This is a genomic window from Vibrio neptunius (assembly GCF_000967495.1).
In the GTDB taxonomy this organism is placed as follows: domain Bacteria; phylum Pseudomonadota; class Gammaproteobacteria; order Enterobacterales; family Vibrionaceae; genus Vibrio; species Vibrio neptunius.
Window position 1 is genome coordinate 1 of the sequence record NZ_JXXU01000029.1, and the last position, 56,233, is coordinate 56,233.

Here is a 56,233-nt window from a genome sequence, read left to right on the forward strand (position 1 = left end):
CACTTATTTAGAAAAAGCCCCAACAGCAATGTTAGGGCTTTTTCTTATCTGCAGTATTACTGTTGGTCTGTGACCAACGTGTCCCGCAAAAGGTTTGCCTGTTGCCCGCAACCCAGGCCGTCCGACACTTATTTTAGACCTCAGCAGCAATGCTGGGGTCTTTTTGTATTTGAGGGATTATTTTGTAAGACCAATGCGCTCGTTCGTGCGCGAGTCCAATTGAGCGCAAGCTCGGCCGCTTCGCAATTTACTCCAGATCTCAGCAGAAATACTCGGGTCTTAATTCTTATCGCTCTTTGGCTGACGAATACAGACCAATAAATCAAAGCAATCTTAAACTTATTGAAAGCCTAGGCATTGAAAGTTCTGATTGCTTGTTGTGTATGCAAGGATCTTAGTATTTAGGTGGTTAATGTCCTATGAGACTGGTTCAATTGGTATTGTTTCTTATCGAGTAGAGAATAAAAAGCCGACCTAATGGTCGGCTTAGTTAGCAAAGATGAATGAAATTTACGCTTGAACTAAAGTAAGGGCTTTTTTTGATACCTCATGAGCCGCTTTAGTCATATTTTGTTTCTCAAGTGCATCAGCTAAATAGGCATAATCAGATACACTAGAACGCACTTGAAGTGCTTGCTCTAAATGCTGTTGAGCCTCGGACCAGTTTTCATTTCTTAGATGGAACTGCGCAAGAGCGCTGTGCGCTGGAGCATTATTGCCGTCTTTTCTTAGCATATCTTCTAGGAGCACAACGACAGGATGATAATCTGCTAGTTTTATATCAGGCAGTAGTGCATAGAGGTTTGAATCTGGGTTCTTTTTGAGGTTCTCTTTGACCAATGTAAAAGCTTCACTGTCTGCTTTACGAGCGATAAGCTGCTTTGCAAAGCATTCAATCAAGTGAACATTGCTCCTTAGCTTGCGAGTAAGGCTGTTCCAATGAGCTATCAACCCTTCACTGCCTTTTTGCTCTGCAACTTCCTCTAGCAAGCCGCATTGCGCACGTTGGGTTAACTGAATCTGTTCATCTTTAGTAATGATTTTACTTTTCACAAGTGAAGGTAAGGTATTTAGCAGGGGTTTCCACATCTTAAGTTCAATGTAGACATTTTGTAATAGATTAAGGACGACACGATTATTTGGATAGCTGGATTTGAGTTGAGTTAACGTCTCAAATGCTGCCGTGTAATTGGCTTCTTTTACTTGCTGTTTTGCTCTGGTGAGTTCAACTGCCAGCAGAGCGTTTTCTTGCTCAGATGCGAGTTTAAGATAGCGGTCTCGCTTTTCATTGTCTCCCATTCCCTGTGCCGCTTCTGAAGCCACTAAATAGCACAGTAGAGGCATATCATGGTGATTTGCCCAGCGAGTGACTTTCTTTTCTGCCAGTTTGAAGTCCCCCTCAAGTAACTTGATGATGCCTTCATTGGTGAAGCGGCGAGAGCGGCGCATTTTTCGGATACCAAAATAGTTCCAGGTTGCTGAGCCCACATAGAGGGTTGTCTTGATTAGATACTCTAAGCTAAAAAGTGCTGCCAATAATGCAATGACCAATATGACAAACGTTGTGAAACTCATCTCAATGGTCGTATCTACAACCGAAATCAGGACATAGCCCTGCTGGCCAGCATATTTGGTACCGGCAAAAAGACCAGCACCTAGGGTGACGAATAGAAAAATTAATCTGAACATTATTTTTCCTCCGTAACCAAGGTGGTCACTTCATGTCGCAGACGATCATGTATAACGTCGGACAAAAGTTGCTCTGTGTCTAACTTTGCAGGGTACTCAACTTGTACATTTTGCTTACTTAGCATCTTTAGAGCTTTATTGAACTCAATAACCGCATTGGTGTGTTGGTCGAAGAATGAACTCGACCATTTTTCAGCAGTGGTTAACGCCGTTTGGTAAATATCTTGCTGCTCAACGTATACCGCCTTAATCGCTGTTTCCAGTTTGGCCTTCATGTTCTCTTTAAGGTAGAAATGTTGCTCTGGAGATAACAAAGGAGTGACATTGCCATCACGGGTGCGGAATGTGATGAAGCTCTCAGAGAAGTCTTTAAGTGACGTCATCAGATTGTCTTTCCAATCATAGATGTCTTCAGAGACATGCTGAACTCTCCGCTCGGGTGCATCAGGAAGGATTGCATTGGCTAACGGAAGGCTGTCTACTTGCTGTTGCAGCGACGTTAATCTAAGAACCAGACCTTCTCGATCGATAATCGGTATGGATTTAAGCTCCGTGATGTCATGGGCCATGGTTCGACGCAAAGGTACCAAGCTAGGATCGCTCAACGCAGCGATACGTTGGTCGGCGCTTTCCATCAGTTTTGTGGCACTGACGGTATCATGCTCCAAAAATAGTTTTCGGCCTGCTAATTTCACTAGATAATCGGCTTCTGCCAATAGCCAGTCATTCGGGCGACGACCTTTTACGTCAGCAAGTGCAAGCTGAAGACCTTCAATGCTTTTTTGCTGCTGTGATAAAACAGTTTCTGTTTTGTGACTGATCTCAGCGGCTTTTGCTAATGTTTCCTGCTGAGTGGCGTTCAAATCCTGCTTAAAAGAAACGGCAGTTTGTTCCAGTTGCTTTTGCAGTTGTTCAATTTGAGATTGGTACTCAGCATTTTGTAGCGTTACCTGAAGTGTAAAACCACCACATAGTAATGAAACAACGATTGCAACCGCACCAAGTTTAATTCCGCGCTTAGCATTTTTTTCTTGTTGTCGGATGGTGTCTGGTGACGCTTTAGTTCCAGACTTTTTCTTGGAAGATGCAGAGGGAGATTCAGACGCATTGGAAATGTCGTTGGAAGACTCTTGAGTTTCAGCAGATGATGCTGCTTCTTGGTCTTTCTCAGGTTCAATGTAGTCGTTTTTATTTTTACTTGTCATTGCGATTGTCCTGTTTCACGTTGGCCGGAGAGTAGCCAGTAAATCCTTATTGGAAGCGCTTCCCGTGTTGGTTATATGAACAAAGCCTATTTGTTGCGCTTCATTTGCGATACGTGCACTCGGTACATAAAGTTGCAGTCCGAGTGCCCAGTTCAATTGCGCTTGTGTAAGCTGTGATACAAAATAACTCAGCTGACCTGAACTGGTGATGACTAACTGTTGGATATGTTTATCCTGCCAGAAAGGGACGAATAAATCTGAGTCAAAAGCAAGGTTTTGTCGTTTGTATACTTCAAGATAACTGACTTGAGCGCCTCGAGATTTGAGTGTCTCGTAGATTAGCTCACGTCCACCGTTGCCTCGAAGGATAACGACCTTTTTACCTTTGACTCTTTTTAGTATGTCCAGTTTGAGCAAATGCTCGCTGTCACCGACGTCGGGGTAGTGTACTTTTTGCTGGCTGAGTTTGCTTAAAACATGTGCGGTTTTTTGACCGACGGCAATGTAGGTTGCTGTTTGAGGCCATTCTTTCTGGGATGTAAAGGCTTGTTGTGTGAGCGTGACCGCATGTTGGCTGACGGCAAGAATACAGTCGAACTGACAAAGTTGAGTGTCAATGCCGGAGAGATCTTTCCCCGGCAGGATTTCGATAAGAGGTTGATGGAGCGCGCAGATACCCGCGCTGTTGAGTTGTTGGCAGAGTGAGCGGCCTTGTTCACCTGGCCGAGTAACCAACACTGCCATAAAGTTACTCGTGAACCGCGTACAGTCTAGTCAAGATATCGCGTGCACCGTCATCCAGTAGTTGGTTGGCCAATGTCACCCCAAGTTTCTCAGCATCAGCGCGCGAGCCTTTGATTTCGCCGCGCACAATCTTGGAGCCGTCAGGTTCGCCGACAAGCGCACGCAACCAGATGTCATCACCATCGAGTAGGGAGTAGCTGCCAATAGGTACTTGGCAACCCCCTTCCAAGGTTAAATTCATTGCGCGCTCACACAGCACGCGATCAGCACTATCTCTGTGGTTGAGTGGTTCAAGTAACTTGATAAGACGTTCATCATCTAGGCGGCATTCAATGCCAACTGCACCTTGCCCAACGGCGGGTAGAGATTGTTCTGGCTCGATAAAACTGCGAATTCGCGCTTCTAGATCTAGGCGTTTCAAACCTGCTGCTGCAAGAATGATGGCATCATATTCGCCAGCATCGAGTTTACCCAAACGTGTACCTACATTACCGCGTAGTTCCTTGATGACCAGATCTGGACGGTATTCCTTAATCTGACACTGACGGCGCAGACTGCAAGTGCCGACAACTGCACCTTGTGGTAGTTCGTCAATATTAGCGAAGGTATTGGAAACGAAAGCATCTCGTGGGTCTTCACGCTCACAAATCGTAACTAACCCTAGCCCTTCGGGAAAATCAACCGGTACATCTTTCATTGAGTGAACGGCTAAATCTGCACGTCCTTCCAGCATGGCGACTTCGAGTTCTTTTACGAACAAACCTTTGCCACCTACTTTGGCTAATGGAGTGTCGAGAATGACGTCGCCTTTCGTCACCATAGTCACAAGTTCAACTTCCAAACCAGGGTGCGCTGCTTGAAGAGCATCTCGTACATAATAGGCTTGCCAAAGAGCAAGAGGGCTTTTGCGTGTAGCAATTCGAATTGGAGTCGATTGAGTCATGATGGTCTTTGAAAAACAGTTTTGATGGGCTAATCCTACCATTCTCTTGGAAAAAGTCTTACTGCTAGATCGTCTCGATAATTATCAGACGTCCGACTAGCAGAAAATATTCAAAATAGTGTGATGTTCATCTCGTTTGTAAAATGGGCTATTATTACAAAAGGCGGATACGTACCACACTATGTCGCGAGCATATTGATTAACAAAACAATGTCGATTCGATCGTACATTTCTTTACCAATCGAAATAAAAGTGTTAGATTGATCACGTTTTGTTAGTGCTTTAGAACAATTTGTCGTCAAGGCACAGTTAGGAATCAAACAAGGAATCACCCTTGCAGGCTTATATAAAGACGCTTATCCAGAGACTTGATAACCTAAACCAGCAGCGTATTGAGCGCGCGCTGGCTCTTATGGATATGCAAAGTCAGCGTGTTTTCCATCTGATTCCTACTCTTCTGCATTTCAATCACCCAGCCATCCCCGGTTATTACGATTCTCAAGTCCCCTACGGTGTATACGGTCTCGAATTCAATGAAGTGCAGAAGCAGTTTATTGAGGATACTGAGCTTACGATTGGGCAATCGCTGCGCACCAGTGCAGAGTCGGCTATCCTTGGTTTGTATACTATGGGGAGCACCTCTTCGATTGGGCAGAGTAGTTCGAGCGACCTCGATATCTGGGTGTGTGTATCACCGTCGATGAGTTGTGAAGAAAGAGAATGCCTAACCAATAAATGCCTGCTGATCACCGACTGGGCTCAGACACAGGGTGTTGAGGCAAATTTCTTCCTGATGGATGAGGAGCGCTTTCGCACCAATCGCTCCGAAGAAATGACAGGTGACAACTGTGGTTCATCCCAGCACCTTTTGCTACTGGATGAATTTTATCGTTCTGCTGTTCGCCTTGCCGGTCAACGTTTGCTATGGCAAATCGTGCCACCTGAAATGGAAGAGTGTTACGACGAATACGTTCGAGATCTGTGTCGCCAAGGTTGCATAGATTGCTCGCAATGGATTGATTTTGGTCAACTGAACCGCATTCCAGCCGAAGAATATTTTGGCTCAAATCTATGGCAGTTGTACAAGAGCATTGACTCACCTTATAAGTCGGTGCTGAAAGCGATTTTGCTTGAAGCGTATTCGTGGGAGTATCCGAACACTCAACTCCTCAGTATTGATACCAAGCGTCGCTTTTTTGCCCATGAACCTGACCTTTACGGGATGGATGCATACTACTTGATGCTTGAAAAGGTGACGCGCTATCTTGTACGCATTGGTGATCACGCGCGTCTTGACCTTGTCCGTCGCTGCTTTTATCTAAAAACGCATGAGAAGTTATCTCGTGAGCATGACATGGGCTCCGTTGCTTGGCGCCGTGAAGCCATGAGTGACATGATCCAGAAATGGCATTGGGAGCATTCAGTGCTTGTTGAGCTGGATGATCGCCGTAACTGGAAGGTTGAACAAGTGAAAGTGGTTCACCATGCCTTACTTGATGCACTTATGCTGAGCTACCGGAACCTGATTCAATTTGCTCGACGCAACGACATCACTTCTGCGATCAGTCCACAAGACATTAGTATTTTAGCGCGTAAGCTTTATGCTGCGTTTGAGGTTTTACCTGGTAAGGTAACTTTGCTTAACCCGCAAATTTCACCAGATTTACATGAATCCGACTTGAGCTTTATTGAAGTGAGGCCGGGTCGTACAAATCAAGCGGGTTGGTACCTCTATAAGCAACCTCTTCAGCCAGAACGTCTTCTTGGTCAGCCATTCTTAGAGCATAATGAATACCTCAGTAAGTTGGTCGCTTGGTCATTTTTCAATGGTCTAATTACAGAGTCGACGCGTCTGCACTCGGTAGTTCGTGATGCTCACTTGGATATTGATAAGTTTTATCAGATGGTCAGCGATTTACGGAATACCTTTTCATTGCGTAAGCGTCGCCCAACCATGCAGGCATTGGCGAGTCCTTGTGAAATCAGCCAGCTGGCAATGTTCATTAACTTTGAAAATGATCCTACTGCGGCATTGAGTGGGCGTTCGCTGAAAGTTGACCTTAAAACGACAGATATTTTTAGCTTCGGTTCAAAACAAACCTGTCTGGTTGGTAGTGTCGATCTGGTGTATCGGAATTCTTGGCATGAAGTGCGCACGCTGCATTTTAAAGGTGAAACTGCCATGTTGGACGCGTTAAAGACCATTATGGGTAAGATGCACCAAGACGCGCTACCACCAGAATCCGTCGATGTGTTCTGCTATAGCAAAAATCTGCGTGGTGTGATGCGCAACATGGTTTATCAACTGCTCGCTGAATGCATTGACTTGCGCCTTAAGCCGATTGAACAAGAAAAGCGTCGCCGTTTTAAAGCTCTGCGTATTGCTCAGCAAACCTATGGCTTATTCTTTGAACGTCGTGGTGTATCTGTACAGATGTTGGAGAATTCGGTCGATTTTTATCGCAGTATTTCGACCAGTAAGCTGAAAGGCTCGCCTTTGTTAATGTTAGACAAAGAACAAGACTACCAACTACCAGAAATTGTTGATAGCTTTGCCAGTGAGGGTTTGATTCAGTTCTTTTTTGAAGACTCTGCACAAGGTTTCAATATTTATGTGTTGGATGAGGCGAATCGTGTTGAGGTATACCATCAATTCAGTGGCATGAAAGATGAGATGATTGCCAGCGTGAATAGTTTCTACACGTCCGTCAAAGATGATAACGAATTGTCAACTCAGTTTATTAACTTCAATTTGCCGCAATACTATCAAATCGTTCACCCAGTAGAAGGTGATTCTTATATTGTGCCTTATCGAAATGATGGCTCGAACTATTCCAAGCCAAGTCGTGCCGTAAATGCGTAACTTGAATCGATGAAATAAAGAGCACTCAATGTGCTCTTTTTTGTGTCTAGCCTATACGGGTAACTACACCCATTCAATCTCTTCCTCTGAATGTTTTTCGCATTCTTGTTTTACCATCGCAATCAGCTCTAAGCCCGTTTTTGAGCAGGTCCACTGACCTTCTACCATTGCGAAGTGGAAGCCACCAGACTTAGATGCCAGCCAGATTTCTTTCATTGGTTCCTGGCGATTAATAATGATTTGGCTGCGGTCTTCAAACTCTAGGGTCATGACATTACCAGAAGTTTCATAATCAATGTCCGCACCTGAATCATCAATCATTTCTTCGATAATTTGCATTTGAGCATCTGCCAACTGATGAAATTCAGTCTCGTTCATCTTGTAATCCTATTGCTTTTCCTGAGTGTGGTGCGATTATAGGGGGCATTGAAAGATTAATCACGATACAACCCATGAAAAAATCACTCATCGCTCTGTTTCTATTATCTGTTCTTGGTCTGACTGGATGTGGTCAGACTGGTCCTCTTTACATGCCTGAAGATGCATCTCAGAACGAGCAGCCTTCACAACAATAAATAATGACATAAGGGATAGCACTTTGGATTACTTCAACTATCAGGATGATGGCCAACTTTGGGCCGAAGATGTTCCATTAACTGACTTAGCAGAGCAATTTGGAACACCACTTTACGTATATTCTCGCGCAACATTTGAGCGTCATTGGCATGCTTTTGATAAATCCGTTGGTAAGCACCCGCACCTAGTGTGTTATGCGGTTAAAGCCAACTCGAACTTAGGTGTACTTAATACACTCGCTCGTCTTGGTTCAGGTTTTGATATTGTTTCTGGTGGTGAGCTGGAACGTGTGATTGCAGCGGGCGGTGAAGCAAGCAAAGTGGTCTTCTCTGGTGTCGGCAAAACGGCGCCTGAAATGAAACGTGCACTTGAACTGGGTATCAAGTGTTTCAATGTAGAGTCTGAGCCAGAGCTAGAACGGCTTAACAAGGTCGCGGGTGAGCTGGGCGTTAAAGCGCCGATCTCATTGCGTATCAACCCTGATGTAGATGCTAATACGCACCCTTACATTTCTACGGGGCTTCGTGACAACAAGTTTGGTATTGCCTTTGACCGTGCACCTGAGGTGTACCAGTTCGCGCAAAGCCTTGAAAACTTAACGATCAAAGGTATTGATTGTCACATTGGCTCTCAATTAACGGATATCGAACCGTTTATTGATGCTACTGACCGTTTGCTGGCACTTATTGATGATTTAAAAGCACAAGGCATCAATATTGAGCATCTTGATGTGGGTGGGGGTCTGGGTGTGATCTATCGTGATGAGCTGCCACCAGAGCCTTCTGAATATGCCAAAGCACTGTTAGGTCGACTGGAAAACCATCAAAGTCTGGAGCTGATTTTCGAACCAGGCCGTGCAATTGCAGCCAATGCAGGTGTATTGCTGACGAAGGTTGAGTTTCTAAAACATACAGAACATAAAAACTTCGCCATTATCGATGCCGCGATGAATGACTTGATGCGACCGGCTCTGTATCAGGCATGGCAAGACATTGTTCCTGTTAACCCACGTGAGGGTGAATCAGTGACATACGATCTGGTTGGCCCAATTTGTGAGACGGGTGATTTCCTTGGTAAAGACCGTGCTTTAGTGTTGCAGGAAAATGACCTACTTGCTGTTCGCTCAGCAGGTGCGTATGGCTTTGTGATGTCATCCAATTACAACACACGTACTCGCGTTGCTGAAGTGATGGTTGATGGCAATAAAGTTCATCTAGTACGTCAGCGAGAAGAGCTGTCGAGCCTATGGGCGCTAGAAAATATTCTTCCGGAGTAATTGGAGTCTTATGCATTTCCATTTTTCTAAAATGCATGGTTTGGGTAATGACTTCATGGTCGTTGACTGCATTACTCAGAACATTTTCTTTTCTCCTGATTTGATCCGTCGTCTGGCGGATCGTCATACAGGAGTCGGCTTTGACCAGCTGTTAGTGGTTGAAGCCCCTTATGACCCAGAAACCGACTTTCACTACCGTATCTTTAATGCTGATGGTAGTGAAGTAGAGCAGTGTGGTAACGGTGCACGTTGTTTTGCTCGTTTTGTGCGTATGAAAGGCCTGACTAATAAGTACAGCTTCAGTGTCAGTACAAAGAAAGGCAAAATGGTCCTCAATATCGAGGAAGACGATCAGGTGACGGTTAACATGGGTGTGCCAGAATTTGAGCCGAGCAAGATTCCATTCAAAGCTAAGCAGACCGAAAAGACCTATATCTTACGTACTGATGATAAGACGTTGTTCTGTGGTGCAGTAAGTATGGGTAATCCTCATGTTGTCACTGTGGTTGATGATACCAATACCGCTGACGTCGATACTTTAGGCCCGCTACTCGAATCTCACGAGCGTTTTCCTGAGAGAGTAAATGCAGGTTTTATGCAGGTATTAAGCCGCAGCGAAGTGAATCTTAGAGTGTATGAACGTGGAGCTGGTGAAACTCAGGCATGCGGCAGTGGGGCTTGTGGTGCGGTTGCAGTAGGTATTGTTCAGGAATTGCTGGACGAGAAGGTGAAAGTCAACCTGCCAGGTGGTTCGCTAAAAATCAGCTGGCAAGGACCAGGAAAACCCCTTTATATGACGGGCCCTGCCACTCATGTGTTCGATGGTCAGCTAAGCTGTTAAGAAGAGAAAAAATAAAGGAACTAACGTGTCGCAGATTGAAGCTGATGCGCTGACAGCTGAGGTTGTCGCGGAATACTTGCGTGACAACCCAGATTTTTTTAGCACCCGAAGTGATTTAGTCGATCGCCTTGCCTTGCCTCACCAAGAGCAGGGTGCGGTGTCACTGGTCCATGTTCAAATGACCAGACAACGTCAGCGTATTGAAGATCTAGAAGAAGAGATAACCACTCTGATGTCGCTGGCGAAAAACAATGATCGTACTTTTCATGAATTTATGAGTTTACAGGAGCATATCCTGACTTGTGATGCCTTGTTGCCAGCGGTTAAAGCTGTTGAAGAGATGGCTAAATCTCTCGGGTTGATGGCGTATGTGCGTTTGCTCGATAGTGAGTCAGCGTATTACTCGCTCGATAAAGACAATTACCAGCGTTTTGCTACTAATCATCTCAATGGTAAGAGTGCTTATTTAGGGCGGATGCGTAAGGCGGATAGAGAACTACTGTTTGGTGGTACAACGCGCGCACCTGAGATGGGATCTTACGTGGTGTTGCCACTGAATAAGAAGTCATTACAAGGTATTCTGGCCTTTTCCAGTAGCGATGGAGGGCACTTTCAGCCGCATATGGACACCTTATTCCTGCGACACCTCGCTCTGGTGCTTTCTCACCTGGTAGAAACTCTTCCTTGGCAAAGTGATGACCATGAACGAATCAGTAATACCTCTGCCTAACGGACTTAAAAGCCCTCTCAATCGCTTCTATGAGTATTTGAGAAGTGAGAAAGGGCTTAGTCTGCATACTCAACGTAATTACAAGCAGCAACTGGAAACCATGGCTCAACATTTGGTGACTATGGGGTTGAAAGACTGGTCTCAGGTTGATGCGGCTTGGGTTCGTCAACTGGCGAGTAAAGGTATGCGCGATGGCATGAAAGCCAGTAGTCTTGCTACTCGATTGTCCGCATTACGGAGTTTCTTTGATTTCTTAATCCTGCGAGGAGAATTAACAGCAAATCCTGCCAAGGGTGTGTCTGCTCCAAGGAAGAAAAGGCCCTTACCGAAGAATCTCGATGTGGATGAAGTCGGTCAGTTACTCGAGGTCAACGAAGATGACCCGTTAGCCATACGCGATAGAGCGATGATGGAACTGATGTATGGCGCAGGTTTACGACTGGCTGAGATGGTCAGTGTCGATACACGCGATGTCAGTCTATCCTCTGGTGAGATACGTGTAGTAGGTAAAGGTGACAAAGAGCGTAAAGTGCCTTTTTCTGGTATGGCAGAAGAGTGGGTTGCCAAATGGCTCAAAGTACGAGGTTCACTAGCCAATGCGGATGAGTCTGCGTTGTTTGTGTCTAAGCTGGGGGTGCGGATTTCACACCGTAATGTGCAAAAGCGCATGGCTGAATGGGGACAAAAACAGTCTGTTGCCAGTCATATCAGTCCACATAAACTGCGTCACTCGTTTGCCACTCACATGCTGGAGTCGAGCAACAATCTCAGAGCCGTTCAAGAGCTGCTGGGTCATGAAAACATCTCAACCACTCAGATCTATACGCACTTGGACTTTCAGCATCTTGCCGATGTTTACGATCAGGCTCATCCCAGAGCCAAAAAGAAAGAGAGTGATTGATGTATTTTTATCGCCAGTTACCTGTCATTGAAGCGATGACGTTTGATCTTGATGATACCTTGTATGACAACCGTCCTGTGATTCTTAGGGTGGAGGCGCAGGTGGTTGCTTGGCTGCATAAACACCACCCGATTTCTGCGAGCAAACCACTAAGCTGGTGGCATGAGTTAAAAATGGAATTGGTGGTTGCTGACCCCTGGCTACATAATGATATGACGTTGTGGCGCCATACTCAGATAGAGCAAGGCCTTTATCGACTCGGTTATGAGCAAGCAGAGGCCAAATGTGCCGCTGATCAGGCCATTCAGGAAGTACTGCGGCTTCGCAGTGATTTCACTGTACCTGAACAAACGCATCAGGTTATGCAGAGGCTTGCTAAGCAAATGCCTTTAGTGGCGATTACCAATGGCAATGTAGATGCAGAGCGCATCGGTTTGGCTAAGTATTTTTCCTTAATTCTTCAATCAGGGCCGGATGGCTATGCTAAACCACACCCACAGATGTTCAACAAAGCCATCAATCATCTTCAATGCTCGGCGCAGAACATCTTACACGTTGGTGATCATTTGATTAGTGATGTTAAAGGTGCCAAAAATAGTGGCTTGTCGGCGTGTTGGTTCAACGATCAAGGTTCTAGCTTAATCCAGCATCGAAGAGCTCGGACATTGCCCGACATTGAAGTCTCCTGTTTACAGGAATTATTGCTACTGTGTGAGAACTCCGGTTCGCTTTGAGCCGTGCACGATAGATGGCTATATGTTCCAACTAGGATACGGAGCCGAAACAGCGCCCCATCATCGTGCTGTGAGTCAAATTTTACCAAGTGCACCAGGGGAAGATGGTTGCGCAGAGTGTTCACAACCTAGCGGCGTGTGAGATTGCGGAAGAAGTAGGGGGCGACTATTTACAAGGTGTCTATCTCAGGGTATCAAAACGGCTATTTTAGCGCGTGCCCGCTTTTATCCGCCTGAAATGCTTTCATGTAGTGACTGAGAAACTGCCGTAAATGCTCTGCTTGTGGTTCTTGGCCTAAAGAACCGATGATTTCTGCACCCACCTCTAGTGTGCATAAATGGCCCTCATCTTGGTTGCGCCTCAGCTGATAGTTGGATGTAGAAGCTGGTGCTAAGTGCACTTTGGGAATAGCCTGCAGCCAAGGGCTTTTACGCAGCATTTTCCTCGCTTCTTGCCAAGTCCCATCAAGAATAATGAATAAAGGCTTATGTGCTTTCTGCTCTGTGTGTCGAGTAATCTGGTTGATGGGTAGGCTATCTTGACCAGGAAACAGCAGCAGCGGTTGATAACCCTCATGGTTGATTAGTTGAGCCAGTTCAGAGCAGGGCTGTTTGCGTTGCCAGATATGTTGACTGCTAGGATGGACCGTTTTCAGTAGCCACTGCCCAGTGTTTGTTTCCCGCTGACACTCATTTTCGTGCATCAAGATAGCTAGATGTGCTGGCACATTGATATTAGGTAAGTACTTACAAACACAGTTGTGATTCAGCAAACACTTTGGGCAGGGGCTTGAAGTCGACATCTTATAGCGTGACGCCTCCCTGGTGAGGAGTCAGACCATCGGAAAATAGCTGAACTGGGCTGATTTCATCGTAGTTTGCCACGGGCGCGACACTTGGATTGAGGGGGTAGTGTGTACCGTTAAATTGCAAAGTGTGCTGGTTGGGTACGGCACCGCCACCGCTAACAAACATAACCAGATCGCGCCAATTTTGATGAGACTGCGTCCCTAAATTTAAAGGCGTTTGAACCAATGTAATCCGGCTATTGAATTGCCATTTCTGATCCACATTGTTGAAAATCAGCAAGGTGCAACCACCTGAGCCGCACCAGTCTAGCTGAGCCAGCAATTCTTTGCTGCCATCGCCATTAAGATCGTACGTCAACCAGCGATAACGTGTGCCAGTGGGATCCTGCTTCTCTTCTTTGAAGTAATCACGCAGAGCTTGATCAACTCGTGGGTTAAACTCCGCACTTGACGGGACTTTATTGCTGTCTGCCAAGGTTTGTTGGGAAGAAAGAGTATTACCCGTTTTGTAAAGCGTGAGTCCGCCATCCGTAATGTCGTAGACAACGTTACCCACTTTCTCCTTATTTGTGAACAGTCGGTTATCCACTTGGATGTAGATACGCTCTGAGTTAAGCCTTTGTCCCTGTAAGTGAGTACCTACAATTTGAACTTGATTGCGATTCAATTGTTGCCAGAACCCTTTTTCAACCGTATCCGATCCACCATTCTGATAGCGGTAAGTGGTGTTGGCGGTGTGGTCTGGGTTTATTGCCAGAGAAACGCTAAAGGGAGCATTCTTGCTTGTTTGAGCCTGATAAGTCGCCGCCCAGCGTTGGGTCGTGTCTTGGTTTGATAACGTCGCACAGCCACGATAGGTTTTATCGCCGATTGTGAGGGTTGAGCTCCAGCCGTAAAGACTATCACTCATACCATCACTGCAACTACGCAGGTTAAGCTCTAGTTGGCCTTGGCTGAATATGTAGCGGCGGCGATCCGCTTCAATCTTTGTTGTGGTCAGCTCTAGTTGTTGTGTTTCTTGGCCCATCTGGCTGAATTGTAGGGCCTTGTCTGCAAATTGAACTGACCAGAATGGCTCGTTACCAAAGGCCGTCGTAGGCTGAACAGTTTGTGCGCAACGTTGGGTGTTTTCTGCTGTCAGTAGGTTAATCTTGTCGACTACGAAGCGTGCAGCATAATCAGCAGCGAATCCTTCTTTACCCGTTGGTTTAAGATGGCCAATCACCTCGCCGTACAGTGGTGCATAAGGAGAACGTACCAGCTTCATCCCTTGCTGGAATCTATCTTCAGGCAGATCCAACCAATATTGTTGCTGGCTACCACACGGCACAATAGAGCGTACTTCATGACCAAGGATGACTTCACCGCGCATGACAAAAGTTTGAGGTTTGATCGAGGAAGGGTCACTCAGCGTTGCTTGGGGGCTGTGCGCTTGCTCCGGTCCGGATTGAAAACCGGCACAGGCCTGAAGGGCCAGTAAGGTCGTCACTGTTACTGGGTTTCTTAACGCCTTCATGCTATATCTTCCTCATACTTAATTATTCGGACGTCATTATGGCATATTGGTTATTCAAAACAGAACCGGACACTTTCTCTATTGACACACTTCGCACACAAAATACTTCCTGCTGGGAAGGGGTGCGTAATTATCAGGCGCGCAATATGATGCGAGATCAGGTCAAAGAAGGTGATTTGGTGCTGATTTACCACTCTTCATGCAAGAAGGTTGGAGTCGCTGGTATTGCGAAAGTAACCAAAGAGGCTTACCCCGATCATTTCGCCTTTGACCCTGAAAGTGACTATTTTGACCCGAAGTCTACGCCAGATAACCCACGCTGGGTGATGGTGGATATTGAGTTTGTCAGAAAGACGGAAAGGTTGATCCCTCTTTCAGTTATGAAAGCGATGCCTGAGCTGGAAAACATGCCTTTGGTGAAGCGTGGCAATCGCCTGTCAATTATGCCAGTGAGTGAGCTGGAATGGCAGGCGATACTGGATAAAGAGGAATTACCGTCGCAAAGGTAATGCGTCTCTCTTAAAGAGTGAAGATTAGAACAAGTGAGTATGTAGGTAGTGTGCCACCGCATCGTCGGCGTTACTGCCTATCACTTCATTATCTGGCAAGGCTTGTTTCACTTTGATATGCGAAGTTTCCATCACCAAGCCTTTGCCTGCCATGGACAACATTTCAACATCATTCATCCCATCACCAAAAGCAACACAGTTTTCCAGTGTGAGATTGAGAGACTCAGCTACAACTTTAAGCGCTTCTCCTTTCGATACTTCTGCCGCCATTACTTCCAGACACCAAGGAGTTGAGAACGCCACATTGAGCTGGTCACCAAACTTGTCATTAAGTTGTTGCTCAAACTTAACCAGATGGTCGTGATCTTTAGCTGGATGGGTAAAGAAGATTTTCGCTATTCCATTGGTTGGCGCCACATCGGCATCAAAGCGCTGATAGGCGAAACCAGATTCACTGTGGAATTTCGCGAGCATGTCGTCGTCTCTGTCTAGGAGCCAACTATCATTCTGATACATATGGATAAAAATATCAGGATCTTGTCTGATCACATCGATCACAGGTTGAACCAGATTTTGCGGTACATTGTTGCTGTACATTAGGTTGTCGTCTTGATCGTGAACTCGAGCACCGTTTGAGGTGATCATGTAAGCTGGGATGCCGGCGAGTTGACGAATACCTGAAACATCGACGTGGTGACGACCGGTAGCAAAGATAAAGGTGTAGCCCTTTTGGTGCAGTTCGCTCAGCGTTTGCTTTGAGAAGTCACTCAGCTGGTGGTTAGGCGCCAGTAAAGTGCCATCGAGATCAGAAGCTACCAGTTGGAAAGGAGTCTCTTTGCGTGTGTCTGTCATATCACCCTCGTGCGTAATGCGTTGAACAGCCCAGGAAGGGCAGAGTGACTATTCTACTGCAACATAAAGGGGAAAAAGAGGGTAAAAGTTACCCTCGAGTATTTCCTATTTTTATCAATGCTGATTGAAGAAAGACAGTGTGGCATCCAGTGCTTGATCGCGATATTCGTCTTTTTCGAATAATACTTCGTGGCGCGAGCTGTAAATGATCTTTAGCACGCACTGATAGTTGGTTTTCGCCAGTTTCTTGATGAATTTGAGCTGATCCTGATTGGAAACGATCTGGTCACTGCTAGCTTGAAGGAGTAACAATGGGATTTTTATCTGGCGCGTCATCAGGTGACACTTTCTGGCCGCCATTAATCCCTGCCACACCCAGCGCGTGCTGGCTCCGCCAATTTTTAGCTCTGGCCTCTGCTCATAGAGATCACGAAACCAGTGATAGCGGATCTGGCTTTGAGTTAGGAAGTTACCTTCAAATGGTTTTGGGTAATAGGGGGCTTGGCCGGGGGCAAAAGTTGGCTTGGGCGCAAGCGCAGTCATGATTTGGCCAAGGGGTATTGCGATCGGTTTAATATGCCAGGGCAGATTGACGCCAAACATAGGTGCACTTAGCGACACCGCCGAAAATGAATGATCTGGATAGTTCTGTAGGTAACGAGTGGCGATATTGCCTCCCATTGAATGGCCGAGCAAGTAACGTTTATCGTAACCACTTAAGTCAAAGTGGTGAATCAAACCATGTAAATCTTGCACATAGTCCTCGAAATCTTCGACATAACCCATTTGCTGGTCTTCAATCAGTCGATCTGACAGGCCCTGACCTCGATGGTCGAAGGAGTAGATGTCATAGCCTTGTTGGAACAGGTCATAAAACAGTTCCTGATACTTCCAGGTGCACTCTATACGGCCATTGACCACCACGATAGCTTTGGTGTGCTCCGGAGAGGTAAGTTTCACCCAGAACAGCCGGATTTTATCAAATGACTTAAAGAAGCCTTCCTCACGGGAGCGCCAAAATTGAGCAATATTGTTATTGATTGCTTGCTCAAAATTCGACTCTTGAGTATAAGGTGGATTAATGCTGGTGCTCGATTCATTCATGATATCGGGGCCTAGTATCAACACTGACAAGTAAACAAGTCTAAATTATGTGTGGCTAAGGAAGTTTAGTCGAGAGGAAAACACTATGGATATGCATGTTTGGTTAGCCTACGTAGTGACAGCTATTGTATTCAGCCTCGCTCCAGGTTCAGGAACCGTGAATTCAATCAGCAATGGTCTGAGCTATGGTACACGTAAATCTCTCTCCGCGATCGCAGGGCTGCAAATTGGGCTGACGTTACACATTATCTTAGTCGGTGCCGGTATTGGAGCCTTGGTTGCTCAATCAGCAACTGCATTTACCGTGATTAAATGGGTCGGTGCAGCTTATTTAGTTTGGCTAGGTATTCAGAAATGGCGCGATAAATCTGGTTTGGCGACTCACACCGAAGGGGAAGTGTTATCCGGCACTAAACTGATGAGGAACGCTGTTCTGATTAATCTGACCAATCCCAAATCCATCGTATTTTTGGTCGCGCTGTTTCCGCAATTCATTGACCCTGCCAAAGATCAGTTGACGCAATTGGCGGTATTGGGAGTAACAACTGTGGTGATAGACTCGATTGTTATGCTGGGTTACACCTCTTTGGCGGCACAAATGGGGCGTTTTATCCGTTCTGATAAGATTATGAGTAGGATCAACAAGGTATTTGGTTCCATGTTTGTCGGTTGTGGGGCATTATTAGCGGCTGCCAAAGCTTAAGTAATTTCAAGGTGTAGCAGTCAATGCGCGATACCTATGTGGCTCGTCAGCCCATTTTAAACGCCAAAAGACAAACGCTCGGGTATGAACTGTTGTTCCGTGACGGAGAAAACAATGCATACCCAGCGCATGTCGATTCCAACCGTGCAACATATCGTTTAGTAGTCGAGAACTTCCTGTCTCTGGGCACTAATCCTGCTTTTGCACAATCGCGCAGTTTCATCAACTTTCCGTATAAAAGCCTTATTCGTCGCTTACCTCTGTCGCTGCCCAGAGAGCAGATTGTCATTGAAGTACTGGAAACTTGTCCACCGACGGACGAGCTATATGAAGCGATAAAAGAGCTCAACGCAGCAGGTTACCTGATTGCACTAGATGACTTTGTTTATAGTCCGGACTGGGAACGCTTCTTACCATTTGTTCAGATCATTAAGCTTGATATCATGGCGATGGGGTTAGACGCTGCGTGTGAATTTGTCCAAGAGCATAAGTCACGTGGGATCCGCCGTAAGTTTCTTGCTGAGCGAGTTGAAACAGAAGAACAATTCTTAACCGCGCGCTCGGCGGGCTTTTCGTTTTTTCAAGGCTTCTTTTTTAGTAAGCCTGAAGTCATCCGTCAGCAATACATTAGCCCTGAACAGGTGATTGCGATGGAGTTGCTTCGTGAAGTATGTCAGACCAACGTCGACTTCGAGAAAGTCGAAGCTATCGTGGCGAAAGACGTTGCGCTGTCTTATAAATTGCTCCGCTTTGTAAACACCATGTCGGAAAGGCTCGAGGTCAGCATCTCTTCATTTAGGCAGGCTTTGGTGTATCTTGGTGAAGACAAACTTCGTATCTTTGTTTCGTTGGCCGTGGCGTCTTTTATTTCCGCTAAAAAGCCCAAAGAGCTGTACAATCTTTCGTTGCAACGCGCTCAGTTTTGCCAGTTGATGGCGAACGAAAATCCATTCAGCCAGTTCCGTGAACAGGCTTTTCTTATTGGCTTGTTCTCAACCTTGGATGCGTTACTGGATCTCTCGCTTGAGGAGTTGGTTAAGCAGTTGCCGCTCAATAAGGCGATTAAGGTTGCTTTACTTGAGCGCCAAGGTCCTTATGGCATCTTGCTTGGGTTGGAAGAGTGCTATGAACGGGCTGACTGGCAAGGCATGCAGGAAGCGTGTCGTCAATTGAACCTATCCGTCGATGACGTTATGCCGCGCATTTCTGAAGCGCAGCGCTGGAGTCAGGACATCAACCGCCTGGTATAAGGCAGCTCTTCTCTTTTGTGAATCTTTTATGACAGTGCCGATTGGGTATTGATCTTCAGTTCGGTTTAAATAATTATATACGCATATCCATATATGAGTATGTTTAAATGTTGCCACATCAGTTTTTCAAATTACTATCTGACGAAACTCGAGTCCGTTGCCTGATGCTGATTGAACGTGAAGAGTGTTTGTCAGTGGGTGAATTGACTGAAGCGCTTCAGGAAAGCCAGCCGAAAATCTCCCGTCATCTTGCTCAGCTACGTTCAGGTGGTGTGTTGGTTGACGTCCGCCAAGGGCAATGGGTGTTTTATCGTTTGTCGGCAGAATTGCCGGGTTGGATGAAAAAACTGATTGATGATCTTGTCGCGTCTGACTGCCTCAAAACAGAGTACCAACAAGATATAGAAAGACTTCATGCTATTCAGGCTCGTCCTGTTTGCTGCCAGTAATTTGAAATAAGAGAGATAGAAAGATGACAATTAAAGTCGGAATTAACGGTTTTGGTCGTATTGGACGTTTGGCTCTGCGTGCGGCGTTTGATTGGGATGAGCTGGAGTTTGTGCAGATCAATGATGTGGCGGGCGATGCCGCCACACTCGCACACCTGCTGGAGTTTGATTCAGTTCAAGGGCGCTGGAATCACGAGGTCAAAGCGGAAGGCGATCAAATCCTGATTAACGATCAGGTTATCAAAGCAACGCAAGAGAAAGACATTGATGCCATTGACTGGTCTGGCTGTGATGTTGTGATTGAAGCGACGGGCAAACACCGTAAAACCTCGATCCTTAAAAAGTATCTAGCTCAAGGTGTGAAACGAGTAGTGGTATCTGCGCCAGTTAAAGAGGAAGGTGTGGCGAACATTGTGGTGGGTGTGAATGATCATATCTTTGACCCAGAAGCGCATCAGATTGTTACGGCAGCGTCTTGTACGACTAACTGTATTGCACCAGTCGTTAAAGTGATTCATGAGAAGTTGGGTATTGCACAGTCTTCTTTTACCACTATCCATGACCTGACCAACACGCAAACCATTCTTGATGCGCCACATAAAGATTTGCGCCGTGCCCGTGCTTGCGGAATGAGCCTTATCCCGACAACGACTGGCAGCGCAACAGCGATTGTGGAAATCTTCCCAGATCTCAAAGACAAGATTAACGGCCACGCGGTGCGTGTTCCTCTGGCTAACGCATCACTCACAGACATCATCTTTGATGTGAAACGCGATACTACAGCGGAAGAAGTGAATGCGTTACTTAAAGAGGCGTCACAAGGTGAATTGAACGGTATTCTTGGTTTTGAAGAACGTCCGCTGGTATCGATTGATTACAAAGGCGACCAACGTTCAACCATCGTTGATGCTCAGTCGACTATGGTGGTAGGTAGCCGCATGGTGAAGATCTACGCTTGGTACGATAATGAAATGGGCTACGCGACACGTACAGCTGAACTGGTGCGTAACGTGGGCTTGGTATAAAGAGTGATAGAGATGACACATCCGACTTGGCAATTGGATCTTGAACAAGGTGCGTTAGTACTTACTCCTTGTCCAGGTACTAAAGGCGTTGATCTGGAAGCTTCGCTTGTGCAACTAAAAGATCAAGGTGTCGAAGCGATAGTGACGGCGCTGGATAATACAGAGTTAGAGAGCAAAGGCGTGGCTCAGCTTGGTGAAGCGGCAGAGAAGTTAGGTATGCAGTGGTTTCAGATTGAAATTGAAGATGACTGCGCACCGGGTGATGACTTTGCCGTGAAATGGCAGCAAACCAGCTCTGCTCTGCATCAGGTTGTCGATAATGGCGGTAAAGTTGCGATGCATTGCATGGGCGGGTCAGGTCGTACGGGCCTGTTGGCCGCACATTTGCTGTTAGAAAAACAGTGGCCGTTGAGCGACATTGTCAAAGAGGTACAGGCGTTACGTCCAGGTGCCTTTACCAAACCTGTTCAGGTCGATTACATCAACGCAGTTGCGGCGAAATAATTCCTTGAGGAGTTTTTGGATCACAGGTGTCCAAAAGCTCCCATCGCTGTACATAAGAAAAAATTGGGTAATCTATGATCGCAAATCTGAGTAAGAGTGTGCGTCAATATATGCTGGTGACGTTCAATTACTGGAACTTCACCATTACTGACGGTGCATTGAGAATGCTGGTGGTGCTGTATTTCCATGATCTGGGCTACAGCACGTTAGAAATCGCATCCTTGTTCTTGTTCTATGAGTTCTTTGGCGTGGTAACCAACTTGATTGGTGGTTGGCTTGGAGCAAGGCTTGGCTTAAACAAAACCATGAACCTTGGACTGGCGATGCAGATAGTGGCACTGGTGATGCTCGCGGTTCCCAATGTCTGGCTGACCATACCTTGGGTAATGCTAGCTCAAGCTTTGTCAGGTATTGCCAAAGATCTCAATAAGATGAGTGCTAAAAGTTCCATCAAGGCACTGGTGCCTGACGAGCAGCAAGGCGCCTTGTATAAGTGGGTCGCGATTCTAACGGGGTCGAAAAATGCCCTTAAAGGTGTTGGCTTCTTCATCGGTGGTTTATTGCTGTCTCTGATTGGCTTTAAGTACGCGGTGCTGCTGATGGCGGGCGTGCTAACACTGGTGCTGATCGGCAGCTTAACCGGTCTTGAAAGTGATTTGGGTAAAGCCAAAAACAAACCTAAGTTTAGCCAGATTTTTTCTAAGTCGAGTTCTATTAATATCTTGTCTGCGGCGCGCATGTTCCTGTTTGGAGCACGAGATGTTTGGTTTGTTGTCGCCCTACCTATCTATCTGGGCAGTGTGTTTGGTTGGGATCACCTTTGGGTTGGCGGTTTCTTAGCGACTTGGGTGATTGCTTACGGCTTTGTTCAAGGCTTTGCTCCTAAGATCACTGGTAAAGCACAAGGTAAAGTCCCTGACGGTAGTGCGGCGCTGATGTGGGCTGGATTGTTGGCGGTGATCACTGCGGGAATTGCGTACGCAGTGCAAATTGGCTGGCAACCCCAGTTGGTTATCGTTATTGGACTCTTGATTTTTGGTACTGTATTTGCGGTTAACTCTTCCCTGCATTCCTATTTGATTGTTAGCTATGCTAAAGGTGATGGTGTATCACTGGATGTCGGTTTCTACTACATGGCGAACGCTATGGGTCGCTTAATTGGTACAGTACTGTCAGGTTGGATATTTCAGGTTGCGGGTTTGGCGGCGTGCTTATGGGTTTCCTTCGCATTTCTTGCTTTGACCACCCTCATTTCAATCAAGCTGCCTAAGTTGCCCCAATCAGTAACTACGTAAATTAAAACAGTCTCATGACTCAAAGTTGACCAAGGTTACACCGTGGTCCACTTTTTTATTGCTACCTTTGTTCAACACTGATTGAACAAAGGTAGCGATATGAGAGATAGAGTACTGTTTTTTGACTTATTGCGATGTGTTGCTGCTGTGGCAGTTATCGCGATTCATGTTCTTGCTCCTTATCGCCAAGAACTCGGTAGCATTCCCTTCTCAGAATGGTCTATTGCGATTGGCTTGAATAGCGCGATCCGCTGGGCAGTGCCGGTGTTCACTCTTATTACTGGTGCGCTATTGCTTAGCGATGCCCGGCCATTTGATGCAAAATACTATGTCAAACGTCGATTAGGTAAAGTTTTGGTGCCGTTTATTGTTTGGTCGCTGTTCTATGCGTATCTTTCAGGATGGAGCTTGGCAGGTTTTAATCCTGAAGAAACCAAGCAAGTGCTTGCCAATAGTGTCTTTCACGCCACTTATTATCATCTTGGCTTCTTTTATTACTTCATCCCTTTGTATTTTGTCATTCCGTTTTTTCAGTATGTGATCAGGCTGTATGGTGATAGCTCGTTGTACTCTTATGTGGCTATTTGGTTGGTGACGACGTTATTGTTTTTAATTGGCCTTGATGGGCCATGGAGTCATCAAATGTGGCTCTACAGCGGCTATTTACCTCTAGGATATTTATTGTATAAAAGAGTACCTCTGACTTCGGCTTATGTTGCCATGTTTGCGATCTTGGGGATCGGTGCACTCATCACGACTGGGTACGCGGTCATTACCAACAGTGTCGAAGCGCAAGAATATACGGTAGGGCGATGGCTGTCGTATAAGACGCTTAATGTGGTTCTGGCTGCGAGCATGATTTTTATGCTAGGTCGTTATGTTGGTGAAAGCTTGTCTGATAACGCCAACAAAGTGATTGGGTTTATCAGTCAACATAGTCTCGGTATTTACATTCTCCATCCGATCTTTCTCTGGCCAATGAAAGAGTATGGCTGGTACCAAGGTCACCCTGCTTGGGTGATTCCCGTGTGGATTGTCTTGAGTGGAACTGGGGCGCTTTTGATGAGTTGGATGGTGTCTAAATCCCGCCGTACTAGCTGGTTGTTGCCTTAGCATGGTTGTCAGTTAGTCACCATTAATTGGTGTTTGTTTATGTTCCTAAATCGTAACCGATTAAATTAAAAAGGTTTATGTCTAAAACATGGCATTAAACTGCCTTAGTCATCTGGTTAATTGTTATATTGAAAACTTAATCGCAGTGAAGTAAACGGTAACACTGGCTCAGGAAGAGAATATGAACAGACAATGGTTAGTGGGCTTTATCTTATCAGTAGCTCCATTCGCCTACGGGAATGACGGCAGTTTTAACGATGCTGAGATCCATTATGTTGATTTTTTTCAGCGTACCGATGGCATCAAATATCTGGTGCATAAGATGGATCAAAGCAATATTGAACATGCGTTTGTGATGGGCCTGCCGATTATGAAAAAGTGGAACGCCCATGATCCGGTTGCTCCCCGTTTTGAATTTGGCGATGACTCACCCGTCTATTATTACTCACGTACTGATGAGATTCTATACCGAGCGCTGAAAGACTCACCGTATCAAGATCGACTGTTTCCTTTCATTACTGGCTTTAACCCCACGGATATGTTCGCGGCGGAACAAGTTGAGCAGATGATTGAGAGCGATCCCGGTTTCTGGAGAGGCATAGGTGAGATTCTGACTCGTCATGATAGTTTGTCCGCGCTGACATTAGGCGAACAGGCCAGAGCTAACCATCCTGCTTTGATGAAGGTGTATCAGGTCGCTGCGAAGCACAAAATGCCAGTGATCCTGCACACCAATATCACGTCTGAGCGAGAAACACACCCGTTGTACAAGCATGAGCTGGTGGAGGCGTTAGAAGAAAATAGTAAAACTAATTTTATCTGGGCGCACGCAGGGACCAGTTCGACACTGCTACGACGCCAGAATTTATCTTTTCTAATCGATGAAGTCAGCGAGCTGCTGGATGATTACGCTAACCTCTACATCTTGGCATCTTGGAGCTTGCGCGATGTGATACTGGCGAGTCCTGAATCGAAGCAAGCATGGGTAGCGTTGATCAAAGAGTATCCCGATCGCTTCATGATTGGTTCTGATGTTGTAGGCCGCTTTAAAATTACGGGTGAAGTTTTATCTCGTTGGGATGAAGTATTGGATGCGCTGCCAGATGACGTGGCTGAAAACATGGCGAAAAACAATATGCTCAAAATGGTGAAGCGCTAGATCAGCGCTTCATCGCGAAGTGAAGAAACTTATCACCTTGATAAGTCAGCACGCCTTCGTCTCCAGGATTTAAGGCATGAAAGTAATGCACTCCAACCTGAAATTCTCGCTTGGGGTCTAGATGTCCTTTCTGCACGTAGATCCAATATTCCTGTTCATTTTGGCCTAGCTGAGTGTCTGGGATATCTATTGCCTGCTTATCGATTATGGTGACGTCCGCTGTTTGTTCAGGTGCATCTTCTCCCTGAATGTGTCTACGATAAAGTTTCCTAAATCCCCAGCCACTGGCGATGATAAACACAACAATGGCGATGAATAACGTTAATGGCATGCCTTCTCTCCCAAAAAGCTGATGGGTTATTTTAGTGTTAGTTTGACCACAGGTTGAGGCTTTGAACATAACAGTGAGCTTCAGCTATGACTATTTGTAGCATTCTTCGAGATACGTCACACGTTAGTGGTGATTTTGTCAGTATGATTATAGAGCTAGTCATTGATTCCTTTACATTAATTTACTTGCAAAGGGCGGTGAAAATGGGGCTAGATAGTAGATAATAAGAAGGAATATTATTTACTTATAGTACTGGCAGGATGAGGTCAGTCTCTGCCCCTAAACTTACTAGCGATGGAGGGAAGCCATGTCTGATATCGAAAAAGTAGTGACACGGACACGAACAATTGAAAAGCTGCTTCGCACGCAATATCACGCTGAAGGTAAGGGATTACATCAGTTGATTACCAGCTGTGAAGAACGTTTACCGCATGATGTAATTGGTAAGCTGCGTTATATAGCAACCATTCGCAATAAAATAGTTCATGAAGAAGATTACAAGTTGGAAAGTCGTAGTGACTTTCTTTCGGTGTGTGATCAATGTGAAAAAGAACTCACACCACGCAGTAGCCGCTTTATCTGGCGAGCGGCGATTACTTTGATGACTCTGATTACATTAGCAGCACTACTTTTCTATTATGCTCATTGGGATATTTTGTCTAAGCATTTGTAATAAAAGGTCTAAAACAGACTATTTTTAAAAAATAGTCAAACTTAGAAATCCGTTGGATTTGTAGACGGGTTTTGTGTGAAAAATCTGCGACATAGCAAAAAGGGACGCGAATGCGTCCCTTTTTGCTTTTGTAATTATGGCTTAGTACATCATCGGCAGTGTCATTAGGCCAACAACAACTGCGATCATTACAAGTCCTTGTTTTTGTGAAGAAGTAATCATAACCCTGCTCCTATTTAGTGATGCTTAACTCTATGTAATTTAGAATAGCAGTGTTTTTGTGGTTTGATCAAGTTTTTATTTTACTAAGCGTTAAAAGTAACGCTGTGTAAGTACGAAAATGCAGTATTTAGGATGGTTTTTTGATTGTTTTTCTATGATTTTTGAGTTGGTTGAAAACTGTTCTCTTTGTATTTTTTTTGTTTAAGTGTATGATTTATATGTACTTAGTTGGTGTTTAACTATTGTTAAATTATAGAGATTGTCATTTTTTTGCTTGATTGCCATCTTGGTGTCAGTGTTGGGTTAAATTGATGGTTATCGGGTTTGGTTTCAGCTTGTTTTACCTAGCTTCCGATTAAAATAGCTATTGGCTTACTTTTCTAAGATTACATTCTTTTAGTTTTTTGCGCTTATAATATGCCTTGAATTAATGTTAACTTGTTGATTTTTGTTGTTTTATTTTTATTTTTCTTGCGTGTTTTTATGCTTTTTTGGATCTTGGCTCTCTAGAGTTAGTCAATTTGGCTAAAGTCGTATTTTATACCAAATTATTGGTGAAATCAGATCGCGATAAAAGAGAATGCGCTGCTTTACCTATGCCTATGTGCGCCTTTCAGAAGCCAATCAAGATCCAAGTTTTGCTTTCCATGTCTGGACATCTTTAGCGTCCTGCCTACACTGGCGACTCAGTTTAAAAGAGGTGGACTCATGTGGAGCTGGCTTTCAGTCGCGCTATCAGGATTTATTAGTATTTCTGCTAATGAAAGCAACCAAAACAAGCAAGCTGTCGTGTTTAAAACATTGTCGCTAGCTATGCTCGTTGTCATACTGTGGAGCCAGAACAGTGTCGCTGGTATATCGCTATGGTGGGTGACACTGGGCTTGCTGATCTCTATGGTGGCTGATGGTCTATATATCTATCAGCGACATCAGAAGTTGTGCTTTGCTGCGTTTGTTGGGGCTCAACTTTGCTACAGCTCATCTTTTTGGTTGCAACTCTCTGGAGAGATTGTCTGGTGGCTGCCTGCTATGCTTTTGGCTATCGGCATTGTGGTGTTTTTCCTGATGCTGCCTAAGATAGACCGCTTGATCTTTCCCGTTGTGATTATGGGAATGATGCTGTTGCAGCTCAATTGGGCTGCCGGTGAAGTATGGTTATTGACAGGGGCATGGGCCAGCCTATTAGGTTTCTTAGGCACCTTGACTCTCACTTTATCAGCAGGCCTTCTGGCTGTGCACGATTACAGACATTCCATTCGCTATGGGCGTTATCTTATCTCTGGCAGTTACCTGCTAGCACACTCATTGATTACCGCATCTTTGATTATCTAAAATCAAAATCAACGAGATAGTATCAAGTTACTCTTCCTCTACTGACCTGTAAGTGGAGAAAATGATGTTCAATGAAATACACGCACACAAAGTTCTAAACTTATTGCATGACAGACCAATGGCAATGCAGGAATTACGTGATGTTGCTTGCGCTGAGTTTGGTGTGCAGGCAAAGTTTTATACCTGTAAGCTGAACGGGCTGGATCTCGATGCACTGATGGCATTTTTTATCGAGCGAGAGAAAATTGTCGATGTCGGTGGTAAATGGGCGTTGAATTTAGAGCGTGTTTGTAGCCACTAAAAACTCTGCTTTTTGCCTCCAAATTGTCGAACGGTGTTGATATACTTCGCCGACTTTTTGCTCTGCTTTTGAGAACCTTTGGCTTTGGAGGCTAATTCATGGAAATTCTTTCTGCCGCAACCATGTTGTTTCTTATCATGGATCCGCTCGGTAACCTCCCTATCGTTCTTTCTATTCTGAAGCACCTTGATCCTAAGCGCAGACGTAAGGTTCTCATTCGTGAGCTGCTTTTTGCGCTGATAATATTGATGCTATTTTTGTTTGCAGGTAAGGCGATTCTTAGCTTTCTTCATGTTGAGCCCGAAACGTTGAGTATTTCTGGCGGTATTATCCTGTTCATCATCGCGATTAAGATGATTTTCCCGAGTGCGGGTAGTATTACGGGGTTAGCTGCTGGTGAAGAGCCGTTTATAGTACCTATGGCCATTCCTATGATTGCGGGGCCATCGGTGATTGCGGCATTGCTACTTCTGTCGACCCAGCACCCGGACAAGTTGCTTGAGTTGTCTGGTGCTGTTCTGCTGGCGTGGGGGGCGACCTTCTTTATCTTGATGTTCTATAACTTCTTCCACCGTATCTTAGGTGAACGAGGCTTAAAAGCCATTGAGCGTCTGATGGGGCTGCTGCTAGTGATGATTTCGACTCAGATGTTCCTCAACGGAGTGAAGAGTTATCTAAGCTAAGAAACAAAAAAACGCCGCTCAAGATGAGCGGCGTTTTACATTGGATGGTGTGGGTTTTACATCATGTACTTGCGACGAATATCGAGCAGGGCAAAGATGCCGAAGATCAGAATCGACCATTTTTCCCAACTGGTCATCTTAATCTTGTCACCAAACGCGCCGATAAAGATGGCTGATTGCAGGCCATGCATGATGAACAGGAAGGCTGTCATGATGTAAAGCGCAATCGCCGCTTTGCCCGGAAAGGGCATAAAGAAGTTCAGGATCAGGATGAACCACACAAAGCCAATCGCGGCTTTGGCAAGAAAAAGTAGAGCTTTCATGAGACTTCCTTTTTAGTCTTGTTGTCTTTCAAATAATCGGTAACTGACTTGGCCTGCCGTTTTTTCTCGGTGTAGGTGCCAGTTGGTTGGAATGCCTTCCAACGCAAGTTCTTTCTCAGTTTCAATATAAATCATGGCATCGTTGGCCAGCCAGCCATTACTTTCCAGCAAAGTGACGGTTTGTTCCAGTAAGCCTTTGCGAAATGGTGGGTCGATAAACACCACATGATGCGGTGTACCTGCTTGTTGAAGAAAGCCCAACGCATCGCTGTTAATCGCGGTAAGGTTATCTGAATTAAGAGCCGCAATGTTTTTTTCTAACTGCTTGAATGCCGTCGGGTTGAGCTCAATCATGGTGACCTTATCAGCCTGACGCGAAGCCGCTTCAAAGCCCAACCCGCCAGAACCGGCAAACAAGTCGAGGCATTTTGCTTGAGGAACATCCTGAGCCAGCCAGTTGAAAAGGGTTTCTTTTACGCGATCCGTTGTCGGGCGTAGCCCCTCTGCATCATGAACAGGCAGTTTTCTTCCTCTCCATAAGCCGCTAATAATTCGAACAAAGCCTGTTGAAGGCTTTTTTTGTGATGTGTTTTGCTGGCGACGCTGTACCATAGATTTTTTGACCGCTAATAAAGTGATACTATACCCAGTCGCTCAGTGAGTTCGCCCTGAGTACAGCCCAAATTTTGTTGATGACAAAGTGTATACCATCGTTATAACGCTGGAAACTTTTCACTCTGTTGTCATTTTTCTTTTCTTTACCGGGACAATGCCCGGCGAAAAGTGTCAGAGTAAATTAAGACAATCTAGGATATCCCCAGATGACGGAAAAAAAGAAGCGCGGATTACTTTCTTGGCTTGGCTTTGGTGATGAAGAACAACAGGTTAAGCCATCTGCTGAAGAAACTCAGTCGGAAACCATTGAAAAAGGCGCAGAAGAAGCGCAAACCGTTGACGATGTTCAGCCAGAGCCTCAAGCTGACTTAGCAGAAGCAGAAGCAGAAGCAGAAGCAGAAGCAGAAGCAGAAGCAGAAGCAGAAGCAGAAGAGGTACAAGAACCTCGTATGCTTGAGCAAGAGAAGCCAACGGAAAGCTTTTTTGCTCGCTTAAAGCGCAGCTTAGCGCGTACAAAAGCGAATATAGGCGCCGGCTTTTTTGGTTTGTTTAAAGATAAACAAATTGATGATGAGCTATTTGAAGAGTTGGAAGAGCAGTTATTGATTGCTGACGTTGGTATGGATACCACAGTGAAAATCATCGACAATTTGACAGAAAAAGCCTCACGTCAGGAACTGAAAGACGGCGAAGCGCTCTATGGTCTGTTGAAAGAAGAGATGGCAGGTATTCTCTCGACTGTCGAAAAGCCGCTTGAACTTGATACCAACAAAACCCCTTATGTGATCCTAATGGTTGGCGTGAATGGTGTCGGTAAAACCACAACAATTGGTAAACTAGCAAAACAGTTTCAGTCACAAGGTAAAAAAGTCATGCTAGCAGCAGGGGATACCTTCCGTGCTGCAGCTGTTGAGCAGCTTCAGGTCTGGGGAGAACGCAATAACGTACCTGTTGTGGCGCAGCATACGGGGGCGGATAGCGCATCGGTAATTTATGATGCTATTGAATCGGCCAAAGCCAAAGGCGTAGATGTTGTCATTGCTGATACTGCTGGGCGTCTGCAAAATAAATCAAACCTAATGGAAGAGCTACGCAAGATCGTCCGTGTGATGAAGAAGGTAGACGATTCGGCACCGCATGAAATCATGCTGACATTGGATGCTGGCACAGGTCAGAATGCGATCAGTCAGGCAAAACTGTTTAGCGATGTAGCACCGCTGACAGGTATCACCCTGACCAAACTTGATGGTACTGCAAAAGGTGGTGTGATCTTTGCGCTGGCTGACCAGTTTCAGATTCCAATCCGTTACATTGGTGTGGGTGAAGGTATTGATGACCTACGCCCATTTGAAACTCAGGAATTTATTGACGCATTGTTTAGTCGAGAAGATTAATTGGCAGTTCAGTAAGAGGGATGACGAGTGATAAAATTTCGGCAAGTAAGTAAAGCGTACCGTGGTGGCATGCAAGCGCTGCAAAAGGTCGATTTCCACCTGCGTCGTGGAGAGATGGCGTTTCTTGGCGGCCATTCTGGTGCTGGTAAAAGTACTTTGCTCAAGTTGATTTGTGCCATTGAACGCCCGACGGATGGTAAAATAAGCTTTAATGATCATGATATTACTCGTATTCCCAATAAAGATATTCCTTTCCTGCGCCGCAACATTGGCATTGTCTTTCAGGATCATCGTTTATTGATGGACCGCTCTGTGTTCGATAATGTCGCGTTGCCAATGCGTATCGAGTCTATCTCTGAGAGTGAAATCAAACGTCGTGTATCAGCGGCACTGGACAAAACAGATCTGTTGGACAAAGCGAAATGCTTGCCGAGCCAGTTATCTGGGGGGGAGCAACAACGAGTCGGTATTGCCCGTGCTGTGGTTAACCGCCCAACGTTACTTTTAGCAGATGAACCGACAGGTAACTTGGATCCAGAGTTGTCAAATCGTGTCATTAAGCTTTTTGAAGAGTTTAATCGGGCTGGCGTCACCATTTTATTAGCGACACACGATATCGGGCTGGTCAATACGCGTCCGCAATATCGCCATCTTGAACTGAACCAAGGCTTTCTGAGTGAGGTAGAAGATTATGGCTGCTAATGTGCGTAATAAAAAGTCGGCCAAAGGCCGACCACAGAATCGCGTCAAGCGTGACAGCTTCTTTACCGTACACTTCAAACAGGCAAACGCAGCGTTTGCAGTAATGTGGTCGCGACCTTTGGGGAATATCCTTACTCTAGCCGTGATTTCTATGGCGTTAGCGATGCCAGCGGCAATGTACCTGCTGGGTAAGAACTTGGCTGCTGCTTCCACCAATGTGACCAGCCCATCGAAAGTGAGTGGTTATCTAAAGGAACAAACACCTGAAGCTCGCATTATGGTATTGAAAGACCAGTTGGAGAGTATGGATGAGGTTGCTAAGGTTGAATATATCTCGCCTCAACAAGGGCTCGATGACCTAAGCCAATATTCAGGTTTCGATCACGCGATTTCACTGCTGGATAATTATGCTTTGCCAGGAGTGTTAATCGTTACTCCTAACATTGAAGATAAAGCAAAAATCAAACAGCTGGCTGCGATTCTTGCAAAAGAAGACGAGGTGACAGATGTGCGCCTTGATGAAGATTGGTTAACTCGTTTAGATGCGATCAAGAATTTGGTCAGTGGTATTGTGGTCACTTTGTCTGTGTTAATGCTCGGGTCTGTGTTCCTCATAGTTGGTAATACGTTGCGTTTTAACGTTCTTGCGAATAAAGAAGAGATTCAAACCATGAAATTGATCGGTGCAACGAATAGCTTTATTTTAAGACCGTATCTGTACTCAGGAATGTGGTTTGGATTGCTCGGTGCTCTTACGGCATGGATCATGACAGCGATTATTACGGTGGTCCTCAATAGCAGTGTGGAGCAACTGGCTTTACTTTACGATAGTCGGTTTCGTCTTATTGGGTTGAGTTGGGATGAAAGCTTACTGTTATTGATGCTCGGAACTTTTCTGGGGTGCTTGGCTGCAAAAGTTTCAGCGCAGCGTCATTTGAAAGAAATTGAACCAGTATAAGTCGAAGTTGTCATAATTTTTTGAAAGTATACGCCACCGTATACTTTTTACTTGTATAGACGAATGGTTTATGCATAATAACTTTCCCCGCTTGAATCTTGTTCATTTTAGGTTCAAGATTGATGGGCTAAAACTTACTCCAGATCAGATATTGATGAGGAATTAAATGACTAACCAAGCGTATCCAATGGCTGTAGTTACACAAGATAGCTTAGATAGCTATATCCGCACAGTGAACGGCTATCCAATGCTGACCGCTGAGGAGGAGCGTGAACTAGCTGAGCGACTACACTATGAAGGCGAAATAGAAGCGGCAAAAGGCTTGATTCTTTCGCATTTACGTTTCGTAGTGCACGTAGCTCGTGGTTACTCTGGCTACGGTTTGCCAATGGCGGATCTTGTCCAGGAAGGTAACATCGGCTTGATGAAAGCAGTAAAGCGCTTTAATCCAGAAGTCGGCGTGCGTTTGGTGTCATTTGCAGTACATTGGATTAAAGCTGAGATTCACGAGTATGTCTTGCGTAACTGGCGCATTGTTAAAATTGCGACCACTAAAGCTCAGCGTAAGCTGTTCTTCAACCTGCGAAAGTCAAAGAAACGCCTAGGGTGGTTCAACAACGGTGAAGTGGAAACCGTGGCGAAGGAGCTAGGTGTTGAGCCTTCGGAAGTACGCGAAATGGAATCTCGTTTGGCAGCGCAAGATGCGGCATTTGAAATGCAAAACGATGACGACGACTCAGGCTCATCCTACTCTGCACCAATGTTGTATCTTGAAGATAAAGCTTCGGACGTAGCGGACAATATTGAAGCTGCTAACTGGGAAGCGCACACGAACAATCGTTTGAGCTTAGCACTGTCGAGTCTTGACGAACGTAGCCAGCATATCGTTCGCTCGCGTTGGTTAGAAGATAGCAAGTCGACTCTGCAAGAACTGGCTGAGACATACAATGTGTCAGCGGAGCGTATCCGTCAGTTAGAAAAGAACGCAATGAAAAAGCTAAAAGCAGCTGTCGGCGACTTTTAATCTTTGTAGCCTAGCAAATTCAGAAAGCCGAGATCGAAGGGTCTCGGCTTTTTCTGTTTCTAAGATCGAGTAACGAGTCATTTAGGCTCTTTTGGGGATCGAGTTTTGCCCAGTTTCCTGTGGGTAACTCTGTGATAAATTTCTTGGCTATCTGTCAGAAAGGCGGGTGAATAAAGGTGTAGAGAGTAATTAGTTCATGGGGATACTTTTACTCTTACACACAAAGAAATAAGGATCATCACTACATGTTGTGGATCAAATGTTGGAAAACTACTTTATCAACGTAATTCACAGGTTTATCCACAAGTGGTGAATAAATGATCGCGAGTGGATAACCCTACAGCTCCAGTGTACTTGTTGAACACTGGATAGGTTACAATGACAGCCAACAACAATTCTTCTCAAGAGACAGTAAATGGACCAGTTCAAACACATCGATGTTGCCGGTGCCCAGGCGTTATTGGAGCAAGGTGACGCTCGCCTCGTTGATATTCGCGATCCACAGTCTTTCGCTGTGGCTCACCCACAAACAGCCTTCCATCTAACAAATGACACCATGGTTCAATTCATGGATGAAGCAGAGTTTGAGCAACCAGTTCTGGTAATGTGTTACCACGGAATTAGTAGCCAAGGCGCTGCTCAATATTTGATTAACCAAGGCTTTGAGCAGGTGTATAGTGTGGATGGAGGCTTTGAAGCTTGGCAACGAGCTGAGTTGCCGACGGAATCCAACTTGCCATAGGAATCACTATGATAAAACTGATCTCTATTTCCAATCCGCGTATGGCGCAAGCGTTTATCGATTACATGGCATCACGCCGTATTGATGTGAAAATGATGCCGGAAGGAAGTGGTCAGTTTGCTTTGTGGCTCACTGATACTCAATATCAGGTTGAAGTGGAAGCTGAGCTCCAGCATTTTCTTGCGAATCCCAGTGATGCTAAATACCAAGCTGCTTCATGGGACATGGCTGAAAGTCGAACCGGCCGGTTTAGCTATCAGTCTCCGAGTATGTTAGCTATGGTGAAAGCCAAAGCTGGTCCTGTGACGTTAGCTGTGATCTTGGTATGTATCGTCATCTTTGCCTTACAGCAGTTTGGTGCAGGCCAGGCAGTTTTCTCGGTATTGCACTTTCCTGCGTTTGCTGGACAAGAGTGGCAGTTGTGGCGCTGGGTCAGTCATGCGGTTCTGCATTTCTCGGTCATGCACATTGCGTTTAACTTATTGTGGTGGTGGCAACTAGGGGGAGACATTGAGCAGCGCTTGGGAGCGAAAAAACTGCTTCAATTGTTTGTGGTGTCAGCGGCCATGTCGGGTGCAGGCCAGTACTGGGTAGAAGGGGCTAACTTTGGTGGTCTATCTGGTGTTGTGTATGCATTAGTCGGCTACTTGTGGGTGCTGGGATACAAAGCACCACAACTCGGCCTGAGTATACCAAAGCCAATCATAGGTTTTATGCTGGTATGGCTGGTATTAGGGTTTATTCAACCATTTATGGCGATCGCCAATACAGCTCATCTGGTTGGTTTAATTTCCGGTGTTGTAGTTGGCTTAATCGATGCTAGCCGGATAAGAAAATAAAAAAGCGGCGAAGCCGCTTTTTTGCAAAGCGTGCTTACTGGTAGAGGTATTTAGTAAAGAGCAAATCGGCAATGATCGTTCGGCCTGTTTCTGGTAGCAATATAGAGTTCAGTTGTTCGACGAGTTTTTTGCGTAAGTCCTCACGGCCGGCCAAGGAAGTGATCGTATCTGATGATTGCTTGCCAAGTAGCTCGATGACTGCATCACGGATCAATGGCTGGTGAAGCTCAATAATGGCTAGGTCCTTGTCGTTAGCCACCATGATATCGATGCGGACCTGAATGTAGCCCAACTTTTTACCTTGAGTGTAAAAATTAGTGGTGAGATCTGGCTCCAGAGTAAAGTATGCGAGCTTAGGTTCGTTGCTCTCCTCTGCCATTGATGTGAAACTGACCAAGACGCTCAATGCGAAAATTATATGGACTAAGTAACGTTTAATCATATTTCTGTCTTTTCTTTCTTCTAATCACGATACTCGAATCGTCTGAGTCTTGTTACAATAGAGCATCTATTTGTAATAATTATGCGTTAAGCACTCTATGGGTGGTTAACAACAAAGATCGAAGCTTTATTGTACGACGATAAGGCTACTTATTGAATACTAGTATGAATCAATCTACTTCGCTTTATTTATCTGCTCTTCGTCAGGTTGAGTGGCAAGAGCCTGATAAGTTTAGCTTTCCTACACAGAATGCGAAAAATTGGTTGTTAGAACAGGGCTCACTATCACGTTTATTGGAGTCCCACTGCCAAACGTTAAATGTCGACTTGTTGCACAACAAAGTGGTTAAAGCTGAGAAGCTTGACTCCCAGGAGATAGTGCTCCTGACAAAAGAAGAATGTTTGTTGCGAAAGGTTGTACTAAAAGGCGATCAACAACCTTGGGTATTAGGTAGAACCTTAATCCCTCAGTCCTCGATGAATGGTCAACAGTATGATCTGACGCGTCAGGGAGAGATCCCGCTTGGGCTAACTGTGTTCAACGCTGAAAATGTCAAGCGTGATGCGTTACAAGTTGGCTGGGCCAAAACATCTGATGGCCAGTTTCTTGCTCGTCGCTCTCGTTTATGGATGAACCACAAACCTATGTTGGTGGCAGAGCTGTTTTTACCTGCCGCTCCTATTTACTCAAAGGAGAGAGGTAAATGACGTTTGCTAAAGCTAAAGCTAAAGCCAAAGCGTATTGGCAATTGATGCGCATGGACAGGCCAATAGGGAGTTTGTTATTACTCTGGCCCACTATGTGGTCACTTGTGATCGCAGCTCAAGGCTTTCCAGATCCTATGATACTGGCTGTGTTTGTTCTTGGTGTTTTTTTTATGCGTTCTGCAGGATGTGTGATTAATGATTTTGCCGACCGTAAAGTAGATGGTCATGTTAAGCGAACCAGCCAGAGGCCTCTGCCTTCTGGCCGCGTTACTTCGAAAGAAGCTATCGGCTTGTTTCTTATATTGGTAGTGGGGTCTTTTTTGCTGGTTCTAACGATGAACCTACTAACTATTCAGCTTTCTTTCGTTGGGTTGTTTCTTGCTTTTATTTACCCTTTTATGAAGCGGTATACTCACCTTCCTCAACTATTTCTGGGGTTAGCATACAGTTGGTCGATACCTATGGCATGGGCTGCTCAAGCCAACGAATTGCCGGCGATGGTGTGGTTTATTTTTGTAACCAATGCGTTATGGACAATCGCCTATGACACGCAATATGCCATGGTTGATCGAGATGATGACCTGAAGATCGGTATTAAGTCCACGGCTATTCTGTTTGGTCGTTATGACAAAATGATAATAGGTGTATTGCAGTTGGTAACGGTAGGGATGTTGATTGCACTTGGCAACTGGTACGAATTGGGTGCGAGTTACTACTGGAGCTTGCTGGTTGCTGGGGGATTGTTTGTATTTCAGCAGCATCTTATCCGCCATCGTGATCGAGATTTGTGCTTTAGAGCATTTCTCAACAACAGCCATGTTGGGATGGTTATTACCATAGGGCTGCTCGTCGCATTTTGGTAAATCATATAGAGATAAGGGTACTTTAGAGTACCCTTTCTTATTGGTGCTGTGCAGTAATTACTCAGAGACGCCTACCTGACAAATACTCTCTTTGATCGTTAGCCTCACTTCTGGATAGAGCATTGAATACAACAGCCCAGCCAAGATCTGGCTTTTCTCTTGCTCGCAGTTCCCATCCTTATCTAGGTAAGCTTGTTGTTTGAGTGTGGTAAACATCGCTGAGAATACCCCTTTATCGAAGAACTCAGGTGCGTTAATACCATGTAAGCGACCCAAACGCTGAGCGATTTCCTGACTCTTTTGTTCCAAGTCCGCTTTTCCGAGCTCTGGATTCGCTGTGAGCAGGTTCAGTGTGATTGCATAACGCTGCAGTGTCTCGGTAATCGTTCGACCTAACAACATCAGGACCTGAGTGTTGCCTTGCTTAAGAGATACGTTTTGCTCGGTATCAATCGCAACTAATCCGAGGCGTGCTATCTCTTCAATATAGGCTTCAGTCACATCACCGAGCTGCTCCTCTTCGATGCTCAGGAACAATTCTTGTTTTAGGAATGGATACACCAAAGCCACATTAGCTTTGATTTGAGCCAAACTAAGCTGCTGATGACGTATCAACATTTGAGCAATGAGAGACGGGATCGCGAACAGGTGAATAATGTTATTACGATAGTAAGTCATTAGGATCGACTGATTGCGATCCAGTGACACGATCTCGCCCATAGTGTCAGACTCGATGACAAACTTGTCTAGCGACTCAGCATGTTTGACTAAGTCTTCCGCATCTTCATCCGGAACGGTGAAAGTCGACGAATAAGGCACGTTCTTCAGTAAAGAGAGGTAACATTCGATCTGTTTGACTAAGCTGTCACGAGACAAAGCACGCTGGCGTGAAGCAAGCAAAGCTGTCGCGCACAAAGTTAATGCGTTAGCCGCTGCAGCATCGTTAATGTGCGTCATCATTTTCGTCGCTAAGTCGTTAACCACTGGATTTAACCATTGCGGCTTGGTGCTACCCATAGGGTCAATATCGTGTGTCCACTCAGGCGCATTTTCATTTAGGTATTGGTTGAGTGGAATCGGCTCACCAAAGTTCACGTAGCCTTGACCAAAATTGCGCAGTTTGCGAATGGTACGCAGAACTAGGCCAGCGTTTTCTTTCTCTTTTCGCTTTCCACGCAGCTCTTTAGCGTAAGTACTCACTTCCATGACATGTTCGTAGCCAATATATACTGGTACTAACGTAACGGGGCGGTTGAGGCCGCGTAACATAGCTTGGATGGTCATCGCCAACATGCCTGTTTTAGCCTGAAGCAGTCGACCAGTACGTGAGCGCCCACCTTCACTGAAGTACTCAACCGAATAGCCTTTGGTGAACAGTTCAGCCAGATATTCCCGGAAAATAGTGGAATAAAGTTTGTTGCCTTTAAAGCTTCGTCGAATAAAGAACGCTCCACCGCGACGGAATAGAGGTCCTGCGGGGAAGAAATTGAGGTTGATACCGGCAGCGATATGCGGAGGTACCATGCCTTCATGGTACAAGACGTAAGACAGCAGTAGGTAATCCATATGACTTCGATGACAAGGGACATAAACGATTTCGTGTCCATCTTGGGCTAATTTACGCACCGTAGAGGCATTATTGATGTTTAAACCTTGATAGATTCTGTTCCACAACCAGCTCAGTATACGATCGCCATTTTTAACCAATGAGTAGGAGAAGTCTGCCGCGATTTCATCCATGATGTCATGCGCTTCTTTACGCGCTTTGTCTGGCGATATCCCTTTTGCTTTTGCCTCGTCTTCAATCACTTTCTCGATAGCCTTGGATTTCATCAAACGATTAAACAGAGCTTGGCGGTTGGGCAGGTTTGGTCCTGAGGCAGCTAGCTTTTGGCGAGAAAAGTGTATGCGCGCAACGCGTGCTAGCTTGTGGGCAATTGAAGCGTCTGTGCCGTGTGAGTCCGCCATATGGCGTAAAGACACTACAGGGCTGATACGTACCAAGCAATCCCGACCAGCTTTTAATACTGCTAACGCTTTTTCAGGCCCATTTAATGGTTGTAAGTACGGTGTTTGCTGCGATTCTTTTCCGGGTTTTCGGCCCCATAAAACCGTTGCAGGAAGGACTTGTACATCCAATTCACTGTCAAATTTGTGTTGTTCAAGGAGATCTGAGAAGAGAGCGATAGATTCGCTCGGTACGTCTTGGTCGTTACTCATCACAGTTTGACGTGATGAAGTAAAGACATAACGCTTGAAGGACTTACCATTGATTTCGACTGGCTTGAGTGGGTCAGGTAAGCCGAGGTTGATAACCTGCATTTGCAAAGTGATTAAATCAACGCTTGAACGGTAGGGCAAGGCATAAATAATCGGCTTGTTTACATCAATGCTATGATCTTCAATAGGATTTGAAGGAATCGCTGTTCCTTTTACCATGACTGACAAAGGTAGCTTGAGTAAGGAACTCGATAGTGGTTGTCCAGAAGACATAAGGTTCTTGGCCTCAAAAAAACAGATAAATCGCAAAAGCAGTTTTCCATCTTCATTCATTGTAGAAGCGGAAGATGTGCTCAAGCTGATATTTTTAAGGCTGCAAGGATATCAGAAACTGGTCGAACCTTTCACTTTAAATTGAACACGAAAACATCAATTTCACCAAACTTCAATCATATATCTAATAATTAAAGAGAAAATGCTGTGCCGCAAAAAACACTTCATGGTCTTAAACGGATTAAAAACGCTACCCGATACTCATTTCAGGGTTTAAAAGCTGCGTTTCAAAATGAGCCTGCTTTTAGAGAGGAGGTTGTTCTTGCAGCAGTGATGATTCCCATCGCTTGTTGGCTAGACGTGACTCAAATCGATCGAATTTTACTGATTGTGACAGTCGTACTGGTGCTGATTGCTGAACTGTTTAACAGTGCTATTGAAGCCGTCGTTGATCGCATTGGTGAAGAGCAGCATGAGTTGGCCGGTAGAGCCAAAGATATTGGATCTGCTGCCGTCATGATCACTATGTTATTGACAGGTTACGTGTGGCTGGAAGTATTGTTTTTGTAGTCAAAAGTTTAACTCTATCAAAAAACCAGCAATTGGCTTTTCATTTAAACCATTACTGGATATACTCACAGTTAACTGTATAAAAAGACAGGTGACTTATGAAGCCGTTAACGCCACGCCAGCAACAAGTATTTGATCTGATAAAAAGTAAAATTGATGACACAGGCATGCCTCCTACGCGTGCTGAAATCGCTCGTGAACTGGGCTTTCGTTCTGCTAATGCCGCAGAAGAGCATTTAAAAGCTCTAGCACGTAAGCAAGCCATTGAAATTATTCCCGGCGCATCGCGTGGAATCCGCATTTTACTAGAAGAGTCTGCCAATGATGATGGCCTGCCTTTGATCGGTCAGGTTGCTGCAGGTGAGCCAATTCTGGCTCAGGAGCATGTTGAAGCTCATTATCAGGTAGATCCGGCCATGTTCAAGCCTCAAGCTGATTTCTTATTGCGCGTCAATGGCGAGAGTATGAAAGATATCGGTATTATGGACGGTGATCTGCTCGCAGTGCATAAAACTCAAGACGTTCATGACGGTCAGGTGGTGGTTGCTCGTGTTGATGACGATGTGACGGTTAAGCGTTTAGAGCGTAAAGGTTCGACTGTTTTACTGCACGCAGAGAATGAAGAGTTTGAACCCATTAAGGTTGACTTGTCATGTCAGCACCTAGCGATTGAAGGTTTAGCGGTAGGAATCATCCGCAATACTGATTGGATGTAGCCACTGTTTCTAGAAGTGGTATTGAATGGCTTCTGACGTCAGCGAGCATGTTCGCTGACGTTATGTTGTTATTTCAGTCTATTAACTTATGGGTCGAGCTCTTTTTAATTGAGATCTATTCTCAATTACTTGTTTTTGTAATTGATATTCATTATCATCTTATTTCTGGTATGGAAGGAAGATGATCATGGCCGCTAAGCAAAAAGCTTCAACACATCGCTATCAAATCCCGGCCAATTTGTTGCAGCCTCTCTGGCTTCGCAGCCGAGAAAGCTTGGTCGATAACGGCTTGGTTTATGACCCAATCGCGGCCAATGCTTGTCAACGCTGTCAACTCGCACCAGAGTGCCTCTCTGGAGACATCGATCAGAAACAGCTTCTTCATGCCACCTTGACTCAAATCTGTGATGAGCAGGTGAATCATTTCATTTCACGTAACCCTGATGGGTGGATCATCAATGTTGGCGCTGGCCTTGATACGCGTTTCTATCGAGTCGACAATGGCCGCTGTCACTGGCTCGAGTTGGATGTGACAGAAAACCTCCTTTGGCGTCAGAAACTATTCCATAAAAGTGAACGTTACCAACATATGTGTGGCAATGTTGATGATTTGTCATGGCTGGATAACTTACCTGTTCCGGAAAAGGCTCCGGTACTGGTTGTCTGTGAACACGCTTTATTGGATTGCAGTGAAAAACAAGTTGGCAAGTTTATTCAGGCCCTTGGTTGCCATTTTGATTCAGCGAGAGCTTGTGTTGTTCTAGCGGGAGATCTCGCGGCAAGCAAGCTTGGAAAGAAAATGGGGGCAGGACGTTATAATCATGGCTACGTGTCACCAGGGGATGCAACCCTTAATTATCTGCCATGGGCGCGATGGGCAAAGACTTTCTCTCCTCTAGACAAACATTGCGGGCGTTGGAAACTATGGCAACGTTGGCTCACTAAGTTCACTTCTTTGAAACACAGACTCACTCCGGTAGTGGTTCAGCTTCGCTGGTAATCCGGTTACACTTTGTACTCTTCTTTCATGATGAGTGCGAACGTGCAATTGCTTCAAACCCTATCCAATAAAGCGCTACATAAGCAGGTTCTACTGCTGGCGATCCCCATGGTTCTATCGAACATAACCGTACCTTTACTCGGCTTAGTTGATGCGGCGGTTATTGGCCACCTTGAACATGCTTGGTATCTGGGCGGAGTCGCCCTTGGCAGTACCATGATCAGCGTAACTTTCTGGCTACTGGGTTTTTTGCGGATGTCGACCACTGGACTGGCGGCGCAGTCGTATGGTGCTCAAAATGGTAAACAACTTGCCTTAGTATTCACTCAGGGTGTGGCGATGGCTTTGGTTTTTTCATTGTTGTTTCTCCTATTCCATCAAGCGATTGCCAATCTGGTGTTTTCGCTGAGTAGTGCGAGTGATGAAGTCAAATTTTATGGTTCGCAGTATTTTGCCATTCGCGCCTGGAGCGCTCCCGCGGCCTTGGTTAACTTTGTTGTATTGGGCTGGTTGCTAGGAACTCAGAACGCACGTGCGCCGATGTGGATGGTGATCATTGCAAACGTTGCCAATATCGTTCTCGATGTGCTGCTTGTGATTGGCTTTGGCTGGAAAGTGGAAGGGGTTGCACTCGCGTCGGTGATTGCTGATTACAGTGGTATGAGCTTTGGCCTATGGTGTGTTTGGCGCACTTGGCTTAAAAAACATTTACCCTCGATTACTTCATTATTCAAAGACACTACCCATGGATTAAGCCGTTTTGTAAAGCTAAACCGTGATATTTTTCTACGTTCTTTGTGTTTGCAAGCGACCTTTACTTTTATGACGTTTCAAGGCGCGAACTTCGGAGATGATATCGTTGCTGCTAATGCGGTGCTCATGAGTTTTCTAATGATCATTTCCTACGGTATGGACGGATTCGCCTATGCCATGGAGGCTATGGTGGGTAAAGCGATAGGGGCTAAAGATAAACAACAGCTCAGCGCGTCATTGGTGGGGACGTTCTTCTGGAGCCTCATCATCTGTCTGGGTTTGACTGCGGTGTTTGCTTTTGGCGGATCGTCATTGATCAACCTGATCACCGATATTCCGACAGTGCATGATACCGCGCAGATATATCTTCCTTGGCTGGTGGCGATGCCTTTAGTCTCAATGTGGTGTTTCTTATTGGATGGCATATTCATTGGGGCAACGAAAGGGAGAGAAATGCGCAACAGTATGTTTTTCGCCATGTGTGGTTTCTTTGGGGTGTTTTTCGCCTTGGCCAGTTTCGGTAATCATGCGTTGTGGCTGGCTATGTTGAGCTTTATGGGGATGCGTGGTGTGACACTGGCGGTGATTTTTTATCAGCAGTGGCGTAAACAGCAATTTTTGAGCGCTTAACACAACTAAAAAGCCGCAGCGATGACTGCGGCTTTGTTATCGCTCGACTTAAAATAAGCGATTAAGGCCATTCAGCGCTGCTACGCGGTATGCCTCGGCCATGGTCGGATAGTTGAATGTGGTATTGACGAAGTATTCTATCGTATTGGCTTCGCCTTTTTGCTCCATGATCGCTTGTCCGATATGGATGATTTCTGCCGCACGCTCACCAAAGCAATGAATACCAAGTATCTCTTTGGTTTCGCGGTGGAAGAGAATCTTCAAGCTGCCGATATCTTTACCTGCAATCTGAGCACGAGCTAAATGCTTAAACGAAGAACGACCCACTTCATAAGGGACTTTTGCCGCCGTCAGCTCTTGCTCTGTCTTACCTACGGAGCTGATTTCCGGAATGGTATAAATACCAGTCGGGATATCTTCAATCAGATTGCCATCGGCCTGACCTTTATTAATCGCCTGTGCCACATATCGACCTTGGTCATAAGCAGCGCTGGCTAGGCTAGGGTAGCCAATAACATCGCCGACGGCGTAGATATGGTCGACTGCCGTCTGGTAGTTGCTGTCAACGGACAACTGGCCACGAGAGTCAGCGTTCAACCCCACTGCAGACAGGTTGAGTTTGTCGGTGTTACCCGTGCGGCCATTGGCGTAAAGAATACAATCGGCACGCATTTTTTTGCCTGATTCGAGATGGACAATGACGCCATCCTCTGTGCCTTCAATTTTCTCATAAGTTTCGTCGTTGCGGATCACAACACCACTGTTCCAGAAGTGATAAGACAAGGCGTCTGATACTTCATTATCAAGGAAAGACAGCAGTCTGTCTCGAGTGTTGATTAAGTCCGTTTTTACGCCTAAACCGCGGAAGATTGATGCATATTCACAACCGATCACACCGGCGCCGTAAATGATGATATGACGTGGGTCATGCTCCAAGCTGAGAATAGAATCGCTGTCATAGATACGTTCATGCAGAAAATCGACATCATCCGGCTGATATGGGCGCGAGCCCGTTGCAATCACAAATCGGTCAGCACTGTATAGTTCTTCGGTGCCATCTGCTTGCGTAACGGCAATGGTATACTTGTCAGTGAAGCGTGCTGTGCCGAAAATCAAAGAACATTGATTACGATCGTAAAAACCTTGTCTCAGGCGAGTCTGCTTATCAATTACAGATTTGGCATGGCCCAAGATATTGGAGAACGTCGAGTGTAAGCTGGTATTGTTATGGCAAAACAGCGGGTTATTGTTGAATTCAATGATACGGCTGACCGCATGACGCAGCGCTTTAGAAGGGATGGTGCCCCAGTGGGTACAACCGCCACCGACGCTGCTCTCTTTTTCTACTATGGCGACATTGAGTCCCGCTTTGGTTAGTCCCATTGCTGCCCCCTCACCGCCAGGGCCACTACCAATAACGATCACGTCAAAGTGGTTACTTTCCGCCATAACTTTTCCTTTGTTATATTGTCTTAACATTGCTTTAGCGAGATTTTAACTGATTTCACGATAGAGCACTAGAGAGTGGAAGCGATCACGCAGAATGTTTCATATCTGGTATTTGTGCGGTGATAGGTCTCTAAACCAAAGTTAAGTGATTGAAAAAGAAATCAGGCTGAGTTTAATTGTCACGCGGTAGTCAAAGGTTACGATTTTGGCTTATGTCCTTAAGGTAATCGTTGTATATTAACTGTGACTAAACAAATAAATAGAAAATAGATGAAATCCATGGGAATCCGTGCACAGCAAAAAGAAAAAACGCGTCGGTCATTAATTGATGCTGCGTTTAGCCAGCTTAGTGCTGACCGAAGCTTTTCGAACTTGAGTTTACGAGAAGTAGCCCGGGAAGCAGGGATTGCTCCAACCTCATTCTACCGCCATTTCAAAGATATGGATGAGCTGGGGTTGACCATGGTTGACGAAGGCGGCTTGCTGCTTCGTCAGTTGATGCGCCAGGCACGACAGCGAATCGTCAAAGAGGGGAGTGTGATTCGCACTTCTATCGAGACGTTTATGGAGTTCATTGAAAACAACCCCAATGTGTTTCGACTACTATTGCGAGAACGTTCGGGTACATCGTTTGACTTTCGTACTGCTGTCGCGAGAGAAATTCAACATTTTGCCGCTGAACTGACAGAGTATTTGATCAGTACAGGAATGACGCGCGATGAGGCCTATACACAGGCCGAAGCTTCTGTCACCTTGGTATTTAGCTCAGGCGCAGAGGCGCTGGATTTAAATCGACGCGAGCGAGATGAGCTTGCGGAACGATTGATTATGCAATTGCGAATGATAGCCAAAGGGGCTTTATGGTATCGCAAAGAACGTGAACGTAACCGTAACCGATTAAAAGGTGGGATTGATTAATGTCGAATGAAGTAAAACAAGTTAATCGTGGTTCTGAGAAGAAGACGCTAGTGCTTGCATTGATTGCTGGCATGTGTGGAGACGCCTTATTGTCATGGTTGACAATGAGTGAAGTTTCTTTCTCTATTTTTCCACTGATTGCGCTTGTACTGTCTGTACAGGCGCTGTACCAAGAATATCTACGTAACCCTGTCTCTGAAGACATTCCGCTGGTTGGTCTAGCGTGTTTCTTCGTTGGCGCTTTTGGTCATTCTGCTTTTGTTAAAGCGCAGCACCCAGATGCGGGGTCTAACTTCTTTGCCATCATAGTATCACTGTTACTTTTACTATGGATTGGTAAGAAACTCGGTTTTATTAACCGCTCAGCTAGTGCTGAGTAGCCTGAACCTAAATATAAAAAAACGAGCCATTTGGCTCGTTTTTTTATATTTGCTTGTCAACTTATGCTTTGCGTTCCAGTAGGACACCCGCTTCCATATGATGGGTAAATGGAGCCTTTAGTCCGCCAAAGTCTACAGAGTTATATTTTTTAATCTTAAGGTCATGATTTATATTATTTTTGTGATCTTGTTGTCCGTTGAAGTCTAAAACCGTACAATAGAAACTCGATGTTTCCCGCACCCCACGCCGTACCCAGAGCCGTCCCCCAAAATGCAGAGGTTTTCCAACGATGACGAAACGAATCAGTACCAATACCACGTTGCAAGCATTGAAGCCACAGGATAAGGAATACTCGATCCCTGATAAGAAGGTCGAAGGATTGAACATTCGAGTTCGTCCAACAGGCACAATGACTTGGATCTTTCGTTTTCAAGTAGGTAAGAAACACGAAAAAATCTCTATGGGTCGATACATTAAGATCAAACCAGAGCGTGGGATGACATTGGATCAGGCGCGAAAGGAAGCTGGCCGTTATCGAAGTTGGCTGGAGAATGGTAAGAACCCAAAGGTTGAATTGGATATAGAGAAACGAGCGCAAGATGAAGCGAAGACCTTTGATGATGCGTTTATTAGCTTCGATGAGAAACGGCTTTCAAAACAGCTAAGGGGTGACCAGTCGAGGACTATTTACAATCGAGATATCAAGCCAATTCTCGGTAACATCAAATTGGCAGATTTAAGCATATATGATCTCAATAGAGTCTTTGATGCGAAGGTTGATAAAGATGGTAAGCGTATGGCGGGGGCTATTGGGGTTTGCCATAAAATCATTAATCAAGTGATTAACCATGCCCTAGCACTAAATATGCTTGATACTCATCCTGCACCACAACTGAAAGCAAAAGACGTTGGCGGTGGCTCTAAAGTCACAAAACGTAATTTAAGCTTTTCAGAGTTAAAGATTCTGTTAACGATTATGCCGTCATGGCGTACAGATCCCTCGAACATCCGTTTAATGCAGTTCTTACTTGGTTGTGGACAGCGTATAAGTGCCGTACTTGAAATGCGTTGGAGTGAGTTAGATTTTGATGAGGGAATTTGGCTATTACCAGCCAGCTCAGAAGAGCGACACACTAAAAGCCAAGATGCACGCAAAGTGCCTTTAAGTGGCTACTTGCTTGCACTTCTAAAAGAGCAGCGAGACAGTGTGCCAAGTAAGTGGAAGTTGGTATGGCCTCAGCTAACGGTCGATAAAGTACAAGAACCTGCGGCAGTACGAGCCTTGATCAAACGTAATATACCTGCCGATTTTGAGCGCTTTTCACCTCATGACTTGCGCCGTACCTTTATCAGCCGTTGTAGTGAAATGGGGTTAGATATCGTAGCGATTGAAAAGACAGTCGGTCACCAGCTGCCAGGTATGCTCAGAGTCTATAACCATCATGATTATATCGATGAGCAGTTGAAGGTATTGGATACATGGGGTAATAAGCTGCAATCGTTGATGCAAGCCAACGTGCATCCATTGCCCTCTGCAAAGATGGCTTAACTTACATACCATAGAGTAAGTGTTGTGTTTCAGTAATAGTGCGTACCCTTTTAATTCGTTGGCATGGATAACCGTTTGCGTAGATTAGCAGTAGTGGTTGCTATTACTATCAGATAGGGAGGATCTTAACCCCTCATGTGCAGGTAGTGTTATACTTGTGGCTGTTCCTTGTCTTGGCTAGCTAAGTTCTGTCCAGTATTTTCACAGTGACTTCGTAACTCAAAAGTGCCCCAAAGTAATTCACTGTAAATACTCATGCACTGTCTATTATTACGACTTTTCCCTACCAGAAGTAATACGAAGATTACCAATCTAGGGGGTATTAAAGGTTACTATGAACAAGTGGGGGCGATTCGTTCGGTCTTGAAGTACCACGGTGGTGGGAATCATCAGTAGTTACAACTCTGATAACAAAATAGTTCTAGGCATTAACTACTAGCTACGCTCGTCTTTTACTTCACCATATATACTTGATTCGAGAGAGTAGTGCTCTTTGTGAATAGCAAATCAAAGTCAGCCATTTTCATTGCTTTCATTGCTTTCATTGTTTTTATGATGAAGATCTTGTATTTAGCTCAACAAAATTGACTTAGCCATTTTGCCTAAAGATCAAGTAATTTTTTTTTGTTTATGGTTACGAATAGACCGATCTAAAAACGGCAATTTATTGCAATCTTAGTAGCTCTAAGCTCATCGGTTAGCAGATACTTACAGTTTTTTTTAATTTTGTTAGTTATCCACAAGTCATCCAAGAACTGAAACTTGCAATGAATTTTCGATAGCACTATCTTGAACATGGCTCAACGCTAAACACAACATGTAGTATTCTTGTTGTGGGTAACTTTATTCACAGAGGAGAAATTATTGGTGGTACATTTATAAGCAAAACCCCTAAACCAAGCTAAGGCTTAGATTAGGGGAAAGAGTATTAATTTGGTTTCGGAGGAAACTAATAAGTATACAACTTTTTTGGGTAGTGTCTTAAAAGAGTATACACAGTTAGTCACCTCTGCAACCTGCGAATTCGTACAGTGTGATACAAGGAAACAGCTATGAACACTAAACAAACTACGAAACAGGTTGCCTCTCTAGCGGCAGCAACGTTGCAGAATCCATCTGCATCTAAAACGGCTAAATCACTGGCAGGTTCGGTGTTAGCTCAGTCTTCTTCACAGAAACAGACTGGTGGAGATCTTGAAGAAAAGGCTTCAAAAGTCTTGAGAAGCAGTAAGTATAGTGAAGACACCAAATCACTTGCTGGCTCAGTTCTATCACAGTCCAATAGAAAGAGATGAGGAATAACTTTATGTCAAGATGCACAGCACCAGTTAGAGGACATAGCTCAGCAGCAGCCGCTGCAAACTGTCCTGCATGTCGTTACAAAAGTCGTGGATACAGTAGCTATTACAGTAGTTATAGCTCTCCATACTCATCTCATAGTTCTTTAAGTAGCAGCGGTAGTTATTCCAGCAAATCTAAACCTCGTTGGTCTAAATCTAGTTCTTCAGTGTCATATACTTCCGCGCAAATCGTAAATTTAACACCTATACGTGAAGCGGTTGAGTCTCGTGTAGCCATTCAACCAGACTTACGTGATGTTTTTTTATGTCATGCATGGGCTGATCGTAAAGAGTCAGCGAAAGAGTTACATGATTTGCTCGAAACGGCGGGTGTTAAAGTTTGGTTTAGTGAAAAAGATCTTGGCTTGGGTGTGCCTATGATGCGCGCAATAGATAAAGGTTTAGCAAACTCTAAAGTTGGGCTTGTTTTGGTTACTCCTGCAATGTTAGAGCGTCTGCCAAAAGAGAGCGTTGCTGATAAAGAGCTGTCTGCATTACTAGCAGGCAATCAGATCGTACCTATCGTACACAATACAACTTATGAAGCTCTACGCAATGTGAGTCCTCTGCTTGCATCTAGATCTGGTTTAGACACTTCGGAAGACTCGATGTCAGTGATTGCAGAGAAGATAGCAGAGTTAGTTGACGTATAACTCTCTATGCATATGTTGATAATTGGCGGCTTTTGTCGCCTTTTATTTAAGTTGATCCAGCAACTTCTGACACTGAATTTTCTATACTTAAAGTTATCCGTACTCTACTAATTTAGTTAAGTCGGTAACTCACTTCTGTCCAACAGTGAGCTAGCTGCCGTGGCTGGCTCAGATCCGCTCTGAAGTTACCTTTATTTCCAACTTGCTGATATTTAATGATAAACTAAATTTTATTATTTTGGTGTTCGGAGTGTCGTTGCAGTTAGGTAAACCGCTTTTCCGCATACCTGTGGCCAAATCGTATGATTACTTCTAGTTGGAGAAAACGCTCTACGGTGTTTCTGATGTTCTTAGCAATATCTACGCACCTCGATAATTTCGACGCCCCGCATCGTAATATTTGGGTGACAGTCTTCGTCCTGAAGAACTAATCTTCATTGATTTTTAGGTAGGTATTTACAGCAACGTAGAAGAATATTAGGAACGTGCTAAAGAAAGTATTGATGATTGAACCGCCAATGATCAATGAATCTTCAATGGTGAATATAGGGTCTAGTAATCCAACATTGATTAGCCATGAATACGAAATTTGTACAACAACAAGTACAAAAGATAGTTTGTACAACAGCACTGCAATGCAAACCGTCATTTCATTGTTTATGTTTCCTAGCACAAATAGTACAGCTAAAGGGATGAGTAGTAGCACCAAATCCATTATCACCAAAACAGACCTCAATTTATTCTTATATGTTATAAATTAGTATACGCAAACGCGCACTTATGTCCTTTTAATTTTACTCGACGCTCTTGTGAGCTTAACCATTTATAATTCTAAAATAGAGCATCACACGCGGATGATTTTAATTATTCCACTAGAAGCATCCAGTTCGATCAAATCCCATCCTTGGTAGTTTTAGTTGCGTTGTGAACACTATGATGAGTACTCTTCTTGCAGCTCTAGATGACATTCACTCTAAAACCTTAAAAATCTGCTGTAAAACGATAGGAGGTATTGGTTCCTCGCTATTCACGATGAAGTTCTTTAAGTCCAGTCGTAGATTGCTCAAACTTTGCAAAAATTGGAAATAGCGCTTCTCAGGAGGCTCTTGCGATTGATGCTCAGAACTCTGTTTTTGCTTTTTCTCTGACTTTTCCTCGAGCTTTTTAGGGGGCAAAAATTGTGACGAAAAAGCCTCTGTTACCTGTATAAAAGTGCCAAGACTTAACTTCCCTCGTTTGGCTTTTTCTGTGTGTCGTACCACATAACCGAGTTGCTCAAGTCGTTTTAAAGTATCTGATACTCGGCGAACACTCATTCCCAATACGATCGCAATCTTGGTTTGGCTTATCCCTAAACCATGGGTATTGCGATCAATATTTTTGGCTAAAAACGAGCAAACCAGAATCAATGCTTCCGCAGCATCATAATGCAGTTCGAGTTCGCTTTTCCAAAAGGTGTTGATAATGTTTGTTCGATTAATCTCTCTTTCAGAATAGGTTTCTGTCGGCACATGGCTTCTTGAAATTGAAGAATACGGTAGCAGAATAATCCGCTTTTGGTTTTTTAGAAATGGGTGCTCTTTGAATAGGCGAGTCTCATTGAGTTGCTTCATGGTTTGAGCTTCTTCTAGCTCTTTCATGAGATTGACTCTCTTTCTATCATCTGGCCGAAGAAGTGTCGAAACCAGTTTTTCTTCTCCTTCATGGTAAAGATAACAGTTCCCTTTAACATCGAAAGAGTTAATAAAATTGATGATTTCCACTTTAGCGTTCGGGTCGAGTGTTGGTTTTTCCTTCATGGTTGCTACTTCTGATGAATTGACTTCATCTTTGTCAGTATGTGTCATGTTTTCACTTACCTCTAGTTTTAAATAGTCGTAATCCGATGATATATGGTTGTTTTATTAAAGTTTAATTTTCACTTTTTATGTGAGTAAACTCCAGAAGAAAAAATGCATGAACCATGATTTTTGATAAAAAATGAAGGTTGCTGGATGGATTTTGCCGATGTGAAGGTTTAGTAATCACCTAAAAACAGTGGGGGAGTAAATCGAGGTGGATCGGTAATTAATAATATATATACCTACCCATCTACTAACCTAATCCCACACCTCATCCAACTACCTCATCACTCGATATCTTGGTAGGGGAACCCATCCCCTACCCGAAAAATAACGTCACTCTCAGTACCTATGTCATTAACAATACATAGGTCACCATCATGTCTAAGAATCTAACCATCACACACGAATCCACTTTCAACGGAAACAAGATATACATCGACAAGGAGGGTTTGGTCGTTGAATACCTAGAAGGGATCGGATCAGTCCTTGAGAAAGCTCTAGAGCAATATGCGAGACTTTTTATCGTTCGAGTGGACCTCAACTTACCAACAGACTTTAGAGGGGATGATTCAGCAGTGATGACTCGTTTCTTTCGATCTCTGAAATCTCAGATAGCGGCATATCGAAGACGTAGTGCTCGGTTAAATGACAAACCCTATCGTGAAACCACCATTCGGTATGTATGGGCTAAAGAGTGTGATACCTCATCAAGTAGCCACTACCACGTTGCGCTTATCTTTGACAGAAACGTCTTTCGTTCTCTGGGGGACTTTGGTGAATATCAGCAAAGTTTGGCTAACCGTATCCGTAATGCTTGGAAGCGCTCTGTGGATGCTATCTACTCAGGCAAAAAGAAACCAGCTATCCATTTCTCCAAACAAGGCCAGTATCACTTGCTACGTAACTCTGAGGAGTTTGAGGCGGTGTTTCAGTCCGTCTTTTATCGACTAAGCTACCTAGCGAAGAGAAGAACGAAGCATTTTGGAAAACGTATGAACAACTTCGACCATAGCCGTAAGTAGCTAAAAAATACGTTGGAAGCAGTTCCTGTGGGATTAATAACAAACCATAGGAACTCATCATGCCAAATCAATTCAAGATGGCTCTTCAAAGAGCTCACACGTCTAAATACCTCACCATCACCCATGACCGAACGTTTAATGGAAAACCACTCTACTACCACAAGGGTGGTCTTGTCCTTGAGTACTTGGAGGGAATCGACCGAGTGCTGACTGAAGCGCTATGCCAATACCCTAAACTTTGTGTCGCTCATTTTAATGTACGTCTACCAAGTGACTTTGATGGAAACCATTCTGAGGTATTCAGTCGATTCTTTCGTACCTTGAAGTTGGAAACCAATGAGTTGTGCCTAATGAAGTACCGACGTAGGCCTCACCAATATCACCAAACGGTCATTCGCCATGTTTGGTTCAAGGCGTGTGAGTCCACCAGCCAGTATCACCTTGTCTTACTCTTTGATAAACGGCTGTATCTTTGTTTAGGCAAAAGTGGGGATGGGAGGAGTCGCTACCTGTCTAGAGTCCGAAAGGTATGGGATAGAGCCGTTGAAGAAGACTACGGTAGAAGATGTTCAGGACTGGCGTATTCCGCTACTGATGACGTGTACGAACTTCTGAAAGGGGATGAAGCGTTCCCATTGCAGTTAAATGAACTCTTCTATCGGATCAGTCGTCTCGCGAAGCCCGTCTCCCCAAACAACGAGAACCGCAGCATGAGTTTTGGTTGCAGTCACGACGCACCTTAAAAAATACAGCGCGAGTAATACCTATGTCATTCACACACTCAGAGGTATTACTCATGCCTAACAATACTTACCTTCCCAACATTACTCATTCAAAAACGTTTAACGACTACCCCGTATTTTTCAGTGATAAGGGGCTATACGAATCGGCCTTAACCAGAATGACGGAAGTCTTTGAACAGGCAACGGAGGCGTTTGACGCGGCTTTGGCAACGCGTTTGGATTTGTTTCTACCAGAAGATCATCAAGATACCGACCTCAGCATCATTAACGATTACTTTAAGCTGCTTAAAGAAAAGCTCGATACGGAGTCTGTGTTCTACGTATGGCGCAAGCGAGAGGACAAGGTGCCATCCCACAACTATCGCGTGATGCTGTTTACTGACTACAGCCAGCATTTTGGCCCCGCCATTTGCTGGGAAAAACGCAACGAATTGGTTGAGCACCTTAAAGAGGCTTGGCAAGAAGCGATAGAGAAGCACTACAGCGGCAAAGCGCGCTCATTAGTGTTTCTCAATGACCGAGGCAACTATGGCTTAGGGACACGCTGTAGGGAGCAGGACAAGAACATCAAGCGTTGTGTCTTTCATCGCATGAGCAGTCTTGCTGAAGCATGGAATGAGCAGCGTTACTTCTTTGGCTCTAGTTCAGAGTAGAGCGACTGCACTTTTTTACAGTGGCGGCTTATCACATGGGTATATACAAAGCAGGAGACGATTCCCAGTGAAAATGAGATTTCTACGAATCCAAGACGTGATGTCACTAACAGGGCTAGGCCGTTCCACTATTTATAAGTTCATGGCCGATGAAACCGACTTCCCAAAGAGTGTGCCACTCGGTGGACGAGCAGTGGCTTGGGTAGAAAGTGAAATCGAGGAATGGATGGAGCAACGTCTAGCACTGCGAGACAACCAACAACCCATTCAGTAATACAAACATCAACGGGGCGCTGGCTAAGTAAAGTCATGCGCCCTTTTTCAATGAGAGAGAGAGATAAAAAATGAGTTATTCAATTTACGTAGACGGCGCAGCACCAAACAACCAACACGGATGTACACGAGGGGGCATTGGGCTGGTGGTTATGGATGAAGACAATGAGATTGTTCATGAAGAGAGCTTCACCATCAATCGAAAAACTGACAGTGCTGAGCTTGAGCTACTGGCCTTAATCGAAGCCTTGGAATACGCAGAGGATGAGGATGTCATCTATTCGGACAGTGATTATTGTGTAAAAGGTTTCAACATCTGGATGGACGATTGGAAAGACCGAGGTTGGCGACGCTCGGATAAGAAACCCGTCAAAAACCGCCAACTCTGGCAGCAAGTGGACGAGTTGAGTTCTAGGAAGTATGTCGAGGTATTTAAGGTTAAAGCACACTCTGGTATCGAAGGGAATGAGAGAGCTGATTTGTTAGCGGTTGAAGCCGCTACCCTATAACAACCAATGAAACGCAGCTTGTGGGATGTACTCCACAAGCTGCTATTCTCATTTGTCTTTAGGATTGATGGTGTCGATGGTTTCTCTTAACGTGCGGGTATTTCCTGACGACCTAATGACTCCTAATGCCCAATGAAAAGATTAAAGTACCCATCATCAAACTGGGTAACCCGTTTCTGCCTTCACCTGATGAAGTCTCAGAATTTCTGGGGCTCCCCGTTTCTCCAAGAGAAAAAATAAAGTGGTTAAACGCGTCAGTGGTAAAGAGTAACCTACCGACAGACCGCACATTGGATAACATCAGTAAGGGGGGAATTCGCTGGGCATCGATACGTCAGTTTGCTTGGCAATTGGCGAAGGTGTTTATTCGAAAGGGATTGGCTTTCAAAGTTTCTCTCCCAGAGGGAAGGGTCCACACAGCAGATTTGTCCGTTTGGTGGTCTCACATTCTTAAAGGGTTTCAACAAGGACTGTCTTCGGCTTCTAGTGAATTGAATATAAGGCCTTTAGTTAGCTATATCGATAGGCGCTGCGCCGCGTATCAAGGACAGTTGGCCTTTATACTGGGTGCTCCCGATATTAATGAGTGCAACCAAAGTGAGTTAATCTCAGGCTATTACCTGCCCGTTCTTGATTTTACGTTGCTCAGTGAGCAAGAAAAGGTTCTTGTGAAAAGCTGGCTCAAATCACCAAGTGAATCTGCCTCACAAGAAACTGAGCAGGCCATGCTTTGTTTCAAGCATGATTTCTGGTTGTCTTTAATGTCGGTCATTGATGCGATGTTTATTGAAAGCTGGGCCAAACACAATACAGACTACACGCCTAGCGCCTCTGCAAGGCAATACGGAGTCTTCGGGCAGGTCTTTAAAAGAGAAGAGAGCACATTTCTTGGCAAGTTTTTTGGTCTATTAAAAGAGGTGACTAATCAAAAAAACGCACAGTTGTGTGAGTGTGTTGTCTTGCCTTTTAGTGAGCATGAGCGAAATGGAGAGCTCAAGAACAAGGTTCAAAAAGAGCGTTTTAAAGAGTGGCGTAGCGGAAAAAGCCTTCCTTCTGTAAAAGCCTTGGGTGCATTTTTTGACAACATGGAAGCTGGGCGACAAGGTGCGGACTTGTTGATATACGCACTGTTTATGAGAGCGCTTGATAAGGAGGGTTGCTGTGCGTTACCGGATATCTATACGACAAATCGTTACCAGCGTTACTACCAACATCATGCATACTAGGCTGCACTAAAGCAGCCTAGGTCCGCTTTTACTTTTTGCTTGGTGGGTTATTGGTGCGACCTCCACCTGATGGATTTGAGGTGCCGTTTTTAGTCGGCCATAGCGGGGCGTTGTTTCCTGATTGTTGTTTATTTCCCATGGATTGATCCTTTTCGTTGAGGTTGCTGACGGATATTCGTCGACAACCATCATGCATGAATATGGAGAGTCATAGGGAGGGGGGAAAGAGCGAAAGTTACTGGGAGTGACTAAGTGCTTTTTCGTTGATCTCTAATGTAGATGTGTACCGCCCCCGCTTGAGTCTGCCTTCTGTCTATTTCAAACAGCTCGGTCGCCTCAATGAGCTGGCTCAGAGTGTTGAAGCCGTAGTTTTTTGAACTGAAGTCCGGGTATTGTCTTTTGATTAGGCCACCACATTGGCCCAGAAAAGACCAGCCGTCCTCGTCTTGGTATTCACTGGCAGCGCCTCGTAGGATATTCAACAGCTTCGTATCACCTCGTAGTTTATTGCGAGTCTCGCGAGGCTCTACTTTCTTGGGTTTTTCTGAAATGACGGCAGTGACTTCTTCT

At 44.9% G+C, this 56,233-nt stretch carries 61 protein-coding genes (1 of these 61 cut by a window edge); 43 read left to right on the forward strand and 18 right to left on the reverse strand.

Annotated features, from left to right (window positions below; genetic code table 11):
- Positions 1-510: 510 nt before the first annotated feature.
- The 4 genes from TW84_RS10645 to hemC are packed head-to-tail and all read right to left on the reverse strand — an operon-like array spanning position 511 to position 4,581.
- The gene (locus tag TW84_RS10645) at positions 511-1,689 is read right to left on the reverse strand and encodes a heme biosynthesis protein HemY (protein ID WP_045975638.1); all 1,179 of its coding nucleotides are present in this window, start codon (positions 1,687-1,689) and stop codon (positions 511-513) included.
- Positions 1,689-2,894, reverse strand: coding sequence for a uroporphyrinogen-III C-methyltransferase (locus TW84_RS10650; protein WP_045975639.1), 1,206 nt, complete (start codon positions 2,892-2,894; stop codon positions 1,689-1,691). Before TW84_RS10650 ends, TW84_RS10645 begins: the two co-directional genes overlap by 1 nt.
- A 15-nt stretch (positions 2,895-2,909) precedes the next feature.
- Positions 2,910-3,638: a uroporphyrinogen-III synthase gene (locus TW84_RS10655; RefSeq protein WP_045975640.1), complete on the reverse strand. Its 729-nt coding sequence runs from the start codon at positions 3,636-3,638 to the stop codon at positions 2,910-2,912.
- Positions 3,639-3,642: 4 nt separating this feature from the next.
- Positions 3,643-4,581 carry a hydroxymethylbilane synthase gene (hemC, locus tag TW84_RS10660; protein WP_045975641.1) on the reverse strand — a complete coding sequence of 313 codons (939 nt, stop codon included), beginning with the start codon at positions 4,579-4,581 and terminating at the stop codon, positions 3,643-3,645.
- Positions 4,582-4,915: 334 nt separating this feature from the next.
- Here hemC and TW84_RS10665 point away from each other — a divergent pair, with 334 nt between their 5' ends.
- Positions 4,916-7,444: a class I adenylate cyclase gene (locus TW84_RS10665; RefSeq protein WP_045975642.1), complete on the forward strand. Its 2,529-nt coding sequence runs from the start codon at positions 4,916-4,918 to the stop codon at positions 7,442-7,444.
- Positions 7,445-7,507: 63 nt separating this feature from the next.
- Here the strand turns inward: TW84_RS10665 and cyaY are convergent, their stop codons facing one another.
- Positions 7,508-7,822, reverse strand: a complete 315-nt coding sequence (gene cyaY / locus TW84_RS10670; RefSeq protein WP_045975643.1) for an iron donor protein CyaY — start codon at positions 7,820-7,822, stop codon at positions 7,508-7,510.
- A gap of 74 nt (positions 7,823-7,896) precedes the next feature.
- Here cyaY and lptM point away from each other — a divergent pair, with 74 nt between their 5' ends.
- The 6 genes from lptM to yigB are packed head-to-tail and all read left to right on the forward strand — an operon-like array spanning position 7,897 to position 12,502.
- Positions 7,897-8,019 (forward strand): LPS translocon maturation chaperone LptM, encoded by a 123-nt coding sequence (gene lptM, locus TW84_RS25325; RefSeq protein ID WP_045975644.1) that lies wholly within the window; start codon positions 7,897-7,899, stop codon positions 8,017-8,019.
- A 23-nt stretch (positions 8,020-8,042) separates the two neighbouring features.
- Entirely contained in the window at positions 8,043-9,296 is a 1,254-nt protein-coding gene (gene lysA / locus TW84_RS10680) for a diaminopimelate decarboxylase (RefSeq protein WP_045975645.1), read from the forward strand.
- Positions 9,297-9,306: 10 nt separating this feature from the next.
- Entirely contained in the window at positions 9,307-10,137 is an 831-nt protein-coding gene (gene dapF / locus TW84_RS10685; protein ID WP_045975646.1) for a diaminopimelate epimerase, read from the forward strand.
- Positions 10,138-10,162: 25 nt separating this feature from the next.
- A complete protein-coding gene (locus tag TW84_RS10690) occupies positions 10,163-10,867 on the forward strand; it encodes a DUF484 family protein (protein WP_045975647.1) in 705 nt (234 codons plus the stop codon).
- Positions 10,839-11,768 carry a tyrosine recombinase XerC gene (xerC, locus tag TW84_RS10695; protein WP_045975648.1) on the forward strand — a complete coding sequence of 310 codons (930 nt, stop codon included), beginning with the start codon at positions 10,839-10,841 and terminating at the stop codon, positions 11,766-11,768. Before TW84_RS10690 ends, xerC begins: the two co-directional genes overlap by 29 nt.
- Positions 11,768-12,502: a 5-amino-6-(5-phospho-D-ribitylamino)uracil phosphatase YigB gene (gene yigB / locus TW84_RS10700; protein WP_045975649.1), complete on the forward strand. Its 735-nt coding sequence runs from the start codon at positions 11,768-11,770 to the stop codon at positions 12,500-12,502. The genes xerC and yigB overlap by 1 nt, the downstream gene beginning before the upstream one ends.
- Before the next feature lie 203 nt (positions 12,503-12,705).
- On the opposite strand, the gene TW84_RS10705 is transcribed toward yigB, so the two are convergent.
- Both TW84_RS10705 and TW84_RS10710 read right to left on the reverse strand, forming a co-directional pair.
- Positions 12,706-13,305 (reverse strand): tRNA-uridine aminocarboxypropyltransferase, encoded by a 600-nt coding sequence (locus TW84_RS10705; RefSeq protein ID WP_045975650.1) that lies wholly within the window; start codon positions 13,303-13,305, stop codon positions 12,706-12,708.
- 1 nt (position 13,306) lies between these two features.
- A complete protein-coding gene (locus tag TW84_RS10710) occupies positions 13,307-14,827 on the reverse strand; it encodes a COG3650 family protein (RefSeq protein WP_045975651.1) in 1,521 nt (506 codons plus the stop codon).
- A gap of 38 nt (positions 14,828-14,865) precedes the next feature.
- Between TW84_RS10710 and TW84_RS10715 the strand changes: the two genes are divergently transcribed.
- On the forward strand, positions 14,866-15,336 hold the full coding sequence (locus TW84_RS10715) for an EVE domain-containing protein (protein ID WP_045975652.1): 471 nt from the start codon (positions 14,866-14,868) through the stop codon (positions 15,334-15,336).
- Positions 15,337-15,360: 24 nt separating this feature from the next.
- Here TW84_RS10715 and TW84_RS10720 read toward each other — a convergent pair whose 3' ends face one another.
- Both TW84_RS10720 and TW84_RS10725 read right to left on the reverse strand, forming a co-directional pair.
- Entirely contained in the window at positions 15,361-16,188 is an 828-nt protein-coding gene (locus tag TW84_RS10720) for a Cof-type HAD-IIB family hydrolase (RefSeq protein ID WP_045975653.1), read from the reverse strand.
- 114 nt (positions 16,189-16,302) lie between these two features.
- Positions 16,303-17,292 carry an alpha/beta fold hydrolase gene (locus tag TW84_RS10725; RefSeq protein ID WP_045975654.1) on the reverse strand — a complete coding sequence of 330 codons (990 nt, stop codon included), beginning with the start codon at positions 17,290-17,292 and terminating at the stop codon, positions 16,303-16,305.
- 85 nt (positions 17,293-17,377) lie between these two features.
- Between TW84_RS10725 and rhtB the strand changes: the two genes are divergently transcribed.
- The 8 genes from rhtB to TW84_RS10765 all read left to right on the forward strand — a co-directional run bounded on the left by rhtB (position 17,378) and on the right by TW84_RS10765 (position 24,790).
- The gene (rhtB, locus tag TW84_RS10730; RefSeq protein WP_045975655.1) at positions 17,378-17,995 is read left to right on the forward strand and encodes a homoserine/homoserine lactone efflux protein; all 618 of its coding nucleotides are present in this window, start codon (positions 17,378-17,380) and stop codon (positions 17,993-17,995) included.
- Between the two features lie 23 nt (positions 17,996-18,018).
- Entirely contained in the window at positions 18,019-19,245 is a 1,227-nt protein-coding gene (locus TW84_RS10735; protein WP_045975656.1) for an EAL and HDOD domain-containing protein, read from the forward strand.
- A gap of 107 nt (positions 19,246-19,352) precedes the next feature.
- On the forward strand, positions 19,353-19,694 hold the full coding sequence (locus TW84_RS10740) for a metalloregulator ArsR/SmtB family transcription factor (RefSeq protein WP_045975657.1): 342 nt from the start codon (positions 19,353-19,355) through the stop codon (positions 19,692-19,694).
- Positions 19,695-19,717: 23 nt separating this feature from the next.
- Positions 19,718-20,719: an ArsJ-associated glyceraldehyde-3-phosphate dehydrogenase gene (locus TW84_RS10745; RefSeq protein ID WP_045975658.1), complete on the forward strand. Its 1,002-nt coding sequence runs from the start codon at positions 19,718-19,720 to the stop codon at positions 20,717-20,719.
- A gap of 12 nt (positions 20,720-20,731) precedes the next feature.
- Positions 20,732-21,223 carry a cyclin-dependent kinase inhibitor 3 family protein gene (locus TW84_RS10750; protein ID WP_045975659.1) on the forward strand — a complete coding sequence of 164 codons (492 nt, stop codon included), beginning with the start codon at positions 20,732-20,734 and terminating at the stop codon, positions 21,221-21,223.
- 74 nt (positions 21,224-21,297) lie between these two features.
- Entirely contained in the window at positions 21,298-22,518 is a 1,221-nt protein-coding gene (gene arsJ / locus TW84_RS10755) for an organoarsenical effux MFS transporter ArsJ (RefSeq protein ID WP_045975660.1), read from the forward strand.
- Between the two features lie 99 nt (positions 22,519-22,617).
- Positions 22,618-23,631 (forward strand): acyltransferase, encoded by a 1,014-nt coding sequence (locus tag TW84_RS10760; RefSeq protein ID WP_045975661.1) that lies wholly within the window; start codon positions 22,618-22,620, stop codon positions 23,629-23,631.
- A gap of 181 nt (positions 23,632-23,812) precedes the next feature.
- The gene (locus TW84_RS10765; RefSeq protein WP_045975662.1) at positions 23,813-24,790 is read left to right on the forward strand and encodes an amidohydrolase family protein; all 978 of its coding nucleotides are present in this window, start codon (positions 23,813-23,815) and stop codon (positions 24,788-24,790) included.
- A 1-nt stretch (position 24,791) separates the two neighbouring features.
- Here TW84_RS10765 and TW84_RS10770 read toward each other — a convergent pair whose 3' ends face one another.
- A complete protein-coding gene (locus tag TW84_RS10770) occupies positions 24,792-25,121 on the reverse strand; it encodes a DUF2500 domain-containing protein (protein WP_045975663.1) in 330 nt (109 codons plus the stop codon).
- A 307-nt stretch (positions 25,122-25,428) separates the two neighbouring features.
- Here TW84_RS10770 and TW84_RS10775 point away from each other — a divergent pair, with 307 nt between their 5' ends.
- The 4 genes from TW84_RS10775 to TW84_RS10790 all read left to right on the forward strand — a co-directional run bounded on the left by TW84_RS10775 (position 25,429) and on the right by TW84_RS10790 (position 28,332).
- On the forward strand, positions 25,429-25,794 hold the full coding sequence (locus tag TW84_RS10775; RefSeq protein ID WP_045975664.1) for a hypothetical protein: 366 nt from the start codon (positions 25,429-25,431) through the stop codon (positions 25,792-25,794).
- Positions 25,795-26,724: 930 nt separating this feature from the next.
- Positions 26,725-27,348, forward strand: a complete 624-nt coding sequence (locus tag TW84_RS10780) for a lysoplasmalogenase (protein WP_045975665.1) — start codon at positions 26,725-26,727, stop codon at positions 27,346-27,348.
- A 64-nt stretch (positions 27,349-27,412) separates the two neighbouring features.
- Positions 27,413-27,649 (forward strand): YecH family metal-binding protein, encoded by a 237-nt coding sequence (locus TW84_RS10785; protein ID WP_045975666.1) that lies wholly within the window; start codon positions 27,413-27,415, stop codon positions 27,647-27,649.
- A gap of 98 nt (positions 27,650-27,747) precedes the next feature.
- Positions 27,748-28,332 (forward strand): YhgN family NAAT transporter, encoded by a 585-nt coding sequence (locus TW84_RS10790; RefSeq protein WP_045975667.1) that lies wholly within the window; start codon positions 27,748-27,750, stop codon positions 28,330-28,332.
- 56 nt (positions 28,333-28,388) lie between these two features.
- Here TW84_RS10790 and TW84_RS10795 read toward each other — a convergent pair whose 3' ends face one another.
- Positions 28,389-28,655 (reverse strand): DUF1145 domain-containing protein, encoded by a 267-nt coding sequence (locus tag TW84_RS10795; protein ID WP_006957308.1) that lies wholly within the window; start codon positions 28,653-28,655, stop codon positions 28,389-28,391.
- A 12-nt stretch (positions 28,656-28,667) separates the two neighbouring features.
- Positions 28,668-29,267, reverse strand: coding sequence for a 16S rRNA (guanine(966)-N(2))-methyltransferase RsmD (gene rsmD / locus TW84_RS10800; protein ID WP_045975668.1), 600 nt, complete (start codon positions 29,265-29,267; stop codon positions 28,668-28,670).
- A 209-nt stretch (positions 29,268-29,476) separates the two neighbouring features.
- Here rsmD and ftsY point away from each other — a divergent pair, with 209 nt between their 5' ends.
- The 6 genes from ftsY to glpG all read left to right on the forward strand — a co-directional run bounded on the left by ftsY (position 29,477) and on the right by glpG (position 34,929).
- Positions 29,477-30,664, forward strand: a complete 1,188-nt coding sequence (gene ftsY / locus TW84_RS10805; RefSeq protein WP_045975669.1) for a signal recognition particle-docking protein FtsY — start codon at positions 29,477-29,479, stop codon at positions 30,662-30,664.
- A gap of 27 nt (positions 30,665-30,691) precedes the next feature.
- The gene (gene ftsE, locus TW84_RS10810; RefSeq protein ID WP_045975670.1) at positions 30,692-31,366 is read left to right on the forward strand and encodes a cell division ATP-binding protein FtsE; all 675 of its coding nucleotides are present in this window, start codon (positions 30,692-30,694) and stop codon (positions 31,364-31,366) included.
- Positions 31,356-32,324 (forward strand): permease-like cell division protein FtsX, encoded by a 969-nt coding sequence (ftsX, locus tag TW84_RS10815; RefSeq protein ID WP_045975671.1) that lies wholly within the window; start codon positions 31,356-31,358, stop codon positions 32,322-32,324. The genes ftsE and ftsX overlap by 11 nt, the downstream gene beginning before the upstream one ends.
- A 166-nt stretch (positions 32,325-32,490) precedes the next feature.
- The gene (gene rpoH / locus TW84_RS10820; protein WP_045975672.1) at positions 32,491-33,348 is read left to right on the forward strand and encodes an RNA polymerase sigma factor RpoH; all 858 of its coding nucleotides are present in this window, start codon (positions 32,491-32,493) and stop codon (positions 33,346-33,348) included.
- 415 nt (positions 33,349-33,763) lie between these two features.
- Positions 33,764-34,090, forward strand: a complete 327-nt coding sequence (gene glpE, locus TW84_RS10825) for a thiosulfate sulfurtransferase GlpE (RefSeq protein WP_045975673.1) — start codon at positions 33,764-33,766, stop codon at positions 34,088-34,090.
- Positions 34,091-34,098: 8 nt separating this feature from the next.
- Complete coding sequence (gene glpG / locus TW84_RS10830; RefSeq protein ID WP_045975674.1) at positions 34,099-34,929, forward strand: rhomboid family intramembrane serine protease GlpG; 831 nt, start codon at positions 34,099-34,101, stop codon at positions 34,927-34,929.
- Between the two features lie 34 nt (positions 34,930-34,963).
- Here the strand turns inward: glpG and TW84_RS10835 are convergent, their stop codons facing one another.
- On the reverse strand, positions 34,964-35,371 hold the full coding sequence (locus tag TW84_RS10835; protein WP_045975675.1) for a flagellar basal body-associated protein FliL: 408 nt from the start codon (positions 35,369-35,371) through the stop codon (positions 34,964-34,966).
- A gap of 164 nt (positions 35,372-35,535) precedes the next feature.
- Between TW84_RS10835 and TW84_RS10840 the strand changes: the two genes are divergently transcribed.
- Both TW84_RS10840 and ubiA read left to right on the forward strand, forming a co-directional pair.
- Entirely contained in the window at positions 35,536-36,078 is a 543-nt protein-coding gene (locus tag TW84_RS10840; protein ID WP_045975676.1) for a chorismate lyase, read from the forward strand.
- Positions 36,075-36,941 carry a 4-hydroxybenzoate octaprenyltransferase gene (gene ubiA, locus TW84_RS10845; protein WP_045975677.1) on the forward strand — a complete coding sequence of 289 codons (867 nt, stop codon included), beginning with the start codon at positions 36,075-36,077 and terminating at the stop codon, positions 36,939-36,941. Before TW84_RS10840 ends, ubiA begins: the two co-directional genes overlap by 4 nt.
- Before the next feature lie 57 nt (positions 36,942-36,998).
- Here ubiA and plsB read toward each other — a convergent pair whose 3' ends face one another.
- Positions 36,999-39,434 carry a glycerol-3-phosphate 1-O-acyltransferase PlsB gene (plsB, locus tag TW84_RS10850; RefSeq protein WP_045975690.1) on the reverse strand — a complete coding sequence of 812 codons (2,436 nt, stop codon included), beginning with the start codon at positions 39,432-39,434 and terminating at the stop codon, positions 36,999-37,001.
- A 207-nt stretch (positions 39,435-39,641) separates the two neighbouring features.
- Between plsB and TW84_RS10855 the strand changes: the two genes are divergently transcribed.
- The 4 genes from TW84_RS10855 to dinF all read left to right on the forward strand — a co-directional run bounded on the left by TW84_RS10855 (position 39,642) and on the right by dinF (position 43,103).
- Entirely contained in the window at positions 39,642-40,004 is a 363-nt protein-coding gene (locus TW84_RS10855) for a diacylglycerol kinase (protein WP_045975678.1), read from the forward strand.
- Positions 40,005-40,102: 98 nt separating this feature from the next.
- Positions 40,103-40,720 (forward strand): transcriptional repressor LexA, encoded by a 618-nt coding sequence (gene lexA, locus TW84_RS10860; protein WP_045975679.1) that lies wholly within the window; start codon positions 40,103-40,105, stop codon positions 40,718-40,720.
- A 187-nt stretch (positions 40,721-40,907) separates the two neighbouring features.
- Complete coding sequence (locus tag TW84_RS10870; protein ID WP_045975681.1) at positions 40,908-41,720, forward strand: class I SAM-dependent methyltransferase; 813 nt, start codon at positions 40,908-40,910, stop codon at positions 41,718-41,720.
- Between the two features lie 27 nt (positions 41,721-41,747).
- Positions 41,748-43,103 (forward strand): MATE family efflux transporter DinF, encoded by a 1,356-nt coding sequence (dinF, locus tag TW84_RS10875; RefSeq protein ID WP_045975682.1) that lies wholly within the window; start codon positions 41,748-41,750, stop codon positions 43,101-43,103.
- Between the two features lie 48 nt (positions 43,104-43,151).
- On the opposite strand, the gene sthA is transcribed toward dinF, so the two are convergent.
- Positions 43,152-44,582: a Si-specific NAD(P)(+) transhydrogenase gene (gene sthA / locus TW84_RS10880; protein ID WP_084720214.1), complete on the reverse strand. Its 1,431-nt coding sequence runs from the start codon at positions 44,580-44,582 to the stop codon at positions 43,152-43,154.
- Positions 44,583-44,822: 240 nt separating this feature from the next.
- Here sthA and fabR point away from each other — a divergent pair, with 240 nt between their 5' ends.
- From fabR to TW84_RS10905, 5 genes are all read left to right on the forward strand, one after another.
- The gene (gene fabR / locus TW84_RS10885) at positions 44,823-45,470 is read left to right on the forward strand and encodes an HTH-type transcriptional repressor FabR (RefSeq protein WP_045975684.1); all 648 of its coding nucleotides are present in this window, start codon (positions 44,823-44,825) and stop codon (positions 45,468-45,470) included.
- A complete protein-coding gene (locus tag TW84_RS10890) occupies positions 45,470-45,850 on the forward strand; it encodes a YijD family membrane protein (RefSeq protein ID WP_045975685.1) in 381 nt (126 codons plus the stop codon). Before fabR ends, TW84_RS10890 begins: the two co-directional genes overlap by 1 nt.
- A 290-nt stretch (positions 45,851-46,140) precedes the next feature.
- Entirely contained in the window at positions 46,141-47,400 is a 1,260-nt protein-coding gene (locus TW84_RS10895; RefSeq protein WP_006957286.1) for a tyrosine-type recombinase/integrase, read from the forward strand.
- Between the two features lie 1,052 nt (positions 47,401-48,452).
- Positions 48,453-48,695, forward strand: coding sequence for a hypothetical protein (locus TW84_RS10900; RefSeq protein ID WP_006957284.1), 243 nt, complete (start codon positions 48,453-48,455; stop codon positions 48,693-48,695).
- A gap of 11 nt (positions 48,696-48,706) precedes the next feature.
- Complete coding sequence (locus TW84_RS10905) at positions 48,707-49,393, forward strand: toll/interleukin-1 receptor domain-containing protein (protein WP_006957282.1); 687 nt, start codon at positions 48,707-48,709, stop codon at positions 49,391-49,393.
- A gap of 427 nt (positions 49,394-49,820) precedes the next feature.
- Here the strand turns inward: TW84_RS10905 and TW84_RS10910 are convergent, their stop codons facing one another.
- Both TW84_RS10910 and TW84_RS10915 read right to left on the reverse strand, forming a co-directional pair.
- Positions 49,821-50,108 (reverse strand): hypothetical protein, encoded by a 288-nt coding sequence (locus tag TW84_RS10910; protein WP_006957280.1) that lies wholly within the window; start codon positions 50,106-50,108, stop codon positions 49,821-49,823.
- Positions 50,109-50,361: 253 nt separating this feature from the next.
- Complete coding sequence (locus tag TW84_RS10915) at positions 50,362-51,240, reverse strand: hypothetical protein (RefSeq protein ID WP_006957279.1); 879 nt, start codon at positions 51,238-51,240, stop codon at positions 50,362-50,364.
- A gap of 374 nt (positions 51,241-51,614) precedes the next feature.
- Between TW84_RS10915 and TW84_RS10920 the strand changes: the two genes are divergently transcribed.
- From TW84_RS10920 to TW84_RS10945, 6 genes are all read left to right on the forward strand, one after another.
- Positions 51,615-52,259 (forward strand): inovirus Gp2 family protein, encoded by a 645-nt coding sequence (locus tag TW84_RS10920; protein ID WP_006957277.1) that lies wholly within the window; start codon positions 51,615-51,617, stop codon positions 52,257-52,259.
- Between the two features lie 59 nt (positions 52,260-52,318).
- Positions 52,319-53,002: a YagK/YfjJ domain-containing protein gene (locus tag TW84_RS10925; RefSeq protein WP_006957275.1), complete on the forward strand. Its 684-nt coding sequence runs from the start codon at positions 52,319-52,321 to the stop codon at positions 53,000-53,002.
- 53 nt (positions 53,003-53,055) lie between these two features.
- Positions 53,056-53,655, forward strand: coding sequence for an inovirus Gp2 family protein (locus tag TW84_RS10930; RefSeq protein ID WP_006957273.1), 600 nt, complete (start codon positions 53,056-53,058; stop codon positions 53,653-53,655).
- A 73-nt stretch (positions 53,656-53,728) separates the two neighbouring features.
- Positions 53,729-53,929, forward strand: coding sequence for an AlpA family transcriptional regulator (locus TW84_RS10935; protein WP_039951113.1), 201 nt, complete (start codon positions 53,729-53,731; stop codon positions 53,927-53,929).
- 70 nt (positions 53,930-53,999) lie between these two features.
- On the forward strand, positions 54,000-54,437 hold the full coding sequence (locus tag TW84_RS10940) for a ribonuclease HI (RefSeq protein ID WP_006957269.1): 438 nt from the start codon (positions 54,000-54,002) through the stop codon (positions 54,435-54,437).
- A 125-nt stretch (positions 54,438-54,562) separates the two neighbouring features.
- Positions 54,563-55,663, forward strand: coding sequence for a hypothetical protein (locus tag TW84_RS10945; RefSeq protein WP_006957266.1), 1,101 nt, complete (start codon positions 54,563-54,565; stop codon positions 55,661-55,663).
- Between the two features lie 248 nt (positions 55,664-55,911).
- Here the strand turns inward: TW84_RS10945 and TW84_RS10950 are convergent, their stop codons facing one another.
- On the reverse strand, positions 55,912-56,233 hold the 3' end of the coding sequence (locus TW84_RS10950) for an NYN domain-containing protein (protein ID WP_006957264.1). The gene runs 458 nt beyond the window's last position; the window shows 322 of its 780 coding nt (coding positions 459-780); its start codon lies beyond the right edge, outside the window; the stop codon is at positions 55,912-55,914.

Bases quoted from the DNA above. Each gene is read 5' to 3' on its own strand.
- TW84_RS10895 (WP_006957286.1), top strand. From the start codon at position 46,141: ATGACGAAACGAATCAGTACCAATACCACGTTGCAAGCATTGAAGCCA.
- dapF (WP_045975646.1), top strand. From the start codon at position 9,307: ATGCATTTCCATTTTTCTAAAATGCATGGTTTGGGTAATGACTTCATG.
- lexA (WP_045975679.1), top strand. From the start codon at position 40,103: ATGAAGCCGTTAACGCCACGCCAGCAACAAGTATTTGATCTGATAAAA.
- TW84_RS10780 (WP_045975665.1), top strand. From the start codon at position 26,725: ATGTGGAGCTGGCTTTCAGTCGCGCTATCAGGATTTATTAGTATTTCT.
- TW84_RS10705 (WP_045975650.1), bottom strand. From the start codon at position 13,305: ATGTCGACTTCAAGCCCCTGCCCAAAGTGTTTGCTGAATCACAACTGT.
- TW84_RS10740 (WP_045975657.1), top strand. From the start codon at position 19,353: ATGTTGCCACATCAGTTTTTCAAATTACTATCTGACGAAACTCGAGTC.
- TW84_RS10890 (WP_045975685.1), top strand. From the start codon at position 45,470: ATGTCGAATGAAGTAAAACAAGTTAATCGTGGTTCTGAGAAGAAGACG.
- dinF (WP_045975682.1), top strand. From the start codon at position 41,748: ATGATGAGTGCGAACGTGCAATTGCTTCAAACCCTATCCAATAAAGCG.
- hemC (WP_045975641.1), bottom strand. From the start codon at position 4,581: ATGACTCAATCGACTCCAATTCGAATTGCTACACGCAAAAGCCCTCTT.
- TW84_RS10910 (WP_006957280.1), bottom strand. From the start codon at position 50,108: ATGGATTTGGTGCTACTACTCATCCCTTTAGCTGTACTATTTGTGCTA.
- TW84_RS10790 (WP_045975667.1), top strand. From the start codon at position 27,748: ATGGAAATTCTTTCTGCCGCAACCATGTTGTTTCTTATCATGGATCCG.
- TW84_RS10645 (WP_045975638.1), bottom strand. From the start codon at position 1,689: ATGTTCAGATTAATTTTTCTATTCGTCACCCTAGGTGCTGGTCTTTTT.
- rsmD (WP_045975668.1), bottom strand. From the start codon at position 29,267: ATGGTACAGCGTCGCCAGCAAAACACATCACAAAAAAAGCCTTCAACA.
- plsB (WP_045975690.1), bottom strand. From the start codon at position 39,434: ATGTCTTCTGGACAACCACTATCGAGTTCCTTACTCAAGCTACCTTTG.
- TW84_RS10905 (WP_006957282.1), top strand. From the start codon at position 48,707: ATGTCAAGATGCACAGCACCAGTTAGAGGACATAGCTCAGCAGCAGCC.
- TW84_RS10900 (WP_006957284.1), top strand. From the start codon at position 48,453: ATGAACACTAAACAAACTACGAAACAGGTTGCCTCTCTAGCGGCAGCA.
- TW84_RS10945 (WP_006957266.1), top strand. From the start codon at position 54,563: ATGCCCAATGAAAAGATTAAAGTACCCATCATCAAACTGGGTAACCCG.
- ftsY (WP_045975669.1), top strand. From the start codon at position 29,477: ATGACGGAAAAAAAGAAGCGCGGATTACTTTCTTGGCTTGGCTTTGGT.
- TW84_RS10750 (WP_045975659.1), top strand. From the start codon at position 20,732: ATGACACATCCGACTTGGCAATTGGATCTTGAACAAGGTGCGTTAGTA.
- TW84_RS10920 (WP_006957277.1), top strand. From the start codon at position 51,615: ATGTCTAAGAATCTAACCATCACACACGAATCCACTTTCAACGGAAAC.
- TW84_RS10720 (WP_045975653.1), bottom strand. From the start codon at position 16,188: ATGACAGACACACGCAAAGAGACTCCTTTCCAACTGGTAGCTTCTGAT.
- arsJ (WP_045975660.1), top strand. From the start codon at position 21,298: ATGATCGCAAATCTGAGTAAGAGTGTGCGTCAATATATGCTGGTGACG.
- ubiA (WP_045975677.1), top strand. From the start codon at position 36,075: ATGACGTTTGCTAAAGCTAAAGCTAAAGCCAAAGCGTATTGGCAATTG.
- glpG (WP_045975674.1), top strand. From the start codon at position 34,099: ATGATAAAACTGATCTCTATTTCCAATCCGCGTATGGCGCAAGCGTTT.
- xerC (WP_045975648.1), top strand. From the start codon at position 10,839: ATGAACGAATCAGTAATACCTCTGCCTAACGGACTTAAAAGCCCTCTC.
- glpE (WP_045975673.1), top strand. From the start codon at position 33,764: ATGGACCAGTTCAAACACATCGATGTTGCCGGTGCCCAGGCGTTATTG.
- TW84_RS10715 (WP_045975652.1), top strand. From the start codon at position 14,866: ATGGCATATTGGTTATTCAAAACAGAACCGGACACTTTCTCTATTGAC.
- TW84_RS10925 (WP_006957275.1), top strand. From the start codon at position 52,319: ATGCCAAATCAATTCAAGATGGCTCTTCAAAGAGCTCACACGTCTAAA.
- TW84_RS10735 (WP_045975656.1), top strand. From the start codon at position 18,019: ATGCGCGATACCTATGTGGCTCGTCAGCCCATTTTAAACGCCAAAAGA.
- TW84_RS10775 (WP_045975664.1), top strand. From the start codon at position 25,429: ATGTCTGATATCGAAAAAGTAGTGACACGGACACGAACAATTGAAAAG.
- TW84_RS10765 (WP_045975662.1), top strand. From the start codon at position 23,813: ATGAACAGACAATGGTTAGTGGGCTTTATCTTATCAGTAGCTCCATTC.
- rpoH (WP_045975672.1), top strand. From the start codon at position 32,491: ATGACTAACCAAGCGTATCCAATGGCTGTAGTTACACAAGATAGCTTA.
- TW84_RS10795 (WP_006957308.1), bottom strand. From the start codon at position 28,655: ATGAAAGCTCTACTTTTTCTTGCCAAAGCCGCGATTGGCTTTGTGTGG.
- TW84_RS10770 (WP_045975663.1), bottom strand. From the start codon at position 25,121: ATGCCATTAACGTTATTCATCGCCATTGTTGTGTTTATCATCGCCAGT.
- TW84_RS10785 (WP_045975666.1), top strand. From the start codon at position 27,413: ATGTTCAATGAAATACACGCACACAAAGTTCTAAACTTATTGCATGAC.
- cyaY (WP_045975643.1), bottom strand. From the start codon at position 7,822: ATGAACGAGACTGAATTTCATCAGTTGGCAGATGCTCAAATGCAAATT.
- TW84_RS10710 (WP_045975651.1), bottom strand. From the start codon at position 14,827: ATGAAGGCGTTAAGAAACCCAGTAACAGTGACGACCTTACTGGCCCTT.
- TW84_RS10940 (WP_006957269.1), top strand. From the start codon at position 54,000: ATGAGTTATTCAATTTACGTAGACGGCGCAGCACCAAACAACCAACAC.
- fabR (WP_045975684.1), top strand. From the start codon at position 44,823: ATGAAATCCATGGGAATCCGTGCACAGCAAAAAGAAAAAACGCGTCGG.
- lptM (WP_045975644.1), top strand. From the start codon at position 7,897: ATGAAAAAATCACTCATCGCTCTGTTTCTATTATCTGTTCTTGGTCTG.
- sthA (WP_084720214.1), bottom strand. From the start codon at position 44,582: ATGTTAAGACAATATAACAAAGGAAAAGTTATGGCGGAAAGTAACCAC.
- TW84_RS10835 (WP_045975675.1), bottom strand. From the start codon at position 35,371: ATGATTAAACGTTACTTAGTCCATATAATTTTCGCATTGAGCGTCTTG.
- TW84_RS10725 (WP_045975654.1), bottom strand. From the start codon at position 17,292: ATGAATGAATCGAGCACCAGCATTAATCCACCTTATACTCAAGAGTCG.
- TW84_RS10870 (WP_045975681.1), top strand. From the start codon at position 40,908: ATGGCCGCTAAGCAAAAAGCTTCAACACATCGCTATCAAATCCCGGCC.
- rhtB (WP_045975655.1), top strand. From the start codon at position 17,378: ATGGATATGCATGTTTGGTTAGCCTACGTAGTGACAGCTATTGTATTC.
- yigB (WP_045975649.1), top strand. From the start codon at position 11,768: ATGTATTTTTATCGCCAGTTACCTGTCATTGAAGCGATGACGTTTGAT.
- TW84_RS10840 (WP_045975676.1), top strand. From the start codon at position 35,536: ATGAATCAATCTACTTCGCTTTATTTATCTGCTCTTCGTCAGGTTGAG.
- TW84_RS10930 (WP_006957273.1), top strand. From the start codon at position 53,056: ATGCCTAACAATACTTACCTTCCCAACATTACTCATTCAAAAACGTTT.
- TW84_RS10745 (WP_045975658.1), top strand. From the start codon at position 19,718: ATGACAATTAAAGTCGGAATTAACGGTTTTGGTCGTATTGGACGTTTG.
- TW84_RS10935 (WP_039951113.1), top strand. From the start codon at position 53,729: ATGAGATTTCTACGAATCCAAGACGTGATGTCACTAACAGGGCTAGGC.
- ftsX (WP_045975671.1), top strand. From the start codon at position 31,356: ATGGCTGCTAATGTGCGTAATAAAAAGTCGGCCAAAGGCCGACCACAG.
- TW84_RS10650 (WP_045975639.1), bottom strand. From the start codon at position 2,894: ATGACAAGTAAAAATAAAAACGACTACATTGAACCTGAGAAAGACCAA.
- TW84_RS10760 (WP_045975661.1), top strand. From the start codon at position 22,618: ATGAGAGATAGAGTACTGTTTTTTGACTTATTGCGATGTGTTGCTGCT.
- TW84_RS10915 (WP_006957279.1), bottom strand. From the start codon at position 51,240: ATGACACATACTGACAAAGATGAAGTCAATTCATCAGAAGTAGCAACC.
- TW84_RS10655 (WP_045975640.1), bottom strand. From the start codon at position 3,638: ATGGCAGTGTTGGTTACTCGGCCAGGTGAACAAGGCCGCTCACTCTGC.